The organism is Peteryoungia aggregata LMG 23059 (genome assembly GCF_030814435.1).
In the GTDB taxonomy this organism is placed as follows: Bacteria; Pseudomonadota; Alphaproteobacteria; order Rhizobiales; family Rhizobiaceae; genus Allorhizobium; species Allorhizobium aggregatum.
Window position 1 is genome coordinate 344,697 of sequence record NZ_JAUSUW010000002.1, and the last position, 57,671, is coordinate 402,367.

At 61.3% G+C, this 57,671-nt stretch carries 45 protein-coding genes, 2 tRNA genes, 1 pseudogene and 1 riboswitch (2 of these 49 cut by a window edge); of the genes and pseudogenes, 20 read left to right on the top strand and 28 right to left on the bottom strand.

Annotated elements, in window-relative coordinates; genetic code table 11:
• The 8 genes from J2045_RS04535 to J2045_RS04570 form a co-directional block, all read left to right on the top strand.
• Positions 1-1,365 carry the 3' portion of an amidase gene (locus J2045_RS04535; RefSeq protein ID WP_307369867.1) on the top strand. Its footprint begins 42 nt before the window's first position, so the window shows 1,365 of its 1,407 coding nt (coding positions 43-1,407); the start codon falls outside the window, past its left edge; its stop codon occupies positions 1,363-1,365.
• A gap of 46 nt (positions 1,366-1,411) precedes the next feature.
• Complete coding sequence (gene rutF, locus J2045_RS04540; protein ID WP_307369869.1) at positions 1,412-1,936, top strand: NADH-dependent FMN reductase RutF; 525 nt, start codon at positions 1,412-1,414, stop codon at positions 1,934-1,936.
• An 84-nt stretch (positions 1,937-2,020) separates the two neighbouring features.
• Positions 2,021-3,150 (top strand): IS3 family transposase gene (locus J2045_RS04545; protein WP_307370099.1). Its coding sequence is split into 2 segments (ribosomal slippage): positions 2,021-2,264 and positions 2,264-3,150, totalling 1,131 coding nucleotides; the frame shifts between segments, so codons are not numbered across the junction.
• A gap of 468 nt (positions 3,151-3,618) precedes the next feature.
• Positions 3,619-3,834: a hypothetical protein gene (locus J2045_RS04550; RefSeq protein ID WP_307369872.1), complete on the top strand. Its 216-nt coding sequence runs from the start codon at positions 3,619-3,621 to the stop codon at positions 3,832-3,834.
• A gap of 670 nt (positions 3,835-4,504) precedes the next feature.
• Positions 4,505-7,870, top strand: coding sequence for a hypothetical protein (locus tag J2045_RS04555; protein WP_307369874.1), 3,366 nt, complete (start codon positions 4,505-4,507; stop codon positions 7,868-7,870).
• A gap of 167 nt (positions 7,871-8,037) precedes the next feature.
• Positions 8,038-10,806 carry a M15 family metallopeptidase gene (locus tag J2045_RS04560; RefSeq protein WP_307369876.1) on the top strand — a complete coding sequence of 923 codons (2,769 nt, stop codon included), beginning with the start codon at positions 8,038-8,040 and terminating at the stop codon, positions 10,804-10,806.
• A gap of 66 nt (positions 10,807-10,872) precedes the next feature.
• Positions 10,873-11,400, top strand: a complete 528-nt coding sequence (locus J2045_RS04565) for a hypothetical protein (RefSeq protein WP_307369878.1) — start codon at positions 10,873-10,875, stop codon at positions 11,398-11,400.
• Positions 11,397-12,683, top strand: coding sequence for a hypothetical protein (locus J2045_RS04570; RefSeq protein WP_307369880.1), 1,287 nt, complete (start codon positions 11,397-11,399; stop codon positions 12,681-12,683). The genes J2045_RS04565 and J2045_RS04570 overlap by 4 nt, the downstream gene beginning before the upstream one ends.
• A 1,116-nt stretch (positions 12,684-13,799) precedes the next feature.
• Here J2045_RS04570 and J2045_RS04575 read toward each other — a convergent pair.
• The gene (locus tag J2045_RS04575) at positions 13,800-14,297 is read right to left on the bottom strand and encodes a hypothetical protein (protein ID WP_307369882.1); all 498 of its coding nucleotides are present in this window, start codon (positions 14,295-14,297) and stop codon (positions 13,800-13,802) included.
• Between the two features lie 754 nt (positions 14,298-15,051).
• On the opposite strand from J2045_RS04575, the gene J2045_RS04580 reads away from it, so the two are divergent.
• The gene (locus J2045_RS04580; protein WP_307369884.1) at positions 15,052-15,618 is read left to right on the top strand and encodes a recombinase family protein; all 567 of its coding nucleotides are present in this window, start codon (positions 15,052-15,054) and stop codon (positions 15,616-15,618) included.
• An 8-nt stretch (positions 15,619-15,626) separates the two neighbouring features.
• Complete coding sequence (locus J2045_RS04585) at positions 15,627-16,079, top strand: hypothetical protein (RefSeq protein ID WP_307369886.1); 453 nt, start codon at positions 15,627-15,629, stop codon at positions 16,077-16,079.
• Positions 16,080-16,089: 10 nt separating this feature from the next.
• Here J2045_RS04585 and J2045_RS04590 read toward each other — a convergent pair whose 3' ends face one another.
• The 12 genes from J2045_RS04590 to J2045_RS04645 form a co-directional block, all read right to left on the bottom strand.
• Entirely contained in the window at positions 16,090-16,779 is a 690-nt protein-coding gene (locus J2045_RS04590; RefSeq protein ID WP_307369888.1) for an Abi-alpha family protein, read from the bottom strand.
• Entirely contained in the window at positions 16,712-18,469 is a 1,758-nt protein-coding gene (locus J2045_RS04595) for a tyrosine-type recombinase/integrase (RefSeq protein WP_307369890.1), read from the bottom strand. Before J2045_RS04595 ends, J2045_RS04590 begins: the two co-directional genes overlap by 68 nt.
• Positions 18,470-18,579: 110 nt before the next feature.
• Positions 18,580-18,655: transfer RNA gene (locus tag J2045_RS04600), tRNA-Phe, on the bottom strand.
• 207 nt (positions 18,656-18,862) lie between these two features.
• Entirely contained in the window at positions 18,863-19,075 is a 213-nt protein-coding gene (gene yacG / locus J2045_RS04605) for a DNA gyrase inhibitor YacG (RefSeq protein ID WP_166601805.1), read from the bottom strand.
• A 2-nt stretch (positions 19,076-19,077) separates the two neighbouring features.
• Positions 19,078-19,698, bottom strand: a complete 621-nt coding sequence (locus J2045_RS04610; protein WP_307369892.1) for a Maf-like protein — start codon at positions 19,696-19,698, stop codon at positions 19,078-19,080.
• 37 nt (positions 19,699-19,735) lie between these two features.
• Complete coding sequence (gene infA / locus J2045_RS04615; protein ID WP_004435948.1) at positions 19,736-19,954, bottom strand: translation initiation factor IF-1; 219 nt, start codon at positions 19,952-19,954, stop codon at positions 19,736-19,738.
• Positions 19,955-20,097: 143 nt separating this feature from the next.
• Entirely contained in the window at positions 20,098-20,559 is a 462-nt protein-coding gene (locus tag J2045_RS04620) for an arsenate-mycothiol transferase ArsC (RefSeq protein WP_307369894.1), read from the bottom strand.
• Positions 20,560-20,564: 5 nt separating this feature from the next.
• Positions 20,565-21,038 carry a UPF0262 family protein gene (locus J2045_RS04625; protein WP_102019030.1) on the bottom strand — a complete coding sequence of 158 codons (474 nt, stop codon included), beginning with the start codon at positions 21,036-21,038 and terminating at the stop codon, positions 20,565-20,567.
• Between the two features lie 3 nt (positions 21,039-21,041).
• On the bottom strand, positions 21,042-22,340 hold the full coding sequence (gene hisD, locus J2045_RS04630) for a histidinol dehydrogenase (RefSeq protein ID WP_307369898.1): 1,299 nt from the start codon (positions 22,338-22,340) through the stop codon (positions 21,042-21,044).
• A gap of 94 nt (positions 22,341-22,434) precedes the next feature.
• Entirely contained in the window at positions 22,435-22,872 is a 438-nt protein-coding gene (locus J2045_RS04635; protein WP_307369900.1) for a DUF2948 family protein, read from the bottom strand.
• Positions 22,873-23,010: 138 nt separating this feature from the next.
• A complete protein-coding gene (gene murA, locus J2045_RS04640) occupies positions 23,011-24,303 on the bottom strand; it encodes a UDP-N-acetylglucosamine 1-carboxyvinyltransferase (RefSeq protein WP_307369902.1) in 1,293 nt (430 codons plus the stop codon).
• 126 nt (positions 24,304-24,429) lie between these two features.
• The gene (locus J2045_RS04645; RefSeq protein WP_307369904.1) at positions 24,430-24,744 is read right to left on the bottom strand and encodes a hypothetical protein; all 315 of its coding nucleotides are present in this window, start codon (positions 24,742-24,744) and stop codon (positions 24,430-24,432) included.
• A 155-nt stretch (positions 24,745-24,899) separates the two neighbouring features.
• On the opposite strand from J2045_RS04645, the gene J2045_RS04650 reads away from it, so the two are divergent.
• A tRNA-Thr gene (locus J2045_RS04650) sits at positions 24,900-24,974 on the top strand.
• Positions 24,975-25,393: 419 nt separating this feature from the next.
• Here the strand turns inward: J2045_RS04650 and ribB are convergent.
• From ribB to J2045_RS04675, 5 genes are all read right to left on the bottom strand, one after another.
• Positions 25,394-26,029 carry a 3,4-dihydroxy-2-butanone-4-phosphate synthase gene (ribB, locus tag J2045_RS04655; protein ID WP_307369906.1) on the bottom strand — a complete coding sequence of 212 codons (636 nt, stop codon included), beginning with the start codon at positions 26,027-26,029 and terminating at the stop codon, positions 25,394-25,396.
• A 114-nt stretch (positions 26,030-26,143) separates the two neighbouring features.
• Positions 26,144-26,288: riboswitch (FMN riboswitch) on the bottom strand.
• 161 nt (positions 26,289-26,449) lie between these two features.
• On the bottom strand, positions 26,450-27,238 hold the full coding sequence (locus J2045_RS04660; protein WP_166601791.1) for an SDR family oxidoreductase: 789 nt from the start codon (positions 27,236-27,238) through the stop codon (positions 26,450-26,452).
• A gap of 18 nt (positions 27,239-27,256) precedes the next feature.
• A complete protein-coding gene (locus tag J2045_RS04665) occupies positions 27,257-28,750 on the bottom strand; it encodes a sugar ABC transporter ATP-binding protein (protein WP_307369910.1) in 1,494 nt (497 codons plus the stop codon).
• 21 nt (positions 28,751-28,771) lie between these two features.
• Positions 28,772-29,707, bottom strand: coding sequence for a substrate-binding domain-containing protein (locus tag J2045_RS04670; RefSeq protein WP_166601789.1), 936 nt, complete (start codon positions 29,705-29,707; stop codon positions 28,772-28,774).
• A gap of 118 nt (positions 29,708-29,825) precedes the next feature.
• Positions 29,826-30,800, bottom strand: coding sequence for an ABC transporter permease (locus J2045_RS04675; RefSeq protein ID WP_307369913.1), 975 nt, complete (start codon positions 30,798-30,800; stop codon positions 29,826-29,828).
• Positions 30,801-31,005: 205 nt separating this feature from the next.
• On the opposite strand from J2045_RS04675, the gene J2045_RS04680 reads away from it, so the two are divergent.
• The 5 genes from J2045_RS04680 (at position 31,006) to J2045_RS04700 (ending at position 36,137) form a co-directional block, all read left to right on the top strand.
• Complete coding sequence (locus J2045_RS04680; protein WP_307369915.1) at positions 31,006-31,815, top strand: transketolase; 810 nt, start codon at positions 31,006-31,008, stop codon at positions 31,813-31,815.
• Positions 31,815-32,783, top strand: a complete 969-nt coding sequence (locus tag J2045_RS04685) for a transketolase family protein (RefSeq protein ID WP_307369917.1) — start codon at positions 31,815-31,817, stop codon at positions 32,781-32,783. Before J2045_RS04680 ends, J2045_RS04685 begins: the two co-directional genes overlap by 1 nt.
• A gap of 72 nt (positions 32,784-32,855) precedes the next feature.
• Entirely contained in the window at positions 32,856-34,322 is a 1,467-nt protein-coding gene (locus J2045_RS04690) for an FGGY family carbohydrate kinase (RefSeq protein ID WP_307370101.1), read from the top strand.
• A 22-nt stretch (positions 34,323-34,344) separates the two neighbouring features.
• Entirely contained in the window at positions 34,345-35,295 is a 951-nt protein-coding gene (locus J2045_RS04695; RefSeq protein ID WP_166601785.1) for a sugar-binding transcriptional regulator, read from the top strand.
• Positions 35,296-35,351: 56 nt separating this feature from the next.
• Positions 35,352-36,137, top strand: a complete 786-nt coding sequence (locus J2045_RS04700) for an SDR family oxidoreductase (protein ID WP_307369920.1) — start codon at positions 35,352-35,354, stop codon at positions 36,135-36,137.
• Positions 36,138-36,452: 315 nt separating this feature from the next.
• Here J2045_RS04700 and J2045_RS04705 read toward each other — a convergent pair whose 3' ends face one another.
• Positions 36,453-37,361, bottom strand: a complete 909-nt coding sequence (locus J2045_RS04705; protein ID WP_307369923.1) for a hydrogen peroxide-inducible genes activator — start codon at positions 37,359-37,361, stop codon at positions 36,453-36,455.
• Positions 37,362-37,623: 262 nt separating this feature from the next.
• Between J2045_RS04705 and katG the strand changes: the two genes are divergently transcribed.
• Positions 37,624-39,801, top strand: coding sequence for a catalase/peroxidase HPI (gene katG, locus J2045_RS04710; protein WP_307369926.1), 2,178 nt, complete (start codon positions 37,624-37,626; stop codon positions 39,799-39,801).
• A 116-nt stretch (positions 39,802-39,917) separates the two neighbouring features.
• Here katG and J2045_RS04715 read toward each other — a convergent pair whose 3' ends face one another.
• From J2045_RS04715 to mscL, 6 genes are all read right to left on the bottom strand, one after another.
• Positions 39,918-41,030, bottom strand: a complete 1,113-nt coding sequence (locus J2045_RS04715) for an ABC transporter permease (protein WP_307369929.1) — start codon at positions 41,028-41,030, stop codon at positions 39,918-39,920.
• Positions 41,031-41,033: 3 nt separating this feature from the next.
• Positions 41,034-43,811, bottom strand: coding sequence for a ribosome-associated ATPase/putative transporter RbbA (rbbA, locus tag J2045_RS04720; RefSeq protein WP_307369933.1), 2,778 nt, complete (start codon positions 43,809-43,811; stop codon positions 41,034-41,036).
• 1 nt (position 43,812) lies between these two features.
• Positions 43,813-44,883: an HlyD family secretion protein gene (locus J2045_RS04725; RefSeq protein ID WP_307369935.1), complete on the bottom strand. Its 1,071-nt coding sequence runs from the start codon at positions 44,881-44,883 to the stop codon at positions 43,813-43,815.
• Positions 44,884-45,068: 185 nt separating this feature from the next.
• Positions 45,069-46,100: a UDP-glucose 4-epimerase GalE gene (galE, locus tag J2045_RS04730; RefSeq protein WP_307369937.1), complete on the bottom strand. Its 1,032-nt coding sequence runs from the start codon at positions 46,098-46,100 to the stop codon at positions 45,069-45,071.
• 181 nt (positions 46,101-46,281) lie between these two features.
• Entirely contained in the window at positions 46,282-47,451 is a 1,170-nt protein-coding gene (locus J2045_RS04735; protein ID WP_307369939.1) for a pyridoxal phosphate-dependent aminotransferase, read from the bottom strand.
• A 131-nt stretch (positions 47,452-47,582) separates the two neighbouring features.
• Positions 47,583-48,008: a large conductance mechanosensitive channel protein MscL gene (mscL, locus tag J2045_RS04740; RefSeq protein ID WP_166601776.1), complete on the bottom strand. Its 426-nt coding sequence runs from the start codon at positions 48,006-48,008 to the stop codon at positions 47,583-47,585.
• 198 nt (positions 48,009-48,206) lie between these two features.
• Between mscL and J2045_RS04745 the strand changes: the two genes are divergently transcribed.
• On the top strand, positions 48,207-51,713 hold the full coding sequence (locus J2045_RS04745; protein ID WP_307369941.1) for a hybrid sensor histidine kinase/response regulator: 3,507 nt from the start codon (positions 48,207-48,209) through the stop codon (positions 51,711-51,713).
• A gap of 36 nt (positions 51,714-51,749) precedes the next feature.
• Here the strand turns inward: J2045_RS04745 and J2045_RS04750 are convergent, their stop codons facing one another.
• Both J2045_RS04750 and J2045_RS23140 read right to left on the bottom strand, forming a co-directional pair.
• Complete coding sequence (locus tag J2045_RS04750; RefSeq protein ID WP_307369943.1) at positions 51,750-53,222, bottom strand: pyruvate kinase; 1,473 nt, start codon at positions 53,220-53,222, stop codon at positions 51,750-51,752.
• Between the two features lie 225 nt (positions 53,223-53,447).
• A pseudogene (locus J2045_RS23140) lies at positions 53,448-54,505 on the bottom strand (glycoside hydrolase family protein); the annotation flags it as partial.
• A 158-nt stretch (positions 54,506-54,663) separates the two neighbouring features.
• Between J2045_RS23140 and J2045_RS04765 the strand changes: the two are divergent.
• Positions 54,664-55,695, top strand: coding sequence for a glycerophosphodiester phosphodiesterase family protein (locus tag J2045_RS04765; RefSeq protein ID WP_307369949.1), 1,032 nt, complete (start codon positions 54,664-54,666; stop codon positions 55,693-55,695).
• Between the two features lie 172 nt (positions 55,696-55,867).
• Positions 55,868-56,542 carry a hypothetical protein gene (locus tag J2045_RS04770; RefSeq protein WP_307369951.1) on the top strand — a complete coding sequence of 225 codons (675 nt, stop codon included), beginning with the start codon at positions 55,868-55,870 and terminating at the stop codon, positions 56,540-56,542.
• A gap of 81 nt (positions 56,543-56,623) precedes the next feature.
• On the opposite strand, the gene J2045_RS04775 is transcribed toward J2045_RS04770, so the two are convergent.
• A protein-coding gene (locus J2045_RS04775) for an FAD-dependent oxidoreductase (RefSeq protein ID WP_307369954.1) crosses the window boundary here: on the bottom strand, positions 56,624-57,671 show its end. The gene runs 1,166 nt beyond the window's last position; only the last 1,048 of its 2,214 coding nucleotides appear in the window; its start codon lies off the right edge, out of view; it ends in the stop codon at positions 56,624-56,626.

The following is a 57,671-nucleotide window of genomic DNA, read 5'->3' on the forward strand; positions in this document are numbered from 1 at the left end:
GCCATTCGACGCGGCGACATCTCCTCTGTCGAAATGACAAAAGCTGCCCTCGCGCGGGCAAAAGCCAGCCAGGAACGTTTGAACGCCTTTATCGAGATCGAGGAGCAGCCCGCCCTTGAGGCCGCCGAAGCAGCCGACAAGGCACTGGTCGATGGTCGCGAAACCGGGTCACTGCATGGCGTGCCGCTGGCGCACAAGGACATGTATGACCGCAGAGGTTTTGTCACCGGATGCGGCTCGAAAATCCGCGCCGGTCACGTCGCATCCGACACCTCGACCGTCATGGCGCGTCTGCAGGCGGCAGGGGCGATCACCATCGGCCGGTTGAACATGAGCGAATTTGCCATGGGCCCGACCGGGCATAACTTCCATCACGGACGCGCGCTCAATCCGATCGATCCGGCCCTTGTTACCGGGGGCTCGTCCTCCGGATCGGGCGCTGTTGTCGGCGGCGGCGTGGTCATGGCAGCCCTTGGGTCCGATACCGGCGGATCGATCCGCCTGCCGGCAGCCTGTTGCGGTGTCGTCGGCATCAAGCCGACACAGGGCCGCGTCAGCCGCCATGGTGTGATGCCCCTGTCCTTTTCGCAGGATTGCGTCGGGCCGCTGGCGCGCAGGGTGGCGGATGCATACCTCCTCCTGCAGCAGATTGCCGGACCCGATGGGCTCGATCCAACCTGCGTTTCGGTCATCCCGCCGCAGGATCTGACATCGGATCTGTCCGCAATCCGTATCGGCATTGCCGGCGGAATGTTTGCTGACGGGCTGGACGGAGACGTTGCAAAGGGCATGGAGCTTGCGATTGAGACGCTTTCTTCCCTGGTCGGCACAGTCTCTTCAGCCACTTTGCCAGATCTCGCCTCGATTGCCGAGCTTGCGAATGTGGTGGCGATGGCAGAGGCTGGTACTGCGCATTTCGACGGGATGCGCGAGCGCCCCGAAGATTACGGGCCGCAAATCCGCATGCGCCTGTCCCAGTCGCTTGCCATTCCCGCCCCCATCTATCTCAGAGCCTTGCAGATCCGTGCCGTGACGCTGAAAGCCTGCCTCGACACCACATTTGCGCAAGCAGACGTGCTGATCGCCCCGGCCATGCCCTTCCTGCCGCCTCTGTCGGCGGATGTCGATATCGGCACCAGTCCGCGCATGAATGCCGTGGTCAGTGCCATGACCTCGTTGACCAGACCCTTCAGCTACCTCGGCCTGCCGGTGGTAACCCTGCCGGTCGCACAGTCTCAGGGCGGATTACCAGTCGCACTGCAGATCATCGCCAGGCCCTGGCGCGAAGACCTTGCCGCAAGCGTGGCGCAGAGCCTTGAACGGGCCATCGCCCTTCCAGCATTCATCGACAGGTCAGCGGCCTGATCCGATCAACAAGCAGCCAGGACGGCCAACCAGAAGGATTGCCTCGATGAACAGTGTTCCGACATTTTCCCAGCCTGTGAACCTGGTTTCAGATGTGAGCCAGCAAGGCTTTCGCGACGCCATGGCGAAGATGGGCGCCGCCGTCAACATCATCACCACGGATGGACCGGCGGGTCGGGCAGGCTTTGCCGCAACAGCTGTCTGCAGCGTCACCGACAGCCCGGCAACCCTTCTCATCTGCCTCAACCGCACGGCCTCGGTCTTCAATGCCGTGATGGAAAACGGAGTGGTCTGTGTCAATGTCCTGACTTCAGCGCATGAAAACCTGTCCTCGCTCTTCGGCGGAAAGACTCCGGTGGACGAACGCTTCGCCGCAGCCGAGTGGCAGGAGGGTGTGACCGGCGCACCGATGCTTGCGGACGCCATGGTCTCCTTCGACTGCAGGATCATCGAAAGCCAGGATGTCGGCACCCATCGCGTGCTGTTTTGCGCCGTCCAGCAGATCCGCGAGCAGGAGGCGGATGCCGCATTGGTCTATTACAAGCGCGCCTATCATCACCTGGGTGCGTAATCGGACACCTGGATATTTGCCGGATTGAATAGCCGCGAGATTTGTAGACGCCTTCTTTCCTACTTTTGAGGCAAGAAGATCACCATTAGCAAATCGAATTTCAGCGAAGAGTTTAAGCGGGACGCGGTGCGTCAGATCACGGAATGGGGCTATCCGGTTGCGGAGGTTTCGCAGCGGCTGGGTGTGAGCTCGCATTCGCTTTATGAGTGGAAGAACAAGTTCTCCTTGGCGTCTGGCAATCAGGGCAGCGAGCAGTCCGAAGAGATCAGGCAGCTTAAAAAGGAGCTGGCGCGTGTCACCGAGGAGCGCGACATATTAAAAAAAGCGACCGCGTATTTCACCAGGGATGCAAAGTGAAGTACGCGTTCGTTGCAAAGCATCAACAGCGGTTTTCGGTGCGAATGATGTGTCGCCTGTTCCGCATCCATCCCAGCGGGTTTTATGCCTGGCTTCGGATGCTCTTGAGCAAGCGTGCCTTTGAGGACAAGCGGCAGATCGATCTGCTCCAGACGGCTTGGGAAGAGAGCGGCAAGGTCTACGGGTATCGCAAGCTTCATGACGATCTGCTCGATCACGGCGAGACATGCTGCCTCAACCGGGTTGCGCGTCTGACGCGGATTGCCGGGATAAAGGCTCAGATCGGCTACAAGCGCCGTCCTGGAGTTTACGGCGGCAGGCCTTCCATTGTCATCGACAACACGCTGGCTCGGCAATTCGACGCCGCGGCCCCGAACAAGGCCTGGGTCACCGACGTGACCTATATCCGAACCAACGAAGGTTTCGCCTATCTCGCGGTGGTGATCGATCTCTATTCCCGCCGTGTTATCGGCTGGTCTATGCAGAGCCGACAGACGACGGATGTCGTGCTGCAGGCGTTGCTGATGGCTGTCTGGAGGCGAAAGCCAAAGGAAAAGGTTCTGGTGCATTCGGATCAGGGATCGCAATTCACCAGTATGGACTGGGCAGCGTTCCTGAAGCACCACAATCTGGTTCATTCGATGAGCCGGCGGGGCAACTGTCATGACAATGCCGTCGCCGAGAGCTTCTTCAATCTGTTGAAGTGGGAGCGAATACGCCGAAAGGTCTATCGCTCAAGAGACGAAGCCAGGCAGGACGTGTTCGACTACATCGAGATGTTCTACAACCCGAAGCGCAAACATGTCAGAAACGGGATGCTGTCCCCCGTCGAGTTCGAAAAACACCAGAAAACGTAACCCGAGGGTGTCTACGAAACTCGGGGCTATTCAAAATCCCACCGGATACCCAAAACGACACCCAAGCTCATTTCGAGCTTCAGCGCCCAACAGGCACTCGCACCACAACACAATGATCTTGCTGAATAAAAATGGTGCCCGGAGGCGGACCGCGCATCCATGGCCATCCTCCACTGAATTTATTGCACTTTTCGGACGCCTCTACAAGACTTGTCACACAGTCTAGCCCCTCAGGCCAATTGCCCCCTTACAAACTTTTTTCGTGCCCACTATCTACACTATGGGGAACCTGGGCAGGTATCTCCAGGTGCAAGCCTTTGCGGCTCCACGAGGTTTACTCTCGCTGTGTAGAATGTGAGCACGTCAAGCCATTTTACCATTATTTTTCATCTAGTTAGACGTATTGACAGCCTCCTGGAGTGGACTCATGCTTGGGTTATCAACGAACCCGAAACCAGGAGAAATCTCGTGCAGATCACCCTAGCCAAGAGCACCTTTGAAGCCACGGCCACAGGCGGCCTCGTCCATGTCCGCATCGGCAAGCTCAACCTCCAGGCGGAGACGTGGTGCCGCCTTCGCGACTTCTCCAAGTGGGACTTCTTCACCGAGATCTCACCGGATGGATTTGGCACCCGCCGTGCCATCATCGGCCCCTTCGAACTCTTCATGCACTGGGACAGATGAGGGGCTAATCGGCCCCCAAAACGCAATAGCCTTCCTTCTGAATAACCGTCCGCCATTTGGTGGCTAGTTATTGGCTTCCTCCTGAAGAAACCGACCAGCGCAACCGAGCGGCCCAGAGCCTCCCGGAGTGAGCTCCCTTGTCCAAAATCAACCGAAAGCCCCAGCCATGAGCCGACCAGATCTCGACCACCACCACACCATCCAACACCTGGAGACCATCCGCAGCAACTACCGCAGCAAGGAGGCCCGCAGGAGCATCGACCGAGAGCTAGAGATCCTCAAAGGACCTGATGGCCTCTTGCGTCACCCTTCTGACACCCTGAATGCAGTCAACACGGCAGACCTCACAGAGTCCCTCTTCATGGATCATGCACGACGACTTCGAGAGGCCCGCAAAGCCCGCGAAGCTGAGGCCCAGGCCAACCGCAAGTCCATCCGCCTAGTCCACTCCACGAACTAACCCCCTCCCAACATCTCGCAGACCTGCCCAGCGCCGCCCTCGTGGGCCGGTGACGGGACACCTATGCCCAGAGAAAGGAACCCGATGTCAGATCCCCAAGACCCCTCAGTTAGTCCGCAGATCCTCCAGGCCCTCCAGAGGATGAAGGCGAAGCGGCAACAGTCCCCCGCCTCCCCTGCTCCCCAGGCCACTCCGCAAGAAGAGCCGGGAATGCTCTCTCAGGCCGCCGACTTCGTGGGACGAGGCCTCCAGCAGACCCGAGCCACCTTGGGGTCAGTCTCCACGGGGGCCATCAAGTCCGCCTTTGAGGTGAGCGACTTTGCCCACGAGATGGCGGGAGATCCCGTCCAGCCGGAAGAGTGGAGCGGCTTTCGCAAAACCATTGAAGCGCAAGACAAATTCTATGCGGACCTCTATGCGCCCGCCGCTATCGTGTCGGACATCTCCCAGTTTGCCACCGGGATGGTCGGCGCGGGAAAGGTGATGGGCCTCAGCAAAACCGTTGCGAAATTGAAGCAAGGGGCCACCTTGGCGCGGGGGACATACGAGACCGCACGAGGGGCCGCCACAGGGTTCATCGCAATCGATCCCCACGAGGACCGACTATCCAACCTCATCCAGCAATATCCCGCCCTGGAGAACCCCATAACGGAATACCTTGCGGCAAGTCCTGATGACGAGGCCATGGAGGGACGCCTCAAGAACGCCCTGGAGGGCATCGGCCTGGACGTAGCCATTGCGGGCACCTTCGCGACGGCCCTCAAGGCCATGCGGTATATCCGACAGGGCGATGATGAGGCGGCAGAGGTCACACTGAAGGCGATGGACGAGGCCCCCACCCAGGAGGCCCAGCCCCCGGCAGTCAAGGAGCAGCTACCCGAGGCACCGGAGCAGACCGCTCCAGCGCAAGCCGCAAGCCCAGCACCCGATGGGACCCAGCCTCCAGCCATCGACCCTATGGCCCAACCTGAGGCCGCGAAGACCCCAGCCGCCGCCCCGGTGGTGCAAACCCGCATTGAGGATGAGGATGTCTCCGCCATCATCAAAGGCGCGGAGGATGACCTTTCAGCGATCCGCCTCTATGGCAGCCGGGAGGAGGCCACGGCACAGGGCCACCGCTTCACCTCCAAGGGCTACCTCCCGTGGCAGAAGCTCCAGGGACCCGAGGAAGTGCGGACCCTCGTGGACAACACCGCGACAGCCCTCAAGGCCCGCCTGGGGGAACTCAAGGGCGGCGACGTTCTGTCAGACCCCAAGGTGCGGGAAATGGTCCGGGAGCGGGCCTCCATGTTCAACGAAGACACTGACCTCCTAATGGGGCAGCTCATCAAGGCTGGCGACAATGCGAAGTCCATGGTGGCGGACATGGAGGTGTCCTACCTCATCGCCAACAAGATGTTCCAGGATGCCTATGCCGTGGCCACCAAGATCCAATCGGGCATCCTCACGGACTGGGCTGGAGATGCCACCAAGGCAGGGGAGGAGCTGAAGCGGCGCCTAGCCGTTGCCACCGAACTGATGGGCTCCGCCAAGTCCATGAGCAGCGCCGCAGGGCGATCCTTGCGCCGTATGCGGTCAGAGTTCCAGGTGTCGCCGGAAGACATGGCCCTCCTGAAGGACATGGACCCTCAGAAGCTGGCTTCCCTGGTCTATGCCTCAAAGGGAGAACCCAAGAAGCTCGCAGAATTTGCGAAGCCCACCTTCCTCCGCCGCGCCATGGAAGAGGGCCAATACTCCCTGGTCAACAGCCTCCTCTGGCTTTACCCCACCCACCTCGTCAACGTGACCACCAACGCCTTCATGTTGGCTGCACGTCCGACCGAGCGTTGGCTTGGAGGTCTTGCCCTGGGGGCCAAAGGCTCACCGATCCGGCATCAGGCGGCCAAGGAATACGGCTACATGCTGGGGTCCCTTGGAGATGGCTTCTCCGCAATGCTGGAGGCCTTCAAGCGTGGGGACAGTCGCCTCCACCCGCACCACTCAAATGAGTTCTTCTCAGAGGGTGCCAGTGGTGTCCAGCAAGGTGCCTTGAACTTCAAGCCGCTCACCTCCCTGGAGAACATCATTCACAATGGGATGATTGCCGCCAACTACCGGAACGTCGTGGGCCTCCCGACCCGAGCACTGGGGGCCATTGACGAGTTCATGAAGACCCTGAGCTACAGGGCCACGGTCCAGTCCAAGGCCTATGTGGAAGCAACCCAGCGCGGCCTCTCGGGGCAAGATCTGGCCCAGTTCATTGAGCGCCGTCTCTCAGCCGCCTTTGATGACAGCGGACGGGGCACCGACACGGCGGCACTGAAGGAAGCCCAGACGGCGACCTTTCAGCAGGATCTCCTGAAGGACACTTTCGGCAGGACCGTCCAGAACGCTAGGACCAAGCATCCCGTCCTGGGCTTTGTGTTGCCCTTCGTGAAGACACCTATCAACGTCCTCCGCTACAGCCACAAGATGACCCCCGGCCTGAACCTCCTCCAGAAGGAGTACCGGCAGATGCTCACGGGGCAGCTTGGGACCGAGCAACAGGCCCAGGCAATCGGACAGATGACCTTGGGGGCCACCTTCATGGCACTCATTGCCGTCCATGCGGCAAACGGGGGCATCACTGGAGGCGGTCCCGATGATCCTGCCTTGAGGAGCCAACTGGAGGCCACGGGATGGAAACCCTATTCGATTGTCTGGGAAGGTGCGGATGGAAAGCGCCGCTTCCTCCCCCTGGGCAAGTTCGATCCGGTCGGCCTTCCTGCCTCCATCGTCGTGGACATCGTGGAGGGTCGGAAGCTTAAGGAGGATGATAAGTCATGGGATGCCGCAGCGGGGGCCGCCCTACTCAGCATCGGGCAGCGGTTCTCAGATCGAACCTTCCTCTTCAACATTGAGTCCTTCCTCAGGGCACTGAAAGACCCAGAGCAGCACGGGGGCAAGTACCTGGGGCAGACGGCGGCCAACATGATCCCGCTCTCCTCCGCCTTGAGGGGATACGTGAATGACGACCCCTACATGCGGGAGGCTCGGGCGTTCACCGACTACCTCAGGAAGGACATGCCTGGACTGTCCGCCGCACTTCCTCCGAGGCGAGACGCCTTTGGGGAGCCGATCTTCCGCCGCATAGGTCTGACCAGTACCGACGAAGCGGACACGGTGGAGGCGGAGCACAACCGCATCATACTCGATACAGGGAAGGGACTAGGTGCTCCCGACCCGATGAAGGGTGACGTGGACCTCAGGGACTTCAAGCTCTCCAATGGTCGGACGGCTTATGACCTTTACCAGGAGTATATGGCGGAGCCTCCAGGCCGACCGAGCCTGAAGACGGCCCTAGCGAAGCTCATCAAGTCCGACCTTTACCAAATCCTCCCAGACGGCCCCGGAGACATCAAGGGGACCCGCCTCAATGCCTTGCTTGGGGTGGTCGGGAAGTATCGAGAGGCGGCCTATAAGCGCCTCCTCATCGAACACCCGGAACTCCGCAAAGGAACCCTCAGGCGCAAGGCCCAGGTGGCAGCGGACCTCAAGAGCAACCGGACAGACGATCCAGGAGCAGGCCGCAAGCTCCTTGAGCGCCTTGGCTACTGACCCAACCGAGAGAAAACATCATGGCACGAGAACCCTACCGGCCCATCTCAGGGCCTTCCGCAATCACGCCTGTAGCACGCCCCGTGGACACCTATGTGCGTCCCGCCGAGCCTCCCCGCTCTTCCCTCCATGAGTTGGCTGAGGGTCTGGCTTCGCTTGACACAGGGATGTCCGCCTTTCTGGCGAAGCGAAACGCAAAGGCTGAGGAGCAGGACAAGATCCGAGCCGAGGCGGCCTTCAATGCGAATAACTCCCTGGGGTGGGCTGAGGCAGTCCGACAAGGCAAGGTCCCTGCCCACGCCTCCCCGATCTTCATGCAGTCCTATAAGGCAGCCCAGGGCAATCTAGCGGGCATCCAGCTAAGGGACCAATTCACCAAGGAGTACCTCTCCTGGAATGGCCGCTCCAAGAACGACCCCCAGGCGTTCCAGGCCTTCCTTGGGGAGTTCGTCCCCAAGAATATCGGGACGGATGATGTCGATATCCTACGGGGTCTGAACCCTCACATTGAGGCCCTGAAGTCTGACGCCTACGAGGTCTTCTCCAGCGAGTCCGCGAAGTCCGTCTATTCGGGGGCCATCAGCACCCGTGGTGCGATCCTGGGCAGGACCCTGGAGGCAGCCAGCGATGATGAGCTTACCACTGGGCAGATTATCGACCACGAGGCCCTTTGGGGCGACCTCATGGAGCAACGCCATGTAGCCCTGGAGGCGGGCACGAGGGCAGAGGACTTTGACGGGCAGTTGGTGGAGATAATCACCTCCAAGGCAGTGTCCCTCAATAACCCCGATCTCCTGGGCCTCTTGGACCGTACGACCGATGAGGCGGGGCTTCCCCTCAAAGACTATCCGAAGTTTGGCTCCATGAGGGATGAGGCGATAAACGCCCTGGAGACCACGGGACGGCAGCGGATGCTAGACCGTGACCGAGCCCAGGAGAAGGCCGACAAGGAGCGGGAGAAGTCGGTGGTGGTGAGCGTTGCCCGCACCATTGCCCAGGACCCCAGTGCCGAGATCCCAGAGGAGGTCTTGAGGGAATGGGAGAAGTACAACCCCAAGGCCCGCAAGGATCTCGTGGAGCTACGCAAGAGCCTCCTGGACGGTGAAGACCTGGAGGACCCCTCAGAGATCCTGAGGCTTCATCGGGACGTTGCCGAAGGGGCAGACCGGGAGGAGATCCTTGCGGCGGCGGCAGCGGGCAAGATCAGCAATCCCCAGACGCTCACTGGGCTCCTGGACCGTGTGGAGAAGTACCAGAAGGCACGGCGCGAAGGCGGCGGCATTATCGAGAGCCAGACCTCCAAGCGGTTCGTCAAGGAGATCTCCAGGCGCACCGCTCCCGCTGGGCTGGAGGCGGATCTCTTTGGCAACTTCGCGACCACCGATGAAGGCCTCCAGGCTATCCAGGACTTTGAGTTTGGCTTGATGTCTTGGGAGGAGAAGAACCCAGACGCCTCCTTAATCGAGCGGGAGCGATACGCGAACGAGTTGGGAGAGGTCATCCTTAGCCGCATCAATCCAGATGCCGACGCTATGGACCCCACCAAGTACACGGGAGACGCGGACCTTGCACAGCAGAAGGCACAGGAGCAGACATCTCAGGAGCCCCCCGTTGACATCGACTCTCTATATCAGGGGGACCAGCCACCGGCCTATGAGACATTGCCCAAGGCTTTCCAGGAGTACCTTGATCGTGAGGCGGGAGCCATGGGCATCACCCGTGACGAACTCAATGCGGCCATCTGGTCTGAGACCAAGGGGACCGACACCGAGGCCCAGCAGCGGGACCAGGAGGCGGCTCCTAAAGTGGACCCTGAGACGGGCCTGATCGTACCCCCTGAGCAAGGCGACACGGGAGGCGATATGTCCGAACTGGCCGACAGCCTGGGCAGCCTCATTGACGGTTACGTGAGCGGGGAAGAACCGGCAGCCACCACCGCAACCGAAGAGGCGGGGGAGCTTCGCCCCATCCTCGATCTTCTGGGTAACTCGGAGGGGACCGACAAAGGCAGGGGCTACAATGAGACCCTCTCCTATGGGGCTTACACGGGCGGCCCCGTGGAACTCACCAAGATGACACTGGGAGAGGTCAAAGAGCTTCAGCGCGATATGCTGGCCCACCCAGACAACTCCTGGAACTCCTCCGCCGTGGGCCGTTACCAAATCGTCGGGACCACTCTCCGAGGCCTCCAAGAGCAGATGGAGCTACCTGACGATACCGTGTTTGATGAGCGCCTCCAGGATGCCATGGCGGTCCAACTCATCAAGAACCGGGGGTACGACTCCTGGAGGTCTGGCGAGATGGGGGATGGTGCTTTCATGACAGCACTAGCCCAGGAGTGGGCATCCCTTCCGACTGCACGGGGACAGGGCTACTACCCAAACCAGCGGGCGGCGGTCGGCAAGTCCACTATGATGTCCGCCTTTGCAGGACTGAAGGGTCTCACCGGGGGGCAGGAGGCCATAGACTCCATCCTCACAGAAAGCGGCCCCCAGGAGTTGCCCCCAGCCTACGCGAAGATCCCAGAGGACGAGGTGGAGCAGTTCCTCCAGTGGAACCCAGACCCCGTAGGCAATCATGAGGCCAACCTCCAGACCATCAAGCCCCAACTGGCAGATGTCGTGCGCCGTGCCCAGGAGTTGGCTGGGGTCCGCTTCGTTGTCGGCTCCGGCAAGCGGGATGCAGACCTCCAGAAGAAGGCCGTGGAGTGGGGATGGTCACAGACCAATGAGTCCAACCACCTGGAGGGGGACGCCGTGGACCTCTGGCCTATCGATGAAGAGGGAGCCGTGGTCTTCGATGAGGACATGCAAGAGGCGATAGCCCAGGCCATGAAGCAGGCCGCCGAGGAACTCGGTGTCACTATCGGATGGGGTGGCGATTGGAAGCGCTGGAAAGATCGCCCCCACTTCGAACTCAAGAAGGCCCGCACCTGAAGCAAACACCGGGAGGCTCCTTAGTTGGCCTCCCGGCCATCCTCACAGACACAGATTGGAGATGCCATGGCCACCGGAAGCGATGCGCCAAGCCTAACCGCATACCTACACCTTGAGTTTGCCCCCTTCGACAAGACCGATGACCGCCGCCCCTTTGGCGTCTCCGCCACGGTGGAGGAGCCGGGAGGTGAGGCCTGCACGTTCCAGGGCTACGGCTTTGCGGATGACCAGGAGTTCCCCCGAGCCGCCGCCGTTCATCAGCTACTTGAGGCCCTGCCCCATGCCCCTCGCCTTGTCATCCACATGGCTGGCCTCAGCACCCGCCTAGACCACTTCAAGCGCGGCAATGGGAAGAAGAGCGACGGCTCCCGCTTCATCGGCTCCCGACATCTGGAGGCCCTCCTTGCGGCTCGTGAGGCCAACCGCCTGGAGATCCTGAAGCCGCCTCAGAGGTTCGCCACGGGTTACCAACTCGCAAAGCACGGCGCGAAGAAGGCCCTTGAGGAGGTCCGCAAGAGCAGCACCGCAAGGGGCAATGTGGAGGCGGTCTTCAATGCCAACACCCTCATCCATTTCTGGGAGACCACCAAGTGACGGCAGCGGGCCAGCAGCTACGACAGGATCTCAGCGAGGTCCCCACCAAGTTCTTCGACCAGTGGCTTACTCCAGGCCCCGGCCCCCTGGAGGAGCTTGCCGAGGGAATTGCGGATGACGTGGAGCGGACGATCAAGACCAGGACGCGCCGCGATGCCGCCTCCCGCCGTCGCTTCATCGTGGGGAACTACGTGGCAAATCTTGCTCACCTGAGGCTTTGGCCTGGGGTGGACTCAGAGGCCCGCCTTGCCATCTCCACGGCCCATCTGAAGCCGACCCGCTATGACCGCGAAGACTACCCTTATGGGCTCAAGGGGAAGGTTATGGAGGCGATGGAGGAGGTGGGGGCCCTCCGCACCCACGATTATGTCTTCAAGCGTAAGCAGACCGCCGTGGAGCCCACCGAGGTCTTCAAGTCCAGACTTCAGTCAATCGGCATCCGCCCCGCCCATATCAGCCGTGACCCAGGTGGGGAGACCATTTGGCTGGCCGCAAGGACCGGCGTTAGGTCTCGGTTCGGTGGGCCTACCCCTAAGCGGACAATCCCCTATGAGGACACTGTAGAGAGCAACCGTTTTCGAGGGGAGATGGCGCGGATCAATGCCACCCTCTCCACCTCAGGGCTCACCTTTGGAGGGGAAGCCGTGGCCCCGTTCCTCCTCCGCCGCAACTTCCTCCTGAGGAGCCTTCAGGACCCCGTGGAGTTTAACCTCAATGGCAGACTAGGCGGCGGCTTTTGGATGAGCCTATCGGCCAAGCAGAGACACAAGCTGGCCATTCGGGGGGAGCCGGTCGCGGATCTGGACTACTCCGCCATGTTCGCTCATCTGGCCTACGCTAGAAGCGGGGAGCCGATGCCGAATGTTGACCCCTACCAGATCCCAGGCCTGGAGGATCACCGCGATGGGGCCAAGCTGGCGCTCATCTCGCTCCTCTCCCGCTCGTCGGACATGCAGCTCCTCTCACCGAAACTCAAGGCGGCTCTTCCTGAAGGCTGGACCGCCAAGAAGCTCGTGGAGGCCGCCACCCGCCACCATCCGCGCATTTCCCACCTGTTTGGGACGGACGTGGGGCTGGACCTTATGTTTACTGAGAGCCAACTCCTGGTGCGCCTCCTGCTCGACCTGGGGGAGGAAGACATCCCAGCCCTCCCGATGCATGACGGGGTCATGGTGGCGGCCCAGGACGTGGAGCGGGCAAGATGGAAGATGCAGAGGGCGGCTCTTGATGCAATCGGCGTTGCGTTGCCCATCAAGGAGAAGGCGATATGGCAGCCAACTTGAAATAACTCGCCACTATACCCCCCCTCCCTGCTCCCTTCTCCTAGCCCCCCTGCTCTTGGAGTTGGCTTGGAGTTCGGCTTCATGTGGGGAGGGATGATAGATCCCCCTCTCCTCCAGGACTTGAAGGCAGACGCTAGGAGTTCTCCTTCAAGCTCCAGTGCTCAAGGTAGCCTCTATGAACACCTGAGGTAGCCGATGATGGAGAGAGGTGTCTCCCCCTCCCCAATGGGTTCCATACATGAAGCCGACCCAATGCCCTCACTATATGAACACCTCTATGGACGCCGTATGTGAGGCCCAGACCTCATGACACATTAAGCTTTCTATATGTAATAACATGAAGTCCTGCCTCAGGTTACCCATGAAGTAGGCGTGAAGCTGGGCCTTCAGAGCATTGAGGAGGAGAGGAGTCTCCCCAGCCTGGAGGTGGGCATCAAGTTTGCTTTAGGGAGAACTTAAAGGCGGCCTCGTGGCATCTTATCAGTGATTGTTCTCAGTCCTTTGCTTTTGGTGCTCAAAGTGACTGCCTTGGTACCGGGACAGGGGATTGGATGGCTAGTCCTTGCCCTCATACTTTGACCGCAGTCCTTCAACCTGTGTCCAGGCACCAGCTGCCCCCTCTGGGAAGCCGAATCTCACCCTCATGCTTCTGGCCGCCAAGAGCGCTTTGTGTGCCATTTGCCAGCAGACGGACGGCAATGTGTCGAATGCCTCCTGTCCACCAAGCTCTTTAGCAAGAAAGCGCTGCCCAGCCTGTTCGGCCTCATGGGCAGACTTCACACTATATGCCAGATGAAGGATCTCAGGGCCAACATTGCGCCATCCATCAGGATCATCGGGAAACTCGGGGAAGTCTGGGAGCAGGGTCCAGGTGTGTCCCATGGCTCCGTTAGTGCTCTCCCAGTTGTCCGCGTCATAGATGCGAGTTAGGCAAAGGCCCGCATAGCTCTCCAACTGAATGACGACCCGAAAGGCCAGGAAGGATGCTTGGTTCCTGCCTGTCTTGAAGTACTGATAGAGAGTGGTCCCAGCCTCCACTATGGCCGTCCCGATGCCTGCCCCAATGAGTGCGGGGAGTATCTCTTCCCAAGTCATACGGTCTGTTTCACCATAGGGCTACACGCGCCTGTTAGGGCGGGAGGGCCAGTTAATCTCTGCGATGGTCCCCAGATAGAAGTCCCCGCCACACGAAAGGCATTTGTACAAGTGCTGCTTGGAGGCCGTCTTACCGTGGAACTGGAGGAGTGACCGCTTGCCATTCTCAAAGCACACGGGGCAAAGCTTATGCGGAGGCTCCCCATTAGCGGCGTCTTCCTTAAGTTCATACGCAAAGGTCCCCTCGCCGTAGTCCCTGAGCTGATATCTTGCGGCAGTCGCTTTCCAGTCATCCACGGCGGCAACCTTGGCCTTTAACTCTGAGTTCTCCTGAATGAGTTCAAAGAGCTGGGTCTGGGCAGCCATGGCGGAGGATTGGGCACCCAAGATGATGTCTTGCATCTCGATGACCTTGGAGCGGATCACGGTGAGATCGTTGATCTCCTTAATGGTCTTCCCAATGTCCACGGCGGTCTTCAGGCCACCCGCCAAGCCAGTCAACAGCGCTAGGTCTACCAAAGGTTCTCTCCTTGTTTGGTACCTGAGGGTTCCATCGAGTCGGTCTAATAGTCAACGCACAAAGCGTGAACACACAGCAATCCACCGGATCTGCAAAATGGGTCACTCACGCGACATCTGTAATGAACGTGCCAGCGGTCGCACTTCCCCCCGTGCCCCCCAGGCGGAAATTGGCAGAGTGCCCGCTCACCGGAGGGACCTACTTGTGTTGGCTGGCCACCTCTTCCGCCTCACACCTAGCGTACTCCTCCGCCTCCTGGGCAAATGCAGTCGCCTTGCGGGCCACCTCTATGGCCTCATTCATGTAGTCCTGGAGGTCATCGACATACTCCTCCACTTCGTTCTGATACGAGGTAATCTCCCAATCGTCACACGTGTGGGTCCCTGAGTAGCCGAACCCCTGAAGGCAATACGGTACGTCTGGCTTTGAGATAGACGATGGGGCCGTGGGCATCGAGAGATAGACGGACGGCTCATAGCAGGCCCAGGAGGCCGATGCGGAGGAGAGGAGCAAGGAGGCAGCAATAGCAATGCGGATCATGAAGCACCTGGACGAGAATGTGTCTGAACACATTACTCATGGTGGTGCAGCCACGACGGGCAAACTTTGGGTATCCACAGTCTCACTAGACCTTGCCCTTGTGAGTCTGCCTCCGAGGTAGCCGAAACAGTCTCACACGAATGGGTATTGACTTTTGAGATGGCAAGTCTCATATTGTGCTTGTGTCATGTGAGACTTTAAGGAGATCACCCTATGAGCAGCCCCGTCTTGATTGGATACGCCCGCACCTCCACCACCGACCAGAAGGCAGGACTTGAAGCCCAGCTTCGAGACCTCCAGGCAGCGGGATGCACCAAGATCTTCAAAGAGGAGATCTCCTCAGTTGCGGACAAAAGGCCCGAACTGGACAAGGCCTTGGAGTGGGTACGTGAGGGGGACATCTTGGTGGTCACCAAGCTGGACCGCCTAGCCCGCTCAGTGGCAGACCTCGTGACTATCACCGGGAGGCTCAAAGAGAAGGGGGTGGAGCTTCGCATCCTCACCATGAACCTGGACACCTCCACTCCCACAGGAAAGCTCATGTTGAACCTCCTGGGGTCCATCGCTGAGTTCGAACGGGAGCTGATGCTAGAGCGTCAACGGGAAGGCATCGCCAAGGCCAAGGCGGAGGGTCGATACACTGGCAGGCAGCCAACAGCCCAGAGGAAAGCCCATGAGGTCTTGAAACTGAAGGCAGAGGGGAAGAACGTCCCCCAGATCGTGGAGGCTTTGGGCATCAGCCGTGCTAGTGTCTTCAGGATACTCAAAGAGGCGGCCTGAGGCGCACGATGACACCCAGAGACTACCTAAAGGAAATCCTCCTGCCCACTCTGGAGGACTATGAGGAGGACTTCAGGTCCAGGCGCAAGGGATACCTAGCCTGTATCGTCATGTGCCACTTGTCGGACTACCTGGAGAAGGCAGGAGCCTCCAAGGTCCAAGACACGATGAGGAGCCTATGCACGGCAGCATGGAATGTGGTCCATGCGGTGGCCATCGGCGCAAAGCATATGGACAACCTCAAGAACCCGAACCCCATCAAGTTCACCGCTGGCAGTGATGTCTTCAGGCCACCGGCAAGGGCTGGGGTCATGGTCTGTGGATGGTCCCGACTCGGGGACGCCGATGGTGGGATGGAGATCTACTCGGGAGAAGACAACCTCATGGCTGAGGTCCTTCCATCCCTGCACACAGTGCTTCACCAATACCGGATACAGTTCGGAGATGCTTACCTATCTTGAGGCGGCCCACTTAGCCGATTGCCCTCTGGAGCATCATCAGTAGTGGAGCCGAACGATACTCACCCGTGGAGGTCTTCACCTCAATCCAACATGGCCACCCATTGCCGTTATCGGAGCTTACACTCAGATAGTCCCCAATCGAGAAGGTGAAAAGGCCGACCGAGACAAAGCGGGTCAAGATCAGGTCAAGCGACACCTCATCAATGCCGAAAGCATCAGGCGTCAGTTCCATGGCGTCCCCTCGTCTAACACGGAGGTCCTCTTCAAACAGCTTTCGCAGCACTTGAAGATCTTCAGCCTCAAGTGAGCGGATCACGTCTGTGAGGCGGCGATTTATCGAGACATCTGACTTCGTAGGATTAAGAGCATTGGCCACATACTTTGCCCAAACGTTTTGGAACTCATCCTCATCCTCCAGTGACATCGCCTCCAGTAGGGGAAGCGCTTGGCGGTTCGGAATGCGCTGAAGGTTCTCGGTCATCCCAGCGGCTTCAAGTTCCTTCTGGATTTTCTTGAAGCAGTTGATCCGGTTGAGGATGTATATGGTCTGAGCTTTGTCGCCTACCGTCGCGGCAATGTGTCCAATAGCCTCGCTGAAAACGCCCGTGAGGTAGCCTCCTGCTTTGTCAGCTTTATCGAGGGCCGACTGTCCCAGCTTGGCCACTTCCTGAACCGCCTTGGCCTGTTCGTCCGTTATCACGCTCGCCTCCCGCTCCACCTTCACCAAGCACATATCGCGGGAAGATCTTCATGGCGTCAACCTTCGTTTGCAGTGAGACGGAGCCGTATGCCCTGCCCACGGTCACCGGAGCATGACCACAGATTGCGTCCAGCACCTTCTCTTGGATGTCCGCCTCAAAGCCACGGGTTTTAAAGGTGTGCCTCCAGCCATGATTAGGGGCCACATTGGGGTCCGTCACTATCTTCCGAGCGAACTCCGCTAGGCGGTTCTTCTTGCTCCTCCAGACACCTCTAGCCGTTGCTCCTGGCTTGATGTCCATGAACAAAAAGCCGTCCCTGGTCGCATCCACAAACTTCCCAAAGCCCATCTCTAGAAGATGAGGGTGGAGCGGGATCTCCCTCGCCTCCTTCCCCTTCACAGTGCCCGCCTCAGGGGTGATCGTCATGACCCAAGAGTTGGTCCCGTGGTCATACCTGATGTCTTCTTTGCGAAGCTGGACAAGTTCCCCGACACGTGCCCCAGAGTAGGCGCATAGCCAAGGGACCCACCGGCAAGCCAACTGAGTGCGGTTCGGCCTGGAGACAACACTAAGAACTTCATTGGCAGACTTCAGGAGTGCCGTGGCCTCTTCTATCGTGAAGTCCCGCTCCCTAAGCTTGATCTGCCTAGCCGCCTTGACCGTGACACCCTTGGCAGGATTGGCGGAGATCTTCAAGTTAGCCACGGCCCAGTCAAAGACACTACGCATCCCTGAGAGATCAATCCCCCTAAAGGTCTTGGGGGTGATGGGCCTACCTGTCCTTGCATCTGGGGTAGCTAAGCGGTGGTCCTTGTATTTCACTATGTCCTCTGGGGTCACCCTGGAGGCGTCATCATGCCCGAGGAAAAGGGACAGCCTCCTAAAGGTGGCCTGATAACCCTCATAGGTGCTTAGGGTCAGTCCCGAGGCTTTAGCCTCCTTCCACCATCCCTCCACGAGCCCAGTGAGGGACACCTCAGCGGATGGGCCTTTATGCCGTGGCGCTTCGTCTTGCTGGGGTCTCTCCCATTTAGGGAACCGAGAGGCCACCGGATCGGGGCTGTAGTCACCACCCGCCCTCTTGGCCCCCGCCTCAAGACCCTCCACAAGAGCCCTATAGAACATGGGCACTACTAGCGTTTTGGTCTCCTCAGAGACGAGCGGGAAGCCATCCTTCAGGAGCAGCCCGTCCACAATGCGGCTTAGTCCCTCCAGGTCTCTCTTGGCTTCATCAGTTCCTTGGCGGTCTCTAAAGGCGGCGGCGGCTTCACGGGTTAGCTCTTCGTCCTCCGCCTCGTCCAGCCGATAGGACACTTTCCAGTTCCCACGCTCGCCCTCTAGGACCATCGTCCTGACCTTATCGGGTCCAGCCGCCCAGCCCTCATAGAGCTTGCCCGCAAGTGCCGTAGCTTGGCGATGGGTGAGCGTCAGGGGCCGACTGTTGCGGACCTCCTCAAAGCGGTCCTCAAAGTAGCTCAGTGCAGCCGCTTGGCGCTTCTTGATCTCTGAGGGATGGGAGGTGCGGAGGGAGAAGCGTATCGAACGCATCCCAGGCTTTAGGGCCACCAATATGTCATCGCGGCGGTCTTCAGACAGAGGCACGACGAATTTCAAGCCATCCATCCGGCCCACGAGGTCGGACGGGATACGCTTCTCAAAGTACGCCTTGGAGGAGCCGCTTCGCTTCATGGGACTAGCCAGCCTAATGCGCAATGTCACACACCTTTGTCACACAGTAGGTGATGCGCAATTTCTTGAAAAGGCTTAAGTATCTGTCCTGACTTATATCGGGAAGATAGTGGTGCCCGGAGGCGGATTTGAACCACCGACACGCGGATTTTCAATCCGCTGCTCTACCAACTGAGCTATCCGGGCATCTCGGCTTTTTTTGGAAGCCTGCCGGTCTTTATTTCAAGACCGCCGGGGTATTTCCCCGGGAGCGAGCGGGGTTATAACATCTTGTTCGGCCATGTCCAGCGCCTTCGGCCACTTTTTTGAAGAAGATGTGAAAATCGCAGAAAGGTGAGCAGGAACAAGGGGATCGCAGAGGATGGGCGACCGGCTTTCCGGGCGCTAGAGCCGTCAGTCGCGGTAGTCGTCGTCGGCCTTGGCTTCGTCGTCGACCACAGGAATGGCATAGGAGCCCTTCAGCCAGCGCGACAGATCGAGATTGCGGCAGCGGTCCGAGCAGAAGGGATAGTTCTCACGCGTCGAGGGGCGACGGCATTCGGGGCAAGGCAGTGCCTTGCGCAGCGGCTCGACCTTGGCGGTCCGCTGTTCATCTCCTTCCGCCATGGTCAGCCCTCCGTCCAGCCCGTATGCACGTCATAGCCCTCGCCCGAGAGCATCTGCAGCGTCTCGAAGAGCGGCAGGCCGACGACATTGGTGTAGGAACCGACGATCTTCTGGACGAAGCTGCCGGCGATGCCCTGGATGGCATACGCACCGGCCTTGCCACGCCATTCACCTGACGCGAGGTAGCATTCTATGTCGTAGCCGGAGAGCCGCTTGAAGCGGACCTTGGTCTCGACGATCTTCTGGCGCAGCTTGCCATCAGGGCCGATCAGGCAAACGCCGGTAAAGACCCAATGGCTGCGGCCGGACAACAGATGCAGCGCCGAAGAGGCCTCCTGCATGAGTTCCGCCTTGGGCAGAATGCGGCGTCCCACGGCGACCACCGTGTCGGCGGCGAGAATGTAGCTGTTGCCCCAGGTCAAGTCCTTGCGCACCTGCTGGAAGGCCGCCTTCGCCTTGTCAGCCGAGAGCCGGCGGGCGAGCGAGCGCGGATGCTCGGACTTGCTCGGCGTCTCATCGAGATCCATCGGCATCAGGCGCGCAGGATCGATGCCAGCCTGTTTCAGGAGGTCCACACGGCGCGGCGACCCGGAGGCCAAAATCAGCTTCTGTCTCAGTTCCATGCGAACGCGCTCCCTGATCTCAGGTCTTGGACCAAGATTACTTGAAGCGGTAGGTGATGCGGCCCTTGGTCAGGTCGTAAGGGGTCATCTCGACGAGGACCTTGTCGCCTGCGAGAACGCGGATGCGGTTCTTGCGCATGCGGCCGGCGGTGTGGGCGATGATTTCGTGTTCGTTTTCGAGCTTCACGCGGAAGGTGGCGTTGGGCAGCAGTTCGGTGACGACGCCGGGGAATTCGAGGACTTCTTCTTTTGCCATAGAGCGGTTGTCTTTCCTGGGGTTTGAAAGCGGGGCGCGCGAAGGGCCCCGAAAATGTGGGCGGAAACTACACAATCGCCCGGCATTTGTGAACCTTGTAGATTCGGCTTTTGGAATTTGTTTCAAGAGGGGCAAAACCGCCGCTAATCCGGGGCGAGAACCAGCCTGTCACGGATCAGCTTCGTCAGGCGATCCCGCACGTCGCGATAGGCGGAAAGCCGCTGTTCGCGGCTGCCGGTCTCGACCGTCGGATCCGGCATAGGCCAATATTCCACCTCGACCGCGGACGACCGTGTCAATTCGAGTGCTGCGTGATGGGCTTCGGGCGTCAGGGTAATCACGAGATCGAAGTAGTCGTCTTCCATATCCTCAAGCGTCTGGGGCTGGCGCCGGCCGAGCGACAGGCCGATCTCGTCGAGCACGACGTCCACGAAGGGATCGCGCTCGCCCTTCTTGACGCCGGCAGAGGCAATCCAGGTGCCGGACGGCAGGGCCTGTCTTGCAATTGCCTCGGCCATGGGGCTGCGGATGACGTTCTGGCCGCACATGAAGAGGATCGCGCCGGGCCGCGACGGACGGCGGCTGTCGTCTGCGCCCTCGCTCATCGATCCTAGCCCCGCCAATAGAGAACGCAGACCAGCGTGAAGAGGCGGCGTGCCGTGTCGAAGTCGATCTTGATCTTGCCAGAGAGCCTGTCCATCAGCGTCTGGGAGCCGTCGTTGTGGATCCCGCGGCGGCCCATGTCGATCGCTTCGATCTGCGACGGGGTCGAGGAGCGGATCGCCTCGTAATAGCTTTCGCAGATCATGAAGTAGTCCTTGATGATGCGCTGCAAGGGCGTCAGCGACAGGATGTGTACGGCGACATCCTCGCCGGCTTCCGTCTTGATCGAGAAGACGAGCTTGCGATCCATCAGTGACAGAAAGAGGTGGTAGGGTCCCCCGGGATGGCCGGCCGGCTCGAAGGTGTTTTCCTCGATCAGATCGAAGATGGCGACCGCCCGCTCATGCTCGACATCAGGTGTCGAGCGCCCGATGGTCTCGTCCAGCACGACATCTGAGAGCCGGAAGTCGCCCGCTGCCATCCCCTAGTCTCCGAGGTTCAGGCGAATGGCGACGGAACGGGCATGGGCTTCAAGCCCTTCCGATCTCGCAAGCGCAATTGCCGCTGGCGCCAGCTTGCGCAACTGCTCCGGCCCGAGCCGCAGGATCGAGGTGCGCTTGACATAGTCCAGCACCCCCAGCCCCGATGAGAAGCGGGCTGAGCGCGCCGTCGGCAGGACATGGTTCGAACCGCCGACATAATCGCCGATCACTTCCGGCGTGTGGCGACCGACGAAGATTGCGCCGGCATTTCGGATGCCTTCGATCATGGGTTCCGGATCATCCACGGCGAGTTCCAGATGTTCGGCGGCGATGCGGTTGGCTAGAGGTATCGAATCCTCAAGCTTCTCCACCATGATGATCGCGCCGAAATCGCGCCAGCTGGCCGATGCCGTCTCGGCACGCGGCAGGGATTTCAGCTGCCGTTCAACAGCCGCCTCTACCGCCTCACCGAGTGCCCGGTCATCGGTGATGACAATCGACTGGGCGCCGGGGTCGTGTTCGGCCTGGGCGAGCAGATCCGCTGCCAGCCAATCCGGGTCGTTGTCCTTGTCGGCAATGATCAGGACTTCAGAGGGACCTGCGATCATGTCGATGCCAACGGTGCCGAAGACCTGGCGCTTGGCCGCCGCGACATAGGCATTGCCTGGGCCGACGATCTTGGCGACAGGGGCGATGGTCTCTGTGCCATAGGCAAGGGCTGCCACGGCCTGAGCGCCGCCGATGCGATAGATCTCGGTGACGCCGGCAATGCTGGCTGCAGCCAGCACCGTCGGGTTGATGGCACCGCCGGTGGCCGGCACAACCATAACGACGCGCGGAACGCCTGCCACCTTGGCCGGCAGCGCATTCATCAGCACCGAGCTCGGATAGCTTGCCGTGCCGCCCGGCACATAAAGGCCAACGGCATCGATCGCCGTCCAGCGCGAACCGAGGCCAACGCCGATTGCATCCTCGTAGATGTCGTCCTTCGGCATCTGGCGGGCGTGATGGCGCTCGATGCGTTCGGCGGCGAGCTTCAGGGCATCAATCAGCTCAGGCGCCGTAGAGGCGAGTGCTGCTGCGATCTCTTCATCCGTCACCCGCATGGAAACGGTCGAAAAATCCACGCCGTCGAAGCGTTTGGAATAGTCGGCGAGTGCCGCGTCGCCACGGCTGCGCACGTCGTCGATGATCTTGCGCACGACATCGTTCACGTCGTCGGAGACTTCACGCTTGGTCGTCAGGAAGGCCGCAAAACGCGCCTCGAAATCTCCCGATGCCTGATCCAGCCAGATTGCCACGCCCCGTATTCCCTCTCAAGCATTCTCAATTCGATCACGCCGCGACGATTGCGCGCCGCTCGGCCTCATCAGCCAGGCCAGTCCGCCAGCCTTGTCAGCCAGCCTCGTGTTCCGGCCGTGTCGTCGTTTCCCAGGCACCGCCGGTATCTGCCAACTGGGCCTCGATGCATTCCACTTCAAGCGCGATTGTGCCGCCACCGGCAAGCAGCAGTTCGACCACACCATCAGGCCCCTCGCCTTTCGGCAGGTAACGGATCGCAAGCAGGCTCATCACTTCGTCGGCCTTGCTGCGATCAAAACCGATCGAGCGAACCGCCTCGACGCGCTTGAAGCTCAAAGCCGCACGACGGCGCTCGAAGCTCTTCGACGCCCGTGCTGCCTTTTCCCAGACGAAGCGATTGGCCGCGAGCGAAAAAAGACCGGAGCGAGCCGAGAAGCTCAGATCGCCGACCTTAAACACGGCGTCCTGCATATGGGCCGAGATGATCGAGAGATCATCGGCATCGAGCGCCAGCAGCTTCAAGTCCGTCATGTCACCTCACAGTATCGCCTTTCGGCGGTGCCCGTCGAATTTCATGTTTTCGACATAGGTTGCGGCTTGTCCAGTGGCAACGGGGCAAAAAGACTTTTCGCCTCATCGGAACACTACGTTCTCGCCGCCTGCCGGCGATCAGTCGCTGATGCGCTCGACAATGGCGCCGCAGCGGGTGAGTTTTTCTTCCAGACGCTCAAAGCCACGGTCGAGATGGTAGACGCGGCTGACCATGGTTTCACCTTCGGCGGCAAGGCCGGCGATGACGAGAGAAACCGAAGCGCGCAGGTCGGTCGCCATGACCGGGGCTCCGCGCAGGCGGGTGACACCTTCGATGCGAGCCGTCTGACCGGAGAGCGTGATCTTGGCGCCGAGGCGGGCCAGTTCCTGCACATGCATGAAACGGTTTTCGAAGATCGTTTCGGTGACATGCGAAACACCATGCGCACGGGTCATCAGACCCATGAACTGCGCCTGCAGGTCGGTCGGGAAGCCCGGGAAAGGTTCGGTCACGATATCGACGGGGCGGATCGCATCGCCATGGCCGATGACCCGGATGCCGCCATCGACGGCCGAGACTTCGGCGCCGGCGCGACGGATTGCCTCAATGGCGGTGTCGAGGAGCGTGATGTCGGTGCCCGACAGCGTTACGTCACCGCCGGTCATGGCGACGGCCATCGCATAGGTGCCGGTCTCGATGCGGTCGGGCAGAACGCGGTGACGCGCGCCGGAGAGGCTGGTGACGCCCTCGATCGTGATGGTGGAGGTGCCGGCACCTGAAATCTTCGCGCCCATGGCGTTCAGGCAGTTGGCGAGGTCAACGACCTCAGGCTCGCGGGCGGCGTTGCCGATCACGGTCGTGCCGCGGGCAAGCGAAGCTGCCATCAGCATGACATGGGTCGCGCCGACCGAGACCTTCGGGAAGGTGTAGCGGGCGCCGATCAGGCCGCCCTTCGGTGCCTTGGCATTGATGTAGCCGCCGTCGATTTCCATCTCGGCGCCGAGTGCCGTCAGGCCCTCGATGAAGAGATCGACCGGACGCGTGCCGATGGCGCAGCCGCCCGGCAGCGACACACGCGCCTGGCCTTCGCGGGCAAGCAGTGGGCCGATAACCCAGAAGCTGGCACGCATCTTCGAGACCAGCTCGTAAGGTGCGGTGGTATCGGCCACGGTGCGGCAGGTGAAATGCACGGTGCGCGAATAGGAACCGTCCTGGTGCTCGCGGCGGCCGTTGACGGCGATGTCGACGCCATGGTTGCCGAGAATGCGGATCAGGCCTTCGACGTCTGCCAGATGCGGCACGTTTTCGAGCGTCAGCGTATCGGACGTCAAAAGCGAGGCGATCATCAGGGGAAGCGCTGCGTTCTTGGCGCCCGAGATCGGGATGATCCCGTTCAACGCATTGCCACCAACAATCCTGATGCGATCCATGAGAGCCTGCGATACGGGCGAGAAATGCCCGCCTTTCCTTGAGAACGTGTGAGGGGAAGCCAATCCGGCGAGGCTGGCTCTTTAGACGAAAAGTACAGACGGTTCAATTGACGCCATAACGCTCGGTTAATCACCGGGTTTGGACGAATTTGCGGCAGACAAGGCGACAATCGTTTCGTCTGAAGCCTCGTCCCCCGCCTGCTCAGGCGGTCGGGGCGCGCTGTTTGCCGCCGGCAGCCCCACGCCGTCTTCAGCCTCGCCTGCACGTCGCGCGCGCGACTGCTGCTTGCGCCGGGCGAGATTCTCTCGCAGCTTCGCCGCCGCGCGTTCGCGCCGCTGCTGCTCGGCATCGGAGCGCGCACGTTTTCCACGATCAGCAAGCAGGGTCACTTCGCCCGCCGCCAGATCCGCCTCGCCCTTGTTTTCCGGGTTCTTCGTCATGGCGCCGTGATAGCCGAAAGCGGAAAAAGCGGAAAGCCCCCTTCTCCCCGCGAGACAAAACTTGACCCGCCGAACGCTTTACGGCTTGCGCTCCCCGAAACTCTGTGGCAATAGGCGCCTCGTTCCGGGCCGAGCACATGCGTCGCCCGCCAGATGCTGCTATAGCTCAGGGGTAGAGCACTCCCTTGGTAAGGGAGAGGCCGAGAGTTCAAATCTCTCTAGCAGCACCATCAATCCCATTGATAACGCTTAGTTACCAAAAGCCTTCTTCCTATCCTCAGGCTTTCCTGCTGCTACAGCCGAAGCCTGACATGCCTTATGCATTGCTGCAGCCGATTTAACGCATGGTGAGCGTCACGCGCCGGTGCCGTGACCAATTGGGGACGCAGGGCATTCTGATTGGGCGGCACCAAGCAGCGAAGGGCGTCCCGCTGGAGACCCGCTCTTCCCCGGTGTCTTGCATCCATCTTCTCGAACATGCCGCACTTACACCGATGGCAGCCTGGGCCGACATCGGTGTGTGGAGCCTGAGCCCTCGTGGGTGCATGAAGCCGGCAGTCGGCGTGCGAATCGGCGCGAGCTCGTCAGCTCCCGCACACCCCCTCCGCGCTGCACGGAACGCCCAGAGAGAGCCGGTCCACCCGTCGCTTCAGGCCGCGGCAGCGGCTCCACTGACCATGTTGCGCTCGCGGTAGCGGATCAACTCTTCGATCGAGATGAGGGGCAATCCGTGCAGCTTGCAGAACTCGATCAGGTCGGGGAGCCTGGCCATGGTGCCGTCGTCATTGGCCACTTCGCAGATGACGCCGGATGGCCTCTTGCCGATGAGGCGTGCGAGGTCGACTGCAGCTTCGGTGTGGCCCGGACGTCCCAGAACGCCGTCCGGATGGGCACGCAGCGGAAAGATGTGGCCGGGTCGGGCAAAGTCTTCCGGGGCGGATGCCTCATCCATCAAGGCCTGGACGGTCGCGGCCCGATCTGGCGCGGAGATCCCGGTCGTTGTTCCCTTGATGTAATCAACCGACACCGTGAAGGCCGTCTTCAGGTATTCCGTGTTGTGCGGGACCATCAGCGGGATGCCCAGGGCATCGAGCCGTTCTCCTTCCATCGCGATGCAGACCAGCCCGCGGGCATGCTTCATCATGAATGCGATAGTCTCGGGCGTCACGTGATCGGAAGCGACGATGATGTCGCCCTCGTTCTCGCGATCCTCGTCGTCGACGACGACGACCATGCCGCCATGCGCCAGTGTTTCCAATGCGTCTTCAATTGTCGAAAGTGTCATTCCATTGCCTTTCAAGGGTCACCGCGTCAGCGGCCAAACCGCGACCTTGCGGCCGCCATCCATCCCTTGGGCGAACACAGCACGCACGTCTCCCGGTGAGGGGAGCCGCCATGCCGATGCTCTCTTTCATCCGGACTGTGACCGTCGGCTCCGGCATCGCACCGGATCTGCTGCCTTTCACCGAAGTGAAAGCGCTCGCGGGCTCCCGGCAAAGCCGGATACCGCCGGTGGGGAATTTCGCCCCGCCCTGAGAACCCGTGTAAGGTAGGAGAGAAGATACCGGCTTTTCAAGTGGAAACTGAGCAATTGCAGCAAATTCCGGGTTTATGTCGCAAGCGCTTCAGCCAAGGTCGCGAAACAAAAAAGCACGGTGCGGAGAGCACCGTGCAGGCTTGGGAGTCTTAAAACGACGACGAGTGGTCACCAGCAGCAGAAGCCGCCATCCACGAGAAGGTCGACACCGGTAACGAAGCTGGCGGCGCCGGACAAAAGGAAAACGGCAGGGCCAACCATTTCATCGACATCTGCCATGCGCTGCATCGGGGTCTGCTCTTCGAAGAGCTTGGTCTGATGCACCATTTCCGGTCGGGTGTTCATAGGCGTTGCCGTATAGCCGGGGCTGATCGTATTGACGCGGATGCCGCGCCCTACCCACTCCATCGCCATCGACTTCGTCATGTGGATGACGCCTGCCTTGGAGGCGTTATAGTGGCACTGGTTGAGGCCGCGATTGACGATCACGCCGGACATGGAGGCGATGTTCACGATCGAGCCACGGCCATTCTTCAGCATGGCGCGGGCTTCAGCCTGGCAGGAGAGAAAGACGCCCTTCAGATTGATGTCCATCATCGTCTGAAACTGCGATTCATCCATCTCCTCGGCCGGGTTCGCATTGGCGATGCCGGCTGCGTTGACGGCGAGGGTCAATGGCCCAAGCGCAGCCTCGGTGCGCGCCACGGCTTCGTTGAGGGCGGCAGCCTGAGTGACATCCGCTGCGATCTCGACGCTGCGGCGACCGGCTGCCTGAACATGGCGCGCGGTGGTCGCCAGACCGTCATCCGTGCGGCGATCCAGCAGCGCAACATCCGCACCGCATTGCGCCAGCCCGATGGCAATCCGTTGGCCTATGCCGCTGCCGGCACCCGTCACCAGCGCAACATTGCCCGAAAGATCGAAGAGCCTTGGGGCGTTCAAAGTCATGTCCGACATGAATAGTTCTCCTGCAAATCAGATCGTGGCCAGTTCCATGACCGACACGTCATTGGCCTCGGCGCGGTCGAGGATACCCGCCTGTTTTCCTTGTGCCATTACCATGACCCTGTTGGAGACCCCAAGGACCTCCTCGAGATCGGAGCTGACGACAATGACGGCGATGCCCTGGCGGGCCAGCTCCATGATGGTGTCGTAGATCGACGAGCGCGCGCCGACATCGATGCCGCGTGTCGGCTCGTCGAGAACCACAACCTTCGGATTTCGCGCCAGCCATTTGGCCAGCACCACCTTCTGCTGGTTGCCGCCCGACAGTTCTCCAGCATTCTGCTCGCCGCGCCCCTTGACGCCGAATTTCTTGATGTAGGCGCCAGCGAAGTCGCTGAGGCGCTTCGACGTGATCCAGCCGTTTTTCGAAACGGCGTCGAAATTGGCGTAGCCGATGTTTTCTGCGATCGAGTGTTCGAGAACAAGGCCCTGCAGCTTCCGATCCTCCGGCACGAGGACCACGCCGTTTTGGATGGCATCCCTCGGTGAACGCGGCGTAATGACCTTGCCGTCGAGCACCACGTCGCCGGTGGCGATCGGGTCGGCGCCGGTGATCGCCCGGACGAGTTCGGTGCGCCCCGCACCGACAAGCCCGGCGATCCCGAAGACTTCGCCGCGTTTCACGGAAAATTCGATGTTTCGGAAGCTGCCCGATGGTGACGAAAGCCCGCGCACCTCGAGCATGACATCATCGACCGGAGCCGGAATGGCGGGAAACATGCGGTCGAGCGAACGACCGACCATGGCTTCGACGATGGTGCGGACAGGCACGTCGCCGCGGTCGAATTCCTGGACCTTGGCCCCGTCTCGCATCACCACGACGCGGTCCGCGATCTGTCGAATTTCCTCCAGCCGATGGGAAATATAGATGATGCCGACACCATCGGCCTTCAGGCGCTCGATCTGCCGGAACAGGAGCTGTGTTTCCTCTCCGCCCAGGGCCGCCGTCGGCTCGTCCAAAATGAGCAATCGAGCATTGAGGGTCATTGCCTTGGCGATTTCGATCAATTGCTGCTTTGCCGTCGAGAGACCCTCGACCAACCGGCGCGGGGAAACATCGAGACCGAGCCTCTGCAGGCCGGCATGGGCCCGTTCTTCCATGGCCTGGCGGTCAATGCGTCCACCCTTGGTCAGGTAGCGACCGACAAAGACATTCTCGGCTATGGACAGTTGTGGCAGGAGCTTCAGCTCCTGGTGGATCATGCCGACGCCGGCATCCATGGCCGCGCGCGGAGTGGCCGGCGCGTAAGTCGCGCCGAACCATGTCATCTGGCCTGAAGTGGGCTGAACGGCACCGGAAATGATCCGTGAAAGGGTCGATTTCCCGGCGCCGTTCTCGCCCAGCAGCGCCACGACTTCACCCGCTCTCACATCGAGGTCGATGCCGTGCAGGACCTCGAGCGATCCGTAGACCTTGCGGATCTGCCGGAGCGAGAGGATGGGAGGGAGGTCGTTGGCAGTCATGGCGCTGTCTTCCGGTCTGGATCAGGGATGCTCGGCGACGAACTTCGCAGCGTTCTCCGGCGTGGTCAGAAAGCCGGGGAGCAGTTGCTCGGCCGGAAGCTTCTCACCGGCAGCCAGCTTGATGGCGCTGTCGACGGCCAGTCGTCCGATACCGCGCACCTGCTGGGTGGCAGTAGCGTCAAAGCCGCCTTCAGCCAGGATCGGCAGAGCTGTCGTGTCGCCGTCGAAGCCGCCGACGTAAACACGCTGGGAAACGCCGGATACCTTGACCGCCTGTGCGGCGCCGAGGGCAAGACCATCAGCCTGGGCGAAGATCAGCGAAACATCCGGATGGGCCTGCAGGAGGTTCTGGCCGATGTTCAGGCCTTCGGCCTGAGACCACTGCTCGCTCCACTGCTGGGCCACCAGTTCGACGCCGGAATTCTCCCCGATCGCCTGCATGCAGCCCTTGGTGCGCTCGACTTCCGGCGTGGTGCCCTTCTGGCCGTGGATCATCAGCATCTTGCCCTTGCCGCCGGCCAGACCGATGATGTGCTTGCACACTTCATAGGCCGAAGTCGCGTTGTCGGTTGCGATGAATGTGTCACCGGGCGCGCCATCGGCATTGCGGTCAACGTTGACGACCGGGATGCCGGCTTCCTTGGCGAGGCGTGTCGGAACAGCGGCAGCAGCAGCACCCGCCGGAATGTAGATGAAGGCGTCGATGCCCTGCGTCAGCAGGTCCTGGACCTGGCTGACCTGGGTTGCGCTGTCGTTCTTGGCGTCGACGGTGATAACCTCGATGCCCTTCTCCTTGGCATAGGCTTCGACGCCGATCTTGATCTGGTTGAAGTAGTCGGCCTGCAGGTTCGAGACGGCGAGCCCGATCTTCTTCACCTCTGCGGCAGAAGCTCCGATCGGGTTGAGGGCCGTCGTTGCCAGCGCTGCGGCAGCCAGAAGCATGGTTGTGAGTTTCATGGTAGATCTCCTCCGTTGTTTCGGCACCCCGCTACCATCGCAGGACCGAAGTTTTGCCTGGCATCTGCCCGGCGGTGAACTGGCGGCAGCGCCGCCAAACTGGACCCTAGTCGAAACGTCACCTCCGCTTGATGGCTTCGGCCGCGACTGCGAGTGCAATGACGACACCGATGACGACGGCCTGCGTGAAGGGCGAGACCCCCAGAAGGTTCAGGCCGTTGCGCAGAACGCCGATGATCAGGACGCCGATGATGGTTCCGAGAATGCCGCCCTTGCCGCCGCTCAGGCTCGTTCCGCCGATCACCACGGCCGCAATGGTGTCGAGTTCGTAGGAAACGCCGGCTGTCGGCTGAACGGAATCGAGGCGCATGGCGAGCACCACGCCTGCCAATCCCGCAAGCAGGCCGGAGACGACGTAGACGCCGATCGTGTAGAGATTGACGTTGATGCCGGCGAGGCGAGCGACTTCCTGGTTGCCGCCGATGGCATAGAGAGAACGGCCGCCCGAGGTGTAGCGCAGATAAATCCATCCAAGGACAAAGACGACCAGCATGACGGCGACGGTCAGCGTCAGGAACCCTCCGTAGCGGGTATAGGCGAGCAGGCTGAACCAGGAGGGAAAGCCGACGATCTGCTGGCCGTCGGTGATCATGTTGGCCAAGCCGCGCGCCACCGACATCATCGCGAGGGTGGCAATGAAGGCCGGTACACCGAGCGCAGTGATCAGCAATCCGGATATGGCCCCGGTTAAGGCTGCGACCCCCAGTGCCAGGAGGATGCCGACAGGCAGCGGCAAGCCGACCTGATTGGCGGCGTAGCCCATCACCATCATGGTCAATGCCATGACCGACCCAACGGCGAGATCGATCCCGCCGATCAGGATCACCATCGTCATGCCCACGGCCATGATGCCGAGAACCGTAATCTGGTCGAGCACATTGAGCAGGTTTCGCGCCGACATGAAGGTGTCGGTGGCAAGGGAGAGGAAGATGCAAAGGAGGATCAGACCGATCAGGGGCCCGGTCGTTCCTCTCAATGCCGACAGGGCACCCGCACCCGCGACGCGATCCTGGTCTGTCGCTGAAACCGACATCCAATCCTCCCATGCTGCTACCGACTTGCCAAGCATTCGGTATAAATATTCATTGCTGTGTGTAAATTCGTAGCGCAGGGATCCTTGGGCTGTCAACTGCCGAGACCGGGCGTCGATGTGATTTAATTTCCGCTGCATGGCTTGACAGGCGGAGTTCAGATGCAATTATATGACGTACGGTATATTTATTCATCATGAGGTTTCCATGCAGCCGAACGATCTCGACCGCATTGCTGGGCAGATACGACTCCGCGATCTCCAGGCGGTCTACGAAGCAGGCGCCGGCCATATCGGTGGAGAAATGTCGGCGATCGACATTCTGACCGCGCTGTATTTTCAGGTGCTGCGGATCTGGCCCGATCAGCCGAAGCACCCAGATCGGGATCGCTTCGTCCTGTCCAAGGGGCATGTGGCCCTGGCGCTCTACGTGACGCTGGCGAAGCGAGGCTTCATTCCGGAAGACGAAATTGCGACCTTCCTCAAGCCGCATTCTCGCCTCAACGGGCACCCGAACTGCAACAAGGTGCCGGGCGTGGAAACCAATACTGGCCCACTCGGGCATGGCCTGCCGGTCGCTGTCGGCATGGCGAAGGCTGCCAAGCTGACCGGTGCTGCCTATCACACCTATGTGCTGACCGGCGACGGCGAGATGCAGGAAGGCTCCAACTGGGAGGCGATTTCGTCAGCCGCCCAGTTCGGCCTCGACAATCTGACCCTGATCATCGACCACAACCGCTTCCAGCAGGGTGCCGCGCTCAGCGACACCAACAACATGGCGCCGTTCGGTTCCAAGCTGCTGGCGTTCGGCTGGGCTGTGACCGAGATTGACGGGAATGCCATGGCCGAGATCGTCCCGGCGCTGCAGCACCGTTCGGATCGCCCCCATTGCATTGTCGCCCATACGAACAAGGGGCACGGGATTTCCTTCATGCAGGACAGGGTGGATTGGCATCACAAGGTGCCCAATGCAGAACAATACAAGATTGCCTTGGCCGAGCTCTCGGAGGTACTTTGATGAATGCCGTGACCATAACCGAAAAACTGCACGACTGCCGTGATGCCTTCGTGTCGGTGCTGGAACGCCTCGGCGCCGAGGATCCGAAAATCGTTGCCGTCTGCAATGATTCCGTCGGTTCCTCGAAGCTTGGCGGCTTCAAGTCCAAGTGGCCGGAGCGCCTGGTCAATGTCGGCATCGCCGAACAGAACATGGTGGGCGTCGGCGCCGGGCTTGCGAATGGCGGCCTCTTGCCCTTCGTCTGTGGCGCCTCCTGCTTCCTCACCGGACGCTCGCTCGAGCAGGTGAAGGCCGACATCGCCTATTCGAATGCAAACGTAAAACTGATCGGCATCTCCTCAGGCATGGCCTATGGCGAGCTGGGTCCGACGCACCATTCGATCGAAGACTTCGCCTGGATGCGGGTCCTGCCCAATCTTCCGGTGATCGCGCCCTGCGATTCGATCGAAACGGCAGCGGCCGTCGAATGGGCCGCCCGCTATGACGGCCCCGTTTTCCTCCGTCTGTCGCGCGTCGGCGTGCCGGATCTGTTGCCGCAGGGGCATGTGTTCGAGCCAGGCAAGGCGAATCTCCTGCGCGACGGAGATGCGGTCACCCTGATAGCCAATGGTACGCTCACTCATCGTGCGATGAAGGCTGCAGCAATACTTGCCACCCGTGGTATCGAGGCGCGCGTGCTCAACATGGCGACGGTGCGCCCGATCGATGTCGAGCGTATCGTCTTGGCCGCGCGTGAGACCGGTGCCATCCTGACGGCCGAGGAGCACTCGGTCTATGGCGGCCTCGGATCAGCTGTGGCGGAAGTCGTGGTTGCCGAGGCTCCGGTGCCGATGAAGATCCTCGGCGTGCCCGGCATCTTCGCGCCCACGGGATCTGCCGAATTCCTGCTCGACGAATTCGGCATGTCGCCTGCGGCGATGGCCACGGCAGCCGAAGAACTGCTGGTGCGAAAGGGCGGCCGCGCCTAGCGGCTGCAGGGGAAGTCTTTGGGATGCCGCCACAAGGCCGGACGGCATCTCGCAGCATTCGGAGCCGACATGATCACCGCCATCCTCGCCATCGACCAGGGGACCACCAATTCCAAGGCCGTGCTCGTCTCGACCGAGGGGATCATCGTGGGGCGCGGATCCTCGCCCGTCGGGATATCCCATCCGCAACCCGGCTGGGTGGAACAAAGCCCCGAACGCGTCTGGCAATCAGTGCTGGAAGCGATTGCGGCCTGTCTGGTCGGCGCCCCGCCCGTAACGATTGCCGGTCTCGCGATTTCCAACCAGCGTGAATCCGTGACCTTGTGGGACGGCGAGACCGGTGAGCCTCTCGGCCCGGTCATCAGCTGGCAATGCCGGCGCACCGCGGCAGTTTGTGCCGAGCTGAACGCCGCCGGTCATTCCGCGCGCGTAGAGGCCCTGACCGGCCTGCCGATAGATCCGATGTTTCCTGGACCGAAGATGAAGTGGTTGCTCGACCGCGCCCCTGCAGGTCGGCCGCTTCGCCTTGGTACGATCGATTCCTGGCTGATCCATCGCCTGACTGGCGGGCGGGCGCATGCCTGCGACGCCTCGAATGCCGCCCGCAGCCAGCTTTTCGACCTGACGCATTGCGTCTGGAGTGACGAACTCTGCGACCTCTTCGGGGTGCCGAAAGCCCATCTTCCCGAGGTTCGCGACAGCGCCTCCCGCTTTGGCGAAACGCTCGGCGTCCCCGGCCTGGCCGACGGCATTCCGATTGCCGCTGCAATCGGGGACAGTCACGCAGCGCTGTTCGGCCATGGCGCCTTTGCACCGGGTGATGGCAAGGTCACCTTCGGCACCGGCTCGTCGATCATGACGACGCTGCCGCATTTCATCGCGCCCAAAAGCGGCATCACCACGACGATCGCCTGGTCGCTAGGCGGCAAGCCGACTTATGCCTTCGAGGGGAACATTCTGGTCTCTGCTGCTTCGCTGCCCTGGATGGTGGAGATCCTCGGCCTGCCGGACGTGCAGGCGCTGATCGATCTTGCCGAAACGGCGCCGCCAGATGGCCCGGGCTTTGTTCCGGCCTTCGTCGGACTGGGCGCTCCCTATTGGCATGCCGATGCGCGAGCACTGTTTTCCGGGATCACCTTCAACACGACACGCGCGCAGATGGCGCGTGCAGTGACCGATTCGATTGCCCTTCAGGTGCATGACGTATTCAAGGCCATGGCGACCCAGTCGCCGGCGACGCTCGGTCGGCTGTTCGTAGATGGCGGGCCGAGCAAGAACGCCTTCCTGATGCAATGCGTCGCAGACGTGCTGAACCACCCCGTGACCCAGTGCGACGCGGCAGAGGCATCGGCGCTCGGCGCAGCCTATCTGGCCGGGCTCACGCTCGGTCTCTGGGAGGGTCTGGAGGCGGTCCGGGCCCTGCCTCGCAAGACCTTTGCCCTCAAGCCGAAGCCAACGGATACCGCCAGGCGTCTTGAAACCTGGCAGGACGCAATCTTCCGCTCGACCGTTCCCGTGACATCATCTATGGGTGAATAAAAATTCACCCATTGGAGGGTTCATGGGACGTCTCAACGAGCTTCGACTGATCGCCCGCGTTGCGCAAATGTATCACGCCGAAGGCAAGCGACAGGCGGAGATCGCCGAGATCATGCATATGTCGCAGGCGACGGTTTCGCGGATGCTGAAGCGTGCCGAGATGGAAGGCATCGTCCGCACCACGATCATCCCGCCACCGGGAACCTTCGCCGATCTGGAAACCGCGCTTCGTGAACGTTACGGCCTGACAGAGGCAATCGTCATCGACTGTTCGGAGGATCGCGACGGCGCGATCATGGCCCGCATCGGCGAGGCTGCCGCGCATTTTGTGGAAGTCACCCTGCAGCAGGACGAGATCATCGGTGTCTCCAGCTGGAGCCAGACCATCCTGCGCATGGTGGACAATATCCATCCGCTGAAGACAGGCAGGGCGAAATATATCGTGCAGATCCTGGGCGGCATGGGCGAGGCCTCTGTCCAGACCCACGCCACGCAGTTGACGGCACGCCTTGCCAAGCTCACCGGCGGCGAGCCCCGCCTGCTGCTCGTCCAGGGCATCACCTCCTCGCGGGAGGCAAAACTCGTCATGCTGGCCGATCCTGTTGTACGCGGCACGATGGATCTCTTCGGCCGCCTGACACTGGCGATCATCGGCATCGGCGCCGTCGAGCCGTCTGAGCTGCTGGCCCGCTCCGGCAACGTTTTTTCGCGCCAGGAAATGGCCATGCTGCACGATGCAGGCGCGGTCGGCGAGATCTCGTTCCGCTTTTATGACCGCGACGGCAAGCCGGTCGAGACCCCGCTCAACGAACGGGTGATCGGCATTTCGCTCGAGGAACTGCGCAAGGCCGACCGCGTCATCGCGCTGGCGGGCGGCGAATCGAAAACGCAGGCGATCGCCGGCGCTCTCAGGATGGGCATCATCGACGTGCTCGTCACCGACAAGTTCACGGCAGCCAGACTGACGGCCTGATCCTCCCGCCACAGGGATGGACTGTCGGATCGGCTGCATCAAGGAGGAGTGAGACCATGCAGCGTTTTTCCGGACAGACCGTTTTCGTCACGGGTGGCAACAAGGGGATTGGACTGGGCATCGCCCGCCGTTTTGCCGAAGAAGGAGCCAAGGTCGCGATCGCCGCGATCGAAGCCGACACCACCGATGTGGCTATGCGTCTCGCATCAGAGACCGGTACCGAAGTGCTGGGGCTTCAGCTGGATGTCACCGATGGCGTCGCTGTTCGCCAGGCCTATGCCGAGGCGGAAGCCCGCCTCGGTCCGCTCAGCGTCTCGGTCCAGAATGCCGGTGTGATCACCATCGCGAAGGTCGAGGATCTGAGCGAACGCGAGTGGGACCTCAATCTCGACGTCAACACCAAGGGTGTCTTCCTCTGCTGCCAGGAGGCGGTTGCCCGCTTCCGCGCCAGCGGCACGAAGGGACGCCTGATCAACACGGCTTCCGGACAAGCCCGCCAGGGCTTCATCTACACGCCCCACTACGCCGCATCGAAATTCGGGGTCGTCGGCCTGACTCAGAGCCTGGCCAAGGAACTTGCGCGGGAAGGCATCACTGTCAACGCCATCTGCCCCGGCATCATCCACACCGAGATGTGGGACTACAACGACCGCGTCTGGGGCAAGATGCTCGGCGACTACGGTCCTGGCGAACTGATGGCGGAATGGGTCGAGGGCATCCCCATGGGCCGCGCCGGTACCCCTGCCGAGGTGGGCGCCCTTGTCGCCTTTCTGGCATCCGCCGATGCGGCCTATATCACCGGCCAGACGATCAATGTCGATGGCGGGCTGATCATGTCGTGATGTGAGCGCCGAAGTGGGCACCGCATAGAATGCGATACTGCGTGGACAATCCGGCGACAGCAGACCCTTCCAGGGATGAAACTGGCTGCGACGAGCCCGCCGCAACCAGTCCTTCTTGTCTCATCCCGAGCGTGCGGCCGTTAGCGGGTGCTGAGCGTGTCGACGATCCGCTTGAAAAAGTCGAGGTTCTCGCGGTCGAAACCAAGAGAGCTGGCCTCACCGTGACCGAAGCGGCTGTGCGCTGGGGCTTCTTTCACCTCGGGCGCTTCTCCGCTGATTATGCGGCTCTCTTTCAGCGGTATCCACGCGATACCCTCAGGGCGGGCTGACACCGAAGCCGACAGCAGCCTGCCGGACGACCTCGGCAACTTCCGTCAGCTGCTTGGCGATTGGGCTGGTCTTGCGCCAGATCATGCCGATCGTGCGGGACGGTTGCGGATCCTCGAAGCGGGCGATGGAGACATCGGCGGAGCGGGTTTCTACCGGCATGGCGATCTCTGGTATCAGCGTGACACCAATACCTGCCCCGACCATCTGGACCAGGGTCGAGAGCGAGCTGCCGTCGAGGATCTCGCGCGGGCGGACAGCTCCCATGTCGCAGAAGGAGAGCGCCTGCTCGCGGAAGCAATGCCCCTCCTCCAGCAGCAGCAGCCGCATTTCGCGCAGCATGTCGCGATTGGGAACAGGCTTTTCGGCGTCCGCCTTCGGGCGGACAAGCACGAAACTCTCCTCGAAGAGCGGAATCTCGGTCAGGGATGACTCCGAAACCGGCAAGGCCACGATCGCCGTGTCGAGGCGGCCTTCTGCTAGCTCCTGCAGGAGCTTCGGCGTCACGGTCTCACGCACATGGATGTCTAGATCAGCATTCTGGCGTGTCAATGCCGAGATCATTCCCGGCAGGAGATAGGGTGCAACGGTCGGTATGACACCGATGCGCAACCGCCCGACGAGCTGTCTGCGGTGAGCGCGGGCGAGGTCTCCGAGCTCGTCCACGGAGCGCAGGATGTCGCGGACCCTCAGGAGAAATTCCTCACCGAAAGCAGAGAGGCGCAGCTGACGCGCCGCCCGCTCGAACAGCTCGGCACCCAGCGCCTCTTCAAGCTCCTTGATCTGTACCGACAGGGCCGGCTGGGAAATCGAGCAGGCCTCGGCCGCCCGGCCGAAGTGGCCATGCCGGGCCAGCGCATCGAAATATCGCAGCTGGCGGAGCGTGAAATTGATCATAACCTTAACCTATGGAACTAATCAGAAATTCCAACTTACATTAATAGATCCACTTTGCTAGAACAATTCCAGATGATGTCGGAGGCCACCTGAAGGGGGCATCTCACCTGCCTTCGTTTCTCGCGGGGAACAGGCGGACGGCGGATCAGGCGGGACGGTCGATGTCCCGTCGCCAGTTCATCGGGTTGTGATGCGGACGTGCTCTTGAAGAGAGCGTCAGCAATCCGATGCTGGAAAAGCGGTTTCTTCAAGGAGGTACACAATGGATACCCTGAGCAACAAAGGCGCCGGCAAATGTCCGGTCATGCATGGTTCGAACACGGAAAGCGGCGCGACCGTCATGGCCTGGTGGCCGAATGCGCTGAACCTCGACATCCTGCACCAGCACGACACCAAGACCGACCCGATGGGCAAGGCCTTCGACTACCGTGAAGCCGTCAAGCAGCTCGATGTCGCAGCGCTGAAGACCGATATGAAGGCCCTGCTGCGCGATAGCCAGGAATGGTGGCCGGCTGACTGGGGTCACTACGGCGGCCTGATGATCCGTCTCGCCTGGCACTCTGCCGGCTCCTACCGCCTGGCCGATGGCCGTGGTGGTGGCGGCAGCGGCAATATCCGCTTCGCCCCGCTCAACTCCTGGCCCGACAATGCCAGCCTCGACAAGGCCCGCCGCCTGCTGTGGCCGCTGAAGAAGAAGTACGGCAACAAGATCTCCTGGGCCGACCTCATTCTCTTCGCCGGCACCGTTGCCTATGAAGACATGGGTTTGAAGACCTTCGGCTTCTCCTTCGGTCGTCCTGACATCTGGGGCCCGGAGAAGGACGTCTACTGGGGTGCGGAAAAGCAGTGGCTTGCCCCCTCCGACAGCCGCTACGACGACGTAACCAAGCCGAACACGATGGAAAACCCGCTCGCCGCCGTGCAGATGGGTCTCATCTACGTGAACCCGGAAGGCGTGAACGGCAAGCCTGATCCGATGGCGACCGCCGCCCAGGTGCGCGAGACCTTCGCCCGTATGGCGATGAACGACGAAGAGACCGCAGCGCTCACCGCCGGTGGCCACACCGTCGGCAAGGCGCATGGCAATGGCAACGCCCAGGCACTCGGCGTCGAGCCGGAAGCCGGCGAGCTGGAAAACCAGGGCTTCGGCTGGATGAACCCGAACCAGAACGGCAAGGCGAGCCTCGCTGTCACCTCGGGCATCGAAGGCGCATGGACCGCCAACCCGACCGTGTTCGACATGGGCTATTTCGAGCTGCTGTTCGGCTATGACTGGGAGCTGACCCACAGCCCTGCTGGTGCCCAGCAGTGGCAGCCTGTTGGCATCAAGGAAGAACACATGCCGGTGGACGCCACCGACCCGTCGATCCGTCGCATGCCGATGATGACCGATGCGGACATGGCGATGAAGGTCGACCCGGCCTACCGCGCCATCTGCGAAAAGTTCATGGCAGATCCCGCCTACTTCCAGGACACGTTTGCTCGCGCCTGGTTCAAGCTCACCCACCGCGACCTCGGTCCCCGCGTTCGCTACATCGGTCCGGAAGCCCCGACCGAAGAGCTGATCTGGCAGGATCCGGTTCCGGCCGGCGCCAAGAACTACGACGTCGGCGCCGTGAAGGCGAAGATCGCCGCTTCCGGTCTTTCGATCGCCGAACTGGTTGCCACCGCCTGGGACAGCGCCCGCACATATCGCCAGTCCGACATGCGCGGCGGTGCGAACGGTGCCCGCATCCGTCTCGCCCCGCAGCGTGACTGGGAAGGCAATGAGCCGTCGCGTCTCGGCAAGGTTCTCTCGGTGCTCCAACTGATCGCCGATGAATTCGGCGCAAGCGTCGCCGATGTCATCGTGCTGGCCGGCAATGTCGGCGTCGAGAAGGCTGCCAAGGCTGCCGGTTACGACGTGACCGTGCCGTTTGCTGCAGGCCGTGGCGACGCCACCGCCGAGCAGACAGATGCCGCAAGCTTCGCCCCGCTCGAGCCGCTGGCCGATGGCTTCCGCAACTGGACCAAGAAGGACTACGTCGTCAGCCCCGAAGAGATGCTGCTCGACCGTGCGCAGTTGATGGGCCTTACGGGCGCTGAAATGACTGTCCTGCTCGGTGGACTGCGCGTTCTCGGCACCAACTATGGCGGCACCAAGCATGGCGTGTTCACCACCCGCGAAGGCCAGCTGACGAACGACTTCTTCGTCAACCTGACCGACATGGGCTTCACCTGGAAGCCGACGGGCAAGAACTCCTACGACATCTGCGACCGCAAGACCGGTGAGAAGAAGTTCACCGCGACCCGCGCCGATCTCGTCTTCGGTTCGAACTCGGTCCTGCGTGCCTATGCTGAAGTCTACGCCCAGGACGACAACCAGGAGAAGTTCGTGAAGGACTTCGTTGCTGCCTGGGTTAAGGTCATGAACGCAGATCGCTTCGATCTGACCGCCTGAGAGCGACAACCAGGGGGCTCGCAACCAAGTCCCCTGCCCGACCCAGAAGCCGGAGATGCTGAAGCATCTCCGGCTTTTTTCGTCTTGCACGCCTCGTGAGCGAATAGATCAGCGCTTCACTTCAGGAAGGCGCGGAAGCGTTGCAGCGACAGGAAAAAGAAGACCGTGGAGATCGCAATCAATGCCAGGATCTGCGGCCAGACCACCGCGAGACCGGCGTCGCGGAACAACACTGCCTGTGCCATGATGACGAAATGCGTGTTGGGCGCCGCAGACATGATCCATTGGATCACCTCTGGCATGCTCTCGCGGGGTGTCATGCCACCTGAAAGGATCTGCAGAGGCAGAAGGACGAGCATGAGCAGGAGGCCGAACTGCGGCATTGATCCAGCAACCGTCGCCAGGAAAATGCCCATGCAGGTGGCGGCAACGAGCTGCAGCGCCGCGCCGACGAGAAAGAGGGTCAGGGATCCCTGCAGCGGCACATCCAGGGCTCCTTCGACAACCACGAAAAGCGAGAAGATCGTCGCCAGCAGCACGACGAGACCCATCGACCAGATCTTGCTCAGCATGATCTCCGCCGGCGTCACAGGCATGACCAGCAGATGCTCGATGGTTCCATGCTCTCGCTCCCGAATGAGGGCGGCCCCCGTGAGGATGATCGACAGCATGGTCACGGCGGAAATGACCTCGTTGATCGAACCGAACCATCCCTTGTCCAGTTCCGGGTTGAAGCGCGCCCTCAGGGACAGCGCCACCGTAGGCGTCGTCTGCGTGTCTCCACGGTCGAGGAAGCCATTGACCTCCCGGCTTACGATCTCCTGGATGTAGCGCCCCCCGGAGAAAGCCTGGGTCATGCGGGTGGCGTCGACGTTGAGCTGAATCTGCGGGACCTTTCCCGCCAGAAGGTCGTGCTGGAAGCTCGGCGGGATATCCAGCACGAAGGTATCGGTTCCAGCGTTCATCCGGGTATCGATCTCGGCCGTCGTGATCATCTGCGGCGGCAGGAAATACGGCGGATAGAGCGCATTTTCGATGCGCGCCGACACCTGCGAGCGGTCCTCGTCGACGATAGCGACCGCCGCCTTGTTGAGCGTCTCCGGCTCCGCTGTCGCGGCCGTGTAGATATTGAGGGTGAAGGCATAGACGATAAGGAACATCAGGGCCGGATCTCGAGCCAGACCGCGCAGTTCCTTGATGCCGAGCTGCAGGATATTTGCCAGTCGCATGGCTCACACCGCCTGTTTCTTGAGAAGGGAGGCACCAAGCAGAAGCAGTACCGGGCCGACGATCGCCAGCGCGACGATCTGGGGTCCGAGATCGGCGAAATGCAGCCCCTTTGAAAAGACGCCGCGCGAGATCGTCACGAAGTGGCTTGCCGGGTAGACCTGGCCGATCAACGCACCTGCCCCCTCAAGCGCTGAGACCGGCGACAGCATGCCGGAGAACTGCACGGCCGGAATGATCGTCAGCAAGGTGGTGCCGAAGATTGCCGAGATCTGGCTCTTCATGAAGCTCGAAAGCAGCAGCCCGAGCGCGGTCGCGGCGAACACATAGAGGAACGCACCCAGCGCCAGCACGGCAAAGCTTCCCGTGAGCGGCACCTGGAAACCGAAGACTGCAAAGCCGGTCAGCATCAGAAAATTGAGAAAGGCGATGCCGATATAGGGAAGCTGCTTGCCCAGCAGGAATTCAAGCCTGGTCACCGGTGTCACGTAGAAATTGATGATCGAGCCCAGTTCCTTCTCGCGTACCACGCTGAGGACGGACAACATGGCAGGTATGAGCATAAGCAGCAGGGGAATGACCGCCGGCACCATGGCCACCAGGCTCTCGACATTGGGGTTGTACCTGTACCGCAGTTCTATATCGAAGCGCGGCGCGAAGGCTTGGTCGCCATAAAGTTCGCGGGCTTTGCGGGCGAGCCAGGTCGCATGCATGCCCTGGACATATCCGGAAACGGTCTCCGCCCGAGATGGCATTGCGCCGTCAATCCAGGCGCCGACCTCGACGCTGCGATTGCCGCGCGACAGATCACGCGCAAAGCCGGGCGGGATCTCGATCGCAAGGCTGATTTCGCCGGCCCGCATCCGGCGATCGAGGTCGTCATAGTCGATGATCGGCGGCCGTTCGATGAAGTAACGGGAACCGGCGATCTCCGCGACGTATTCCCGGCTCAGGACGGTATCGTCCCGGTCGAGGGCGGCGAAGGTCAGGTTCTCGACATCGAGATTGATGCCGTAGCCGATGACGAACATCAGTATCAGGCTGCCGAGCATGGCGAGCGTGGCCCGGATCGGATCTCGAACAAGTTCGAGCGCCTCGCGCCGACTGAAGGCCAGCAAACGCCGGCGATCGAGAAGCGGACGATGCCGCCGCCTCGGCCTGGGGGCCAGGGACGGGGGGGCGACCACCTCGCTGTTCTCCGCGCTGAACTTCGGCACAGTCTCTTCGCCGATCGCGTCTTCGAGATACTGTATGAAGGCCTGCTCCAGGTTCTCGGCCTTGCGGCGAGACACGATCGCCTCGGGTGTATCGGTCACCAGGACCTTGCCCGCATGCATCAGGGAGATCCGATCGCATAGAGCTGCCTCGTTCATGAAATGGGTCGAGACGAAGATCGTCACGCTGTCCCGTCGTGAGAGGTCTGCAAGCAACTGCCAGAAACCATCGCGCGCCACCGGATCGACGCCCGAGGTGGGTTCGTCGAGGATCAGGATATCCGGGCGATGGATCAGGGCGACCGCCAACGACAGGCGCTGGCGCATGCCAAGCGGCAGGGATTCCGGCCATTCGTCGAGCACTGCGGCAAGACCGAATTCGCCCACCAGCTCAGCAATGCGCGGTGCAATCTCGGACTCCGCCATGCCGAAGAGGCGACCATGCAGCTCCAGATTCTGGCGCAGCGTCAGTTCGCCGTAAAGCGAGAAGGCCTGGCTCATGTAGCCGACGCGACGACGGATGGCGATGTCCTTGGGGTCTACGGGATGGCCGAACACTTCAGCCGTACCCTCGCTGGCGGCCAGGAGACCGGTCAGCATCTTCATGGTCGTCGTCTTGCCGCAGCCGTTCGATCCGAGGAAGCCGAAGATCTCTCCCCGCGGGATCTCGAAACTGACATCGTCTACCGCGGTGAAATCACCGAAGCGCATGGTCAGGTGATCGGCCCGGATTGCGATCTCAGCCGTGGCTCCCGCATCCCGGGCCGGAATCTGGAGAGGTTCCGCGCGCCCGCGTTTCTCCTCCGGCAACAACGCAACAAAGGCCGCATCGAGGGTCTCGGTCGCCGTGCTCTCACGTAGTTCGGCCGGGGTCCCCGTCGCCAGGATCCGCCCGGCATCCATGGCCACCAGCCAGTCGAAACGCTCGGCCTCTTCCATGTAGGCCGTCGCGACGACGACACTCATGCCGGGCCGCTCTGCACGGATGCCGTCAATCAGTTCCCAGAACTGGCGACGCGAGAGGGGATCGACGCCGGTCGTCGGCTCATCGAGGATCAGGAGGTCCGGATCATGGATCAGGGCACAGCAGAGGCCGAGCTTCTGCTTCATGCCCCCCGATAGCTTGCCGGCCGGGCGATCGGCAAAGGGCGTCAACCCCGTTGCCCGAAGGAGCCCGGCGATCCGATGCTCGCGCTCGGCTCGATCCTGACCGAACAATCGCCCGAAGAATTCCGCATTCTCGAAAACCGAGAGCGTGGGATAGAGATTCTTGCCCAGTCCCTGCGGCATATAGGCGATGCGCGGGCAGGTTCTGGCTCGATGCGATGATCGCGCCATATCGCCGCCGAAGACCTCCACGCGACCGGACTGAATGACACGCGCGCCGGAGACGAGGGAGAGCAGGCTGGACTTGCCGACGCCGTCGGGTCCGATCAGGCCCACCATACGGCCTGCCGGTATGTCGAGCGAGATGGCGCGCAGGGCTTCGGTCCTGCCATAGGAGAGGCTTACGTCCTCAAGCCGCACCACCGGGTGCCCTGCCTGATCGTCTTGCAGCGCTCCCGTCATCTCACTGCACCAAAGTCGTCGTCAGGCTTTCGGGCCAGGGGGCTGCAGGATCCAGATTGACATACGCGATCCCCGGCAGCCCCGTCTTGACCTGCTGAATGTATTTCTTGAGCAAGACCTCGGGGATCTGTGCCTTGACACGGAACATCAGTTTTTCCCGTTCCTCGTCGGTCTCGACAGTCTTCGGCGTGAACTGCGCGACATCGGCGACAAAGCTGACCTTTGCCGGAATGGTATAGGCAGGTGCCGCATCAAGGACGATCCGTGCCTCACTGCCCAGGGCAATCTGGCCGGCCTCTGCCGTCGGCAGGAAGAAGGCAATATAGACATCGGAGAGATCGACGATGTTGAGAACGCGCCCGCCCGCACCGAGAACCTCGCCGAGCTGTGCCACGCGATACTGTACGCGTCCGTCGCGGGGCGAGCGCAAGGTGCTGTCGGCAATGTCGGCCTCGATGCTCTCGACCGCTGCAGCGGCCGCAGCGACAGCCGCTTCGGCGTCGATGACCTGAGCGCGGGCCGCACCGATTGCGGCCTCCGAGGCTGCAACCTGAGCCTTGGCTGCGGCAAGCGCCGCGCGGGCGCTCGCGGTGGCCGCACGATCGTCATCGACCACCTGCTGGCTGGTCGTGCGGCTTTCCATGAGGCGCTCCGTGCGGGCCAGCGTCGTCTCCGCCGAATTCAACTGCGCCTCACGCTGCGCCACCGTCGCCAGCGCCGCTTCGCGTTCGGCCTCGCGCTGAGCGACAACGCTCCCGGCGGTATCGACACCAATCAAGGCCCTGCGATGTTCCGCCACTGCCTGGCGTCGACGCGCATCGAGTTGGTCCGTATCCATGACGGCGAGCACCTGTCCGGTCGTCACCACGTCCCCCTCGCCGACCAGGATCTCCTTGACCCTTCCGCCGGTTTTCGTGGAAATGTCGATCTCAACGGCCTCAATGCGACCGTTGCCATGGGCGATGTTGGCGGGAAGGCCATCACCCTCATAGGTCTTCCAGCCGAAATAGGCGGCACCACCCGCCACGATCAAAACCAATGCGGCCAGCCAGCCGCCCTGACGCTTCGCCATACCCGTTCTCCGCGATCCGACGGACGCAATCGCCAGCGTCCTCTGGCGATTCATACTGGGCAACACGCGCGCCGAACTTGATCTGCGTCAATTAGAGATTGCTATGGGCGACAACATTCGCGTCGACAAAAAACACCGCCCCGGCGAGCCGGGGCGGTGTCTCTCTGGCGCAACAAACTGCGAATTCAGAAACCGCTGGCGAGCCGGCGGCGAAGATCCTTGATGTCGGGCGCTGCCAGTTCCTCAAGGCGACGCTCCCATGACAGCGCGGTATCGACGATCACCCCGAGGTCGTTGTAGCGCGGGACCCAGCCGAGAACCTGCTTGGCCAACGTCGAATCCGCCACCACCAGCGGTGCATCACCCGGGCGCCGGGGGGCGTAGTCCACCCTGAAGTCGACATTCGTGGCACGGCGCACCGCCTCGACGATATCGAGAACCGAGTAACCCTTGCCATAACCACAATTGGCGACAAGCGGACCGCCGCCCCTGCGCAGGTAGGTCAAGGCCTGTAGATGCGCGTCGACGAGGTCGTTGATATGGATGTAATCACGCACGCCCGTGCCATCGGGGGTATCGTAATCCGTGCCATAGACCGACATCGCGGATCGCTTGCCGAGTGCTGCCTCGCAGGCGACCTTGAGCAGGTGGGTGGCTCCGGCCGCCGAATTTCCGGCGCGCCCCTTCACGTCGGCACCGGCCACGTTGAAATACCTGAGGGCGACGTAGCAGAGACCATGAGCGCGCGCGGTGTCGCGCAGCATCATCTCACTCATCAGCTTGGACTGGCCGTAGGGGGATTCCGGTCGGAGAGGTGCGTCCTCGCGCACAGGAAGCGGCTTGTCCGGCAGCCCGTAAACCGCAGCGGTCGAGGAGAAGATGACCTTGTCGATACCCGCCTTCACGGCGGCCTGCAGCAGGCGCCGGGTGTTTTCGGTGTTGTTCTCGTAGTAGTTCAACGGATCGGCGATCGACTCGGGCACCACGATCGAGCCGGCGAAATGAATGATCGCCTCGATGTCGTTCTCGGCAAATACCTGCTTGAGCACGTTGGGCTTGCCGATGTCACCCAGATAGAAACGTGCCTCCGGCGCTACCGCCCAGCGGAAGCCGGTTGACAGCCGATCGACCACGACGACTTCCTCGCCCGCGTCGAGGAGAGCCCAGACCATGTGGCTGCCGATAAACCCGGCGCCACCTGTCACCAAGATCGCCATGACTTTTCTTCCCGTTGTTTTTTCTTATCGGGACAAAAAAGCACGAGCACCTTACGGAGTACTTATGGGCGACACCCAAGGCACTGAAAGAGCTTATCTATTTGGTTTCTTCGTTAAGTCGATGTGAGCGTTTTCTCTCAAGTTTTAATGAAGGCTGAGGCTGAGCCAAAGCCTGTCGGTCTTAGAGCGACTTCACATAGCGGCTCAACCGCTCTGCGGCATCGACGATCTGGGCGGGATTGCGCAGGAAGCAGGCGCGAAGAAACGGAAGGCCGCCCTCACCGAACGCCGTTCCCGGCGCCAGGCCCACCCCCGTCTTGTCGACGATGTCGAGAGCCGCCTTCCGGCTGTCGGTGATCCCATCAATTTTCAGGAAGGCATAGAGTGCTCCTTCCGGCTTCAGCGTCTCCACCCTGTTGGTAGCGATCAGAGCATCGCAGAGAATGTCACGCGATGCCGTCGCCCGGGCAATGTTCTCACGCACGAAATCGTCGCCCTGGTCGAGCGCGACAACCGCGCCGCGCTGCATGAACTGGGCGACCCCGGAGGTGGAATACTGAATGAGATTTTCCAGGACCTGTCCGAGTTCCGGAGGGGCCACGATCCAGCCGACGCGCCAGCCGGTCATCGACCAGTTCTTCGAGAAGGAGTTGGCGAACATCACCTTGTCACCCTCCTCCATGACATCGAGGAAGGACGGCGCGCGCTCCTCGGCAGCATAATGGTAGAGCGCATATATTTCGTCGGCGAGGATCCAGACTCCATGCCGACGCGCGATTTCGAGGATCGCCTTCAGATCTTCGCGCGTCGCTGTCCAGCCGGTCGGGTTGGACGGGGTGTTGATGAAGAGCGCGCGGGTTTTCGGCGTAATGGCCTTTTCCAATCGATCAAGATCGAGCATCCAGCGGCCATCGGTGAAGGAGAGCGGCACGCAGACCGACTTGGCGCCGGCGAGATCGATCGCCGAGACAATGTTGGGCCAGCAGGGCGAGAGATAGATCATTTCGTCGCCCGGCGAGGTCAGCGCCTGGACCGCAAGCGCGATCGCCTGCATGCCGGAGGCGGTGACATAGAAATGTTCGACCGGCAGGTCGACGGCGAAATGGCGCTGGTAATAGCGCGACAGCGCCTGCCTCAGCTCAGGAATGCCGCGCTGCCAGGTGTAGAAGGTCTCGCCGGCCAGAAGGGCCTCGCTCGCGGCCCGATTGATGAAATCGGGCGTCGAAAGATCCCCCTCGCCCGCCCAGAGCGGCAGAAGCCCGTCGCGTCCGCGCGCGTAGTTGATGATCTCGACGATCCCGCTTTCCGGGGCGGCGAGCGCGCGGGGGCTTAGGCTGTCCAGCAAGGTCATGGGGTCTTCACTCCTTCGATCGGTGCGGAATGTCTAACCGATCACCGGGCAAAAATCCCATGATATTACGTGAGGATGATATTGATCCTGCTGATGGGTTCCGCGACCCGCAAATGGTCGCAGTCCCATATTCAACGGCTCTTGAGAAGGTCCCGGATCTCGGTCAGCAGTTGCACGTCGGCTGGCGGCGGCGCGGCCTCGGCGGCTTTCTGTTCTTCCTTCTCCATTGACTTGCGCAGCGAGTTCACGGCTTTGACCATCAGAAAGATGATCCAGGCGAGGATCATGAAGTTGATCACCACCGTGATGAAGTTGCCATAGGCGAAGACGGCACCCTGTTCGCGGGCAGCTGCGAGCGAGCCGGCCGTGACGTTGCTGCTCAGTGGCAGGAAGTAGTTGGAGAAGTCGAAGCCGCCGAAGATGACGCCGACGACCGGCATGACGATATCTTCCACCAGCGAATTGACGATCAGGCCGAAGGCCCCCCCGATGATAACGCCGACGGCGAGGTCCATGACGTTGCCGCGCGCGATGAATGTCTTGAATTCCTGTAGCATTAGCCCCTGCTCCTAGATGGTCCTGATCAGGCCCGGCGAGAGCCGTTCCCACGCCATGGTTAATCAATCTTTACTGTTTCGAAAATGGCAAATCGGCACAACGCGTCGCCGAGTATCGACTAAGGTCAATATCGGAAGCGATTTCAAAAAGGCGGGACTTGCCCTAAGGTTCCAAGGGGCGCAGTCGAGGAGGAAAACGTGTTCCCAGGCTGGATCATTGTAGCGTCGGCACTCGGCTATCTGCTGCTGCTGTTCGCCGTGGCGAGCTACGGGGACCGCAAGACGCGGCTGCACGGCGTTCCATCCGGCGGTCGGCCTATGGTCTATGCCCTCAGCCTCGCGGTCTATTGCACCTCCTGGACCTATTTCGGCGGGGTCGGACTGGCCGCGCAGCATGGCCTGGAATTCATGGCCATCTATATCGGCCCGATCCTGATGTACACGCTCGGCATGCCGATCCTGAGACGGATAGTCGAGCTTGCCAAGACGGAGCGGATCACGTCCGGCGCCGACTTCGTGGCGGCCCGCTACGGCAAGAATCCGATCGTGGGCATGCTGGTCACGATCATCTATCTGGTTGGAATCATTCCCTATATCGCCCTGCAGTTGAAGGCGGTCTCCAGTTCGGTTGCCGCGGTGATGGATCCCACAGCCTACGGGATCGGTACAGGCAATCTCTATTTCATCGATCTTCCGCTCATCGTCGCCTTCATTCTCGCCTGCTTCGCCGTGGTCTTCGGCACCCGACACACGGATGCTACCGAACATCAGGACGGCCTGATCCTCGCCATCGCGATGGAATCCGTGGTCAAGCTCGTCGCCTTCTGGACGCTTGGCGTCTTCGTCATCTGGGTGATGTTCGACGGACCGGCCGACCTCTGGCAGAAGGCGACGGAAAGCGAAGCTGTCATGGCTGCACTCTCCCACGAGACGCCTGCAAGCCGCTGGATCCTGCTCATTGCCCTTTCGGCCTTCGCCATCATCATGCTGCCGCGGCAGTTCCACGTTACCGTTGTCGAGAACCGGACCCCCCGCGAGCTGAAGCTCGCCGGCATCCTGATGCCGATCTACCTGATCGTCATCAACATCTTCGTTCTACCAGCAGCAATCGCCGGGATTCTCATCTTCGGCGGCAGCGGTGATGCGGACCTCTATGTCCTGTCCCTTCCCCTGGAGGCCGGATCAGGCTTCGTTTCCCTGCTCACCTTCATCGGCGGCTTCTCGGCGGCAACCGCAATGGTGATCGTTGCCTCGGTCGCGCTGGCGATCATGGTCTCGAACGACATGGTGCTGCCGATTTTCCTTAGGCAGAAACTGCTCGGCCGACCAAGCCAGCGTGAGGATTTCGCCAAGACGCTGCTGCACATCAGGCGCACCGCAATCTTCGGCGTCCTTCTGCTTGGCTATGTGTATTTCCGCTCCGCCGACAACACGACAGGGCTCGCCAAGATCGGCCTCCTGTCCTTCACCGCGATTGCCCAGATCGCGCCGGCCATGTTCGGCGGGCTGATCTGGCGTCGCGCCAATGCGCGCGGCGCGATCGCCGGGCTCACAATCGGGTTTTTCGTCTGGGCCTATCTGCTCTTCCTGCCAAGCCTGGGGGCAGAAGATCATTCCTGGATCGCATCGGCGGTCCTCGGCTTTCTGTTGCCGGGCCTTTCCATGTTCGAGCCGCAATATGCGGACCCACTCGTCAACGCGACAATCTTCAGCCTGCTGGTCAACACGCTCGCCTTTGTCGTCGGCTCGCTCAGCCGAAATCCTCGCCCGGTGGAACGGATCCAATCGGCGATCTTCATCAAACGGCAGCCGCGCTCCAACTTCGCGACACGCGGCTGGAAGACCAGCGTCGCCGTCGGCGACCTGAAGGCCGCAATCGCACGCTATCTCGGCAATGAACGCATGGAGCGATCCTTCCGCTCCTACGAACAGACGGTCGGGCGCAAACTGGCAGACGACAGCCCGGCTGACATGGCGTTCATCCATTTCTCCGAACAGTTGCTCGGCAGCGCCATCGGCTCTTCCTCGGCCCGTCTGGTGCTGTCGCTGATCCTGCAGAAGGCGGAGGATCCGTCCGCCGATACGGTCTGGCTGCTCGACCAGGCGTCGGAAGCGCTGCAATACAATCAGGACATGATGCAGACGGCTCTGGCGCAAATGGAGCAGGGTATCGCCGTATTCGATGCGTCCGACCGCCTGACGATCTGGAACCGCCGCTTTCGCACGCTACTCGACCTGCCAGAGCATGTCGGCCAGGTGGGTTTTCCGCTTGCCGACATGATCGGCATTCTCGCCCAGCGCGGCGACGTATCAACCTGCGGCATGCAATCCCTGATCCGCAGCTTCCATCAGTTCGACAGCCCTTTCCAGATGGTACTGGCAGGCGGCAAGCGGATTATCGAGGTGCGATGCAACCTGATGCCCGACAAGGGGCTCGTGGCCACCTTCAGCGACATCACCGGCCGTGTCGAGGCGGACCAGGCTCTGAAGCAGGCAAACGAGACGCTGGAGCAACGGGTCAGCGAACGCACGGCGGAACTGACACGGGTGAACCATGCGCTTGCCGAAGCGCGCGCTGCAGCAGACGAGGCCAATATCGGCAAGACCCGCTTCTTCGCTGCGGCGGGCCACGACATCCTGCAGCCTCTCAATGCGGCGCGGCTCTATTCGTCGTCACTCGTGGAACGGCTCGGCGATTCGGACAACAGTGCCCTGGTCGGCAACATCGATTCCGCACTGGAGTCGGTCGAGAGCATCCTCGGCGCCGTTCTCGACATCTCCCGTCTGGATACCGGCGCGATGAAACCGCGCTTCTCGAGTGTTCCTCTGCATGGCTTACTGCAGCGCATCGAGACGGATTTCGCCCCGATGGCGCGGGAGAAGAACCTGAAGCTCGTCGTCATGCCCACAGCGCTCTCGGTCCGGTCCGATCCGACGCTCCTGCGCCGTCTGGTGCAGAACCTCGTGTCGAACGCGATCAAGTACACACCGTCCGGACGTGTGGTCGTCGGCGCCCGCCGGCAGGGCGACAAGGTGGTGATCCAGGTCACGGACTCGGGCATCGGCATTCCCGCTTCAAAGTTCCGCACTGTCTTCAAGGAATTCGCCCGGCTTGAAGAAGGCATGAGGACCGCTTCCGGTCTGGGCCTCGGTCTTTCGATTGTCGACCGCATTGCCAAGGTGCTGCAGCATCCGGTGGAACTCGATTCCAAGCCGGGCAAGGGCACGACCTTCAAGGTGGTGATGCCGCTCGAGATCGCCAAACCCGCCACCAGGGGCGTCGTTGCCATCGACTCCGGCAGCCGATCCACGCCGTCTCTGCAGGGCTTCCGGGTCCTGTGCATCGACAATGAACCGAAGATCCTGGAGGGCATGCATCTGCTCATCTCCGGGTGGGGTTGTGCCGTCGAATGCGCTGGCTCGATTGCCGAGATGGACGAGCTGCTGAAGAGCGGCAATCCGCCCGATCTCGTCATCGCCGACTACCATCTCGGCGACGGCAGCGGAATCGGCGCGATCCTCAGGCTGAGGGCGCTGACCCAGGCTGATGTGCCCGCGCTTCTGATCACCGCGGATCGCTCGGCGGAAGTGCGCGCCGAGGCGGAGCGGCACTCGATATCGCTCCAGCACAAACCGGTCCGGCCGGCCGCGCTGCGGGCCTTCATCACGCAGATCTCTTCGCAGCGCCGCACGGCTGCGGAGTAACATCACCCATGCAGCATCCAATACGTAAGAATGTACTTACCAACTCTTCAAGGCCCGCAGGGTCGGCGTCTTCTTGAAAACATGATCATTCATGCGGCCCATGAGGCGATCAAGCAAGGAGACCGCCTCTACCACAGCCGGCCCCTTGTTCAGCATGACGCATTCGGCACGGGCCGCCATGGCGGCATCGGTCATTTCGCCACGCGTGGGGATGCCTTCCTTGACCATGTCCTCCAGCACCTGGGTCGCCCAGACGCATGGCACGGAGGCTGCTTCGCAGATCCAGAGCAGTTCCTCCTGCATCTCCGCCAGGCGCTCAAATCCGATCTCTGCTGCGAGGTCGCCGCGGGCAATCATCACGCCGAAGGGCCCTCTCTGGCGAGCCCGCGCAATGAGGGCCGGAAGGTTTGAAAGTGCGAGCGGCTGCTCGATCTTGGCGATCAGGCCGAGTTGACGGTCATTGCGGCCATGGCTTGCCAGGACGGCATCCAGCAGGTCGATGTCCTCCGGCCTGCTGACAAAGGAATAGCCGATCAGATCGGCGCATTCGATGACGGTGACGAGATCCGTCTCGTCCTTTGCGGTCAGAGGCGAGAGACCGAGCGCCGTGTCCGGGAGATTGATGCCCTTTTCAGGCTTGAGCTTCGTGCCGCCAGCCTTGGTACGGCGCACCAGAATCACGGCCTCTCCGTCGCCAAGGCTCTCTACCACCGCCTCCAGCTTGCCGTCGTCATAACGCAGACGATCACCGACCGACAGACGCGTTACCATTTCGGGCAGGGAGACTGCTGCCGAAAACGGCACCTCGCTGTCGATGCGTGGCGCACCTGATGCGACCAGCCGGACGCGATCGCCAGGCTGAAGGCGCGCTTTCTTCTGGCTTGACGCAACCTCGCCCGTGCGGATCTTAGGCCCGGCGACATCCATCAACACCTTGATGTCCCGCCCCACGATGCCGGCCGCCGTGCGGACGAAAGCCGTCATCGCACGCCAGGCCTGAGGACCGTCATGGGCACAATTGATGCGGGCGACATCCATGCCCGCCCTTGCAAGGTCGAGGATCAGGTCCGGGCTTTCGGCAGCCTCGCTCGGCAAAGTTACCATGATCCGCGTTCGGCGATGCGCTACTGGTGCGCCGAAGAGCACCACACCTGCGGCCTCGAGGCGAGCCTCGCCCGCAAAGAACTCTGCTTCCGATGGAAGGAGCGTGGCGCTGTCCTGAGCCCCCGCAAGGCAGGACAGAGCGCCGAGAACGGCGTCGAACGTCGGCAGCACACGACTTTCGAGGCGTCCCATCGAGGAGAGACCAAGCGCCATCAGCCGTCGCTGTAAAGGGCGTATGTCGTGACGGCGCAGCGCGAGATAGTGGCCGAGATTGGCGATCGCGGGATCCCTTTCTGCTGTAAAACCGAACTGCTTCGGATCTTCGGCAAGGACGGCCTGTTTCAACGCTGTCATTTCGGTATGGATCTTGGCTGCTCGGACGGCAGCATCGGTCAGCTCATGCATTTGCATCTTCGGCCCTGTGTCACTCTCAGCACAGCCTAATCCGAGGCTGTTGACAGTCCAATGACAGTGCCCATCGTCGGACCCCAACTGAGAGTCTCAGCGACCAGACTGCGGCATGGCTGACGACGCCGGGTTCGGCAAGCAGCCTTAGTGCCCGCACAGGTTCGAAACCCGTGATCCGCTTGGTCCCGGCAATCCGTCCGCCGTCGGCGAAGATATCCAGAAAACCATAGTCAGGTCTCGCCGGCCCGTATCCTTATCTTCGCCATTCATCAGGCCATAGATCAGCGCCCAACGGGTCGTCGGGTCGCGGTGATCGCCGTTGACCGGCGGAAGGCACCGGCATTCGAGCGCGGACGTCTCACACCGGGTCTCGGTGTAGAGCTTGCCGACATAGGTCCAACCGCCTGCTGCCGTGTTGTCTTCTTTCTCGGATGACAGAACAACACCGTCCTGAGCACTCTGGCTCCCGAGCAGCATCTTCCACACCCCATCGGGTCCGCGGAAAACATAAGGGTCGCGGAAATCGAAGGGGAGGTCCTCGCCGTCCGGTCGACGGGGCAGAAGCACCTCCGCCGCGCCCGCGCTGAAAAGGTAGGCCGACGTCGCCGTCAGCTGGATATCCTGCTCGGGAATGCGATCGGTAATCTTCTCGGTAAAGAAGACGCGGATGCCCAGCCCATCGGTGCGCGTGATCGCCGAACCGGAAAAAGCGCCGTCACGCTTGTCGGGCCAAACGGTCAATTCCTCCGAGGGAAAGAGGAAGACCGGCAGATGACGCCAGCGCAGGTAGTCCTAGGAGATGGCATGGCCCCAATGCATGTTGTTCCAGATCCGGCCATGCGAGTAATGCTGGCAAAACAGATGCGTCCTCCCCCCGAAACGGCCGAAACCGTTCGGATCGTTCATCCAGCCGAAGGGCGGGCGGAAATAATGGCGCCGGGAAAATCCGGTGGCCCATTGGCCGGATTGGTGTGGATGACCGTGATGCCCGTTTCCAGCACGTCCGACGGCGTGAACCAGTAGGCGACCGAGAGCGACGTTATCGCCATGTCATAGGCCAGCGCCACCGTGCCTCCGCCGAAGACCTGATAGATGCAAAACAAGTTCTCCTCGGCATTGGCAGCCTGCACTTCCCCAGACTTTCCGTTGACGCTGTAGAAGGAGACAGAGCCCGGCTCATTCGGAGTCACGGCCTTCAGCCACAGATGCAGCAGGGCATTGACGGTCAGATCTATTTCGATGGCCCTGTGGCTATCAGGTGTGCCGGTCGTCATGGTCATGCGTTTCTCAATTTGGATTGTTCCCGCCTAACTTCACGGCAGCGCAGGCAAGCCTGCTCCATTCACTGTTGTCACAGAGGCTTCAGAAAACCGTCACGGCGGCTTCACCCAAAGCACATAATGCGGCGGGAACGACATTGAAGATCGGAGCCCTGCTCATGCGTCTGGCCGTTCTCGTCCTTGGCCTCCTGCTCTCGCTCGTTACCGGGGCAGCGAGCCTGGCGCCCATTCCGCCATCCAACCGGGCGGCACTCATCCACGAACGGCTCACCCAAGCCAACCTCAACCGCGATCATGTCATGGTCGTGGCCCATCGGGCGGGCTGGAAGAAGGATGGCGTAATCGTCCGGGCCGAGAACTCGTTCGTGGCCATCGATCATGCGGCATCCACCGGGGTGGAGATGGTCGAGCTCGATGTTCGACGCTCCAAGGACGGCGTGCTTGTCATCATGCATGACGAGACACTGGACCGGACCACGACCTGTCGCGGCAAGGTGAAAGACCATACGTATGCAGAACTGAGGTCCTGCCGATTGGTCGTGGAAGGAGAGCAAACGCTTACCGACGAGCATGTCTTTACGCTCGAAGAAGCCATGCTGCATGCGCGTGGCCGCATCCTGATCAACATCGACAACAAGCTCGAGCCCGAGGCTCTGGTCGAAGTCGCCGATCTCGCCCGCAGCCTCGGCATGCCAGATGGCATCTTGCTTAAGCTCGCGGTCTGGAACGCCGAGCGGCTGCAGCTTGCCCGGGATATCCGCCGCGCCATTGGCCCCGACATCGCCTTCATGCCGATCCTGGCCGACGACGCCGTGACCGAACCCGCCTTCATCGACCGCACGCAATCGGCGCTTAGCGCACCGGCGGCGGAACTCGTGCATTGGTACCGGGATTCATCGAAGCCCGTCACGACGGATGGCGGACCGCTGCTCTCGCCGCTCGCACGTGCGGTTGCCATCCGCAACAACACCCATCTGTGGGTCAACACCTACCCGATCACCGATCGTCCGGAGGGCATGGTGGCCGGCGGGCGCGGCGACTATCTCGCGCTCTCGACCGGACGTCCCGAGGATGTCTGGGGATTCTTCGTCGAGCGCGGCGTGACGATCATCCAGACGGACGAACCGGAGGCGGTGATAAGATGGCTCGACGCCCAGGGACTGCGCAGGAACTACATGGTCGGTAGCTGAGGGAGGGCTTTGGCGCCAATATCTGGCAAGCCCAAGAAGAATAGAATTTTAAGTATTCCGCTTATGTGAGCTTAACAGATACCTGCGAGCATCAGTGCATCCGCAAGCTGCATTTGGCTGCATCATGCCACTCTTCAGGAACCACACACTCGGTCGCAAAGGCTACGTCATCATGATCTTCATCATGGTGGCCTTCGATTTCGCAAAAGCACCCATCGAGCGATTAAGCATGGTGCCACATGACATGGTCGCTCAACAACTAAGCGCCCCCCGCCCTTTGCCGAAATCGGATATTGCAAACCAGAAAGTCATAGTCGGTGACCGCAATATGCCTTTGATGTTCGAAGGCCAAGCGCAAGCAGTGGATGCCATCGTAAAGTCCGGAAAACGCCCGACAGACGCCGAGATCGAGGCCTTTCGGCAAGAAACGATCAAGTCGATCCTGTACAACAAGACTAACGGGAACACCGAGCAGGATGGAACTTCAGCCTTGGTGGCTGGACGAACAATTCTGATGACACTTCAGCCTATGGTCGCACTGACATTGACGGCACTGACGATCGTTGGTCTTCTGTGGATGCTCTCCGGCAGATTGCGCGACATCGGTTGGCCGCCCGCTTTGATGTACTGCATCCTGGCGCCCGTGTTCCTGCCAAAGTTGCTAGGCGTTACGATGCCGCCATTGGCGGAAACCAGTGCCATCGGATTGTTTTATGGCGCGATTGTTTTGTTGGCTCTGCCACCCTTTCCAGAAAAGACCAGGACTGAGCCGCAAGCTGCTCCCGTAACGCCATCCCTTCATGCCCCTCGTAAAAGAGGACAATTCGGCAAACTCGGCTCCAAGTGATCCGACTGGGGCTTAGGATAGGCGGTGCTACAGAGAAGGCGGCCCGAGAGCCGCCTTTTGCAGTTCCGTTAGAGACTACGCTTAAGCAGCCTTGGCGGCTTCGCCGTAGGGGTCGAAGCGGCCGTAGAAGGTTTCGCCCTTGGCGGCCATGTCCTTCAGGAGCGGCGTCGGGGTGAAGTGGGCGCCGTAGTCCTTCGCGAGGCGTTCGCAGAGGCTTACGAAGGTCTTCACGCCCATGCCGTCGATATAGGACAGGGCGCCACCGGTGTAAGGTGCAAAGCCGAAGCCGAGGATGGAGCCGACATCGGCTTCGCGCGGGTCGGTGACGATGCCTTCTTCGACGGTGCGGGCGGCTTCCAGTGCGATGGTCGCGAGGAAGCGTTCCTGCAACGTCTTGACGTTGACGTCATCCGGCTTCTGCTGCGGGTAGAAGTCCTTCAGCCCTGGCCAGACATGCTTCTTGGCCGGCTTTGCCGGATAGTCGTAGAAGCCCTTGCCGTTCTTGCGGCCAAAGCGTTCTTCCTTTTCGACCATGCGGGCGACGAGCTCCATGTGGCGCGGATCGACGGCCTTTTCGCCGAGATCGGCGACTGTGGCCTTGAGGATCTTGTAGGAGAGGTCGATTGCCACTTCGTCGTTGAGCGCCAGCGGACCGACCGGCATACCGGCGAACTTCGCGGCATTTTCGATCATCACCGGCGGCACGCCTTCTATGAGCATGTTGTAGCTCTCGGCCATATAGCGCAGGACGCAGCGGTTGACGAAGAAGCCACGGGTGTCGTTGACGACGATCGGGGTCTTCTTGATCGCGGCGACATAGTCGAGGGCGACGGCGAGCGCCTTGTCGCCGGTTTGCTTGCCGAGAATGACTTCCGTCAGCATCATCTTCTCAACCGGCGAGAAGAAGTGGATGCCGATGAAATCGACCGGACGCTTGGAGTTCCCGGCCAAGCCGGTGATCGGCAGGGTCGAGGTGTTGGAGGCAAAGATCGCGCCTTCCGGCAGCACGGCCTCAACCTTTTCGATGACGGCCTTCTTGACGTCGCGGTCTTCGAAGACGGCCTCGATGACGAGATCGGCATCGGCGAGAGTGCCGTAGTCATCAGACGGCGTGATCAGGGCGAGCAGC

Bases quoted from the DNA above. Each gene is read 5' to 3' on its own strand.
- rutF (WP_307369869.1), top strand. From the start codon at position 1,412: ATGAACAGTGTTCCGACATTTTCCCAGCCTGTGAACCTGGTTTCAGAT.
- J2045_RS04555 (WP_307369874.1), top strand. From the start codon at position 4,505: ATGCTCTCTCAGGCCGCCGACTTCGTGGGACGAGGCCTCCAGCAGACC.
- J2045_RS04560 (WP_307369876.1), top strand. From the start codon at position 8,038: ATGTCCGCCTTTCTGGCGAAGCGAAACGCAAAGGCTGAGGAGCAGGAC.
- J2045_RS04565 (WP_307369878.1), top strand. From the start codon at position 10,873: ATGGCCACCGGAAGCGATGCGCCAAGCCTAACCGCATACCTACACCTT.
- J2045_RS04580 (WP_307369884.1), top strand. From the start codon at position 15,052: ATGAGCAGCCCCGTCTTGATTGGATACGCCCGCACCTCCACCACCGAC.
- J2045_RS04585 (WP_307369886.1), top strand. From the start codon at position 15,627: ATGACACCCAGAGACTACCTAAAGGAAATCCTCCTGCCCACTCTGGAG.
- J2045_RS04595 (WP_307369890.1), bottom strand. From the start codon at position 18,469: ATGAAGCGAAGCGGCTCCTCCAAGGCGTACTTTGAGAAGCGTATCCCG.
- yacG (WP_166601805.1), bottom strand. From the start codon at position 19,075: ATGGCGGAAGGAGATGAACAGCGGACCGCCAAGGTCGAGCCGCTGCGC.
- J2045_RS04610 (WP_307369892.1), bottom strand. From the start codon at position 19,698: ATGGAACTGAGACAGAAGCTGATTTTGGCCTCCGGGTCGCCGCGCCGT.
- infA (WP_004435948.1), bottom strand. From the start codon at position 19,954: ATGGCAAAAGAAGAAGTCCTCGAATTCCCCGGCGTCGTCACCGAACTG.
- J2045_RS04620 (WP_307369894.1), bottom strand. From the start codon at position 20,559: ATGAGCGAGGGCGCAGACGACAGCCGCCGTCCGTCGCGGCCCGGCGCG.
- J2045_RS04625 (WP_102019030.1), bottom strand. From the start codon at position 21,038: ATGGCAGCGGGCGACTTCCGGCTCTCAGATGTCGTGCTGGACGAGACC.
- J2045_RS04635 (WP_307369900.1), bottom strand. From the start codon at position 22,872: ATGACGGACTTGAAGCTGCTGGCGCTCGATGCCGATGATCTCTCGATC.
- murA (WP_307369902.1), bottom strand. From the start codon at position 24,303: ATGGATCGCATCAGGATTGTTGGTGGCAATGCGTTGAACGGGATCATC.
- J2045_RS04645 (WP_307369904.1), bottom strand. From the start codon at position 24,744: ATGACGAAGAACCCGGAAAACAAGGGCGAGGCGGATCTGGCGGCGGGC.
- ribB (WP_307369906.1), bottom strand. From the start codon at position 26,029: ATGACACTTTCGACAATTGAAGACGCATTGGAAACACTGGCGCATGGC.
- J2045_RS04660 (WP_166601791.1), bottom strand. From the start codon at position 27,238: ATGTCGGACATGACTTTGAACGCCCCAAGGCTCTTCGATCTTTCGGGC.
- J2045_RS04665 (WP_307369910.1), bottom strand. From the start codon at position 28,750: ATGACTGCCAACGACCTCCCTCCCATCCTCTCGCTCCGGCAGATCCGC.
- J2045_RS04670 (WP_166601789.1), bottom strand. From the start codon at position 29,707: ATGAAACTCACAACCATGCTTCTGGCTGCCGCAGCGCTGGCAACGACG.
- J2045_RS04675 (WP_307369913.1), bottom strand. From the start codon at position 30,800: ATGTCGGTTTCAGCGACAGACCAGGATCGCGTCGCGGGTGCGGGTGCC.
- J2045_RS04680 (WP_307369915.1), top strand. From the start codon at position 31,006: ATGCAGCCGAACGATCTCGACCGCATTGCTGGGCAGATACGACTCCGC.
- J2045_RS04685 (WP_307369917.1), top strand. From the start codon at position 31,815: ATGAATGCCGTGACCATAACCGAAAAACTGCACGACTGCCGTGATGCC.
- J2045_RS04695 (WP_166601785.1), top strand. From the start codon at position 34,345: ATGGGACGTCTCAACGAGCTTCGACTGATCGCCCGCGTTGCGCAAATG.
- J2045_RS04700 (WP_307369920.1), top strand. From the start codon at position 35,352: ATGCAGCGTTTTTCCGGACAGACCGTTTTCGTCACGGGTGGCAACAAG.
- J2045_RS04705 (WP_307369923.1), bottom strand. From the start codon at position 37,361: ATGATCAATTTCACGCTCCGCCAGCTGCGATATTTCGATGCGCTGGCC.
- katG (WP_307369926.1), top strand. From the start codon at position 37,624: ATGGATACCCTGAGCAACAAAGGCGCCGGCAAATGTCCGGTCATGCAT.
- J2045_RS04715 (WP_307369929.1), bottom strand. From the start codon at position 41,030: ATGCGACTGGCAAATATCCTGCAGCTCGGCATCAAGGAACTGCGCGGT.
- rbbA (WP_307369933.1), bottom strand. From the start codon at position 43,811: ATGACGGGAGCGCTGCAAGACGATCAGGCAGGGCACCCGGTGGTGCGG.
- J2045_RS04725 (WP_307369935.1), bottom strand. From the start codon at position 44,883: ATGGCGAAGCGTCAGGGCGGCTGGCTGGCCGCATTGGTTTTGATCGTG.
- galE (WP_307369937.1), bottom strand. From the start codon at position 46,100: ATGGCGATCTTGGTGACAGGTGGCGCCGGGTTTATCGGCAGCCACATG.
- J2045_RS04735 (WP_307369939.1), bottom strand. From the start codon at position 47,451: ATGACCTTGCTGGACAGCCTAAGCCCCCGCGCGCTCGCCGCCCCGGAA.
- mscL (WP_166601776.1), bottom strand. From the start codon at position 48,008: ATGCTACAGGAATTCAAGACATTCATCGCGCGCGGCAACGTCATGGAC.
- J2045_RS04750 (WP_307369943.1), bottom strand. From the start codon at position 53,222: ATGCATGAGCTGACCGATGCTGCCGTCCGAGCAGCCAAGATCCATACC.
- J2045_RS04765 (WP_307369949.1), top strand. From the start codon at position 54,664: ATGCGTCTGGCCGTTCTCGTCCTTGGCCTCCTGCTCTCGCTCGTTACC.
- J2045_RS04770 (WP_307369951.1), top strand. From the start codon at position 55,868: ATGATCTTCATCATGGTGGCCTTCGATTTCGCAAAAGCACCCATCGAG.